Annotated in this window: 53 protein-coding genes (1 of these 53 running past the window's edge); 30 read left to right on the top strand and 23 right to left on the bottom strand. The window is 59.2% G+C overall.

Going from position 1 to position 56,930, the window contains the following annotated elements:
- A protein-coding gene (locus AC07XF_RS08200) for an MBL fold metallo-hydrolase (protein ID WP_495026100.1) crosses the window boundary here: on the bottom strand, positions 1 to 739 show its 5' portion. The gene continues 146 nt to the left of window position 1, outside the view; 739 of the gene's 885 nt are visible here — the first part of the coding sequence; the start codon lies at positions 737 to 739; its stop codon lies off the left edge, out of view.
- Between the two features lie 222 nt (positions 740 to 961).
- On the opposite strand from AC07XF_RS08200, the gene AC07XF_RS08195 reads away from it, so the two are divergent.
- A complete protein-coding gene (locus tag AC07XF_RS08195) occupies positions 962 to 1,867 on the top strand; it encodes a LysR family transcriptional regulator (protein WP_495026099.1) in 906 nt (301 codons plus the stop codon).
- 209 nt (positions 1,868 to 2,076) lie between these two features.
- Complete coding sequence (locus AC07XF_RS08190) at positions 2,077 to 2,253, top strand: hypothetical protein (protein WP_162837843.1); 177 nt, start codon at positions 2,077 to 2,079, stop codon at positions 2,251 to 2,253.
- A gap of 9 nt (positions 2,254 to 2,262) precedes the next feature.
- Here the strand turns inward: AC07XF_RS08190 and AC07XF_RS08185 are convergent, their stop codons facing one another.
- Entirely contained in the window at positions 2,263 to 3,159 is an 897-nt protein-coding gene (locus tag AC07XF_RS08185; protein WP_495026098.1) for a helix-turn-helix domain-containing protein, read from the bottom strand.
- 190 nt (positions 3,160 to 3,349) lie between these two features.
- Here AC07XF_RS08185 and pobA point away from each other — a divergent pair, with 190 nt between their 5' ends.
- The gene (gene pobA / locus AC07XF_RS08180; RefSeq protein ID WP_495026150.1) at positions 3,350 to 4,534 is read left to right on the top strand and encodes a 4-hydroxybenzoate 3-monooxygenase; all 1,185 of its coding nucleotides are present in this window, start codon (positions 3,350 to 3,352) and stop codon (positions 4,532 to 4,534) included.
- A gap of 78 nt (positions 4,535 to 4,612) precedes the next feature.
- Positions 4,613 to 6,130 carry an MDR family MFS transporter gene (locus AC07XF_RS08175; RefSeq protein WP_495026097.1) on the top strand — a complete coding sequence of 506 codons (1,518 nt, stop codon included), beginning with the start codon at positions 4,613 to 4,615 and terminating at the stop codon, positions 6,128 to 6,130.
- Positions 6,131 to 6,253: 123 nt separating this feature from the next.
- On the opposite strand, the gene AC07XF_RS08170 is transcribed toward AC07XF_RS08175, so the two are convergent.
- From AC07XF_RS08170 to AC07XF_RS08155, 4 genes are all read right to left on the bottom strand, one after another.
- Positions 6,254 to 7,102, bottom strand: coding sequence for a cache domain-containing protein (locus AC07XF_RS08170; protein WP_495026096.1), 849 nt, complete (start codon positions 7,100 to 7,102; stop codon positions 6,254 to 6,256).
- A gap of 243 nt (positions 7,103 to 7,345) precedes the next feature.
- Entirely contained in the window at positions 7,346 to 8,218 is an 873-nt protein-coding gene (locus AC07XF_RS08165; RefSeq protein ID WP_495026095.1) for an ATPase, read from the bottom strand.
- Between the two features lie 117 nt (positions 8,219 to 8,335).
- A complete protein-coding gene (locus AC07XF_RS08160; RefSeq protein ID WP_495026094.1) occupies positions 8,336 to 9,328 on the bottom strand; it encodes an NAD-dependent epimerase/dehydratase family protein in 993 nt (330 codons plus the stop codon).
- Between the two features lie 96 nt (positions 9,329 to 9,424).
- Positions 9,425 to 10,324 carry a LysR family transcriptional regulator ArgP gene (locus AC07XF_RS08155; RefSeq protein WP_495026093.1) on the bottom strand — a complete coding sequence of 300 codons (900 nt, stop codon included), beginning with the start codon at positions 10,322 to 10,324 and terminating at the stop codon, positions 9,425 to 9,427.
- A gap of 96 nt (positions 10,325 to 10,420) precedes the next feature.
- Here AC07XF_RS08155 and AC07XF_RS08150 point away from each other — a divergent pair, with 96 nt between their 5' ends.
- The 3 genes from AC07XF_RS08150 (at position 10,421) to AC07XF_RS08140 (ending at position 12,192) form a co-directional block, all read left to right on the top strand.
- Positions 10,421 to 10,822, top strand: a complete 402-nt coding sequence (locus AC07XF_RS08150; RefSeq protein ID WP_495026092.1) for an ACT domain-containing protein — start codon at positions 10,421 to 10,423, stop codon at positions 10,820 to 10,822.
- Positions 10,823 to 10,828: 6 nt separating this feature from the next.
- Complete coding sequence (locus AC07XF_RS08145; RefSeq protein ID WP_495026091.1) at positions 10,829 to 11,431, top strand: LysE/ArgO family amino acid transporter; 603 nt, start codon at positions 10,829 to 10,831, stop codon at positions 11,429 to 11,431.
- Between the two features lie 164 nt (positions 11,432 to 11,595).
- Entirely contained in the window at positions 11,596 to 12,192 is a 597-nt protein-coding gene (locus AC07XF_RS08140) for a superoxide dismutase (protein WP_495026090.1), read from the top strand.
- A 213-nt stretch (positions 12,193 to 12,405) separates the two neighbouring features.
- On the opposite strand, the gene AC07XF_RS08135 is transcribed toward AC07XF_RS08140, so the two are convergent.
- Entirely contained in the window at positions 12,406 to 12,672 is a 267-nt protein-coding gene (locus tag AC07XF_RS08135) for a DUF6124 family protein (RefSeq protein ID WP_495026089.1), read from the bottom strand.
- 1,206 nt (positions 12,673 to 13,878) lie between these two features.
- Between AC07XF_RS08135 and AC07XF_RS08130 the strand changes: the two genes are divergently transcribed.
- The 7 genes from AC07XF_RS08130 (at position 13,879) to AC07XF_RS08100 (ending at position 25,803) form a co-directional block, all read left to right on the top strand.
- Positions 13,879 to 15,930, top strand: coding sequence for a putative bifunctional diguanylate cyclase/phosphodiesterase (locus AC07XF_RS08130; RefSeq protein ID WP_495026088.1), 2,052 nt, complete (start codon positions 13,879 to 13,881; stop codon positions 15,928 to 15,930).
- Between the two features lie 226 nt (positions 15,931 to 16,156).
- Positions 16,157 to 17,503, top strand: a complete 1,347-nt coding sequence (locus AC07XF_RS08125) for an imelysin family protein (protein ID WP_495026087.1) — start codon at positions 16,157 to 16,159, stop codon at positions 17,501 to 17,503.
- A gap of 275 nt (positions 17,504 to 17,778) precedes the next feature.
- Entirely contained in the window at positions 17,779 to 19,206 is a 1,428-nt protein-coding gene (locus AC07XF_RS08120) for a di-heme oxidoreductase family protein (RefSeq protein WP_495026086.1), read from the top strand.
- Between the two features lie 27 nt (positions 19,207 to 19,233).
- Complete coding sequence (locus AC07XF_RS08115) at positions 19,234 to 20,298, top strand: imelysin family protein (protein WP_495026085.1); 1,065 nt, start codon at positions 19,234 to 19,236, stop codon at positions 20,296 to 20,298.
- Between the two features lie 14 nt (positions 20,299 to 20,312).
- Positions 20,313 to 21,413, top strand: coding sequence for a DUF1513 domain-containing protein (locus tag AC07XF_RS08110; protein WP_495026084.1), 1,101 nt, complete (start codon positions 20,313 to 20,315; stop codon positions 21,411 to 21,413).
- Between the two features lie 201 nt (positions 21,414 to 21,614).
- Positions 21,615 to 22,763 (top strand): efflux RND transporter periplasmic adaptor subunit, encoded by a 1,149-nt coding sequence (locus tag AC07XF_RS08105; protein ID WP_495026083.1) that lies wholly within the window; start codon positions 21,615 to 21,617, stop codon positions 22,761 to 22,763.
- Between the two features lie 13 nt (positions 22,764 to 22,776).
- Positions 22,777 to 25,803 carry a multidrug efflux RND transporter permease subunit gene (locus AC07XF_RS08100; protein ID WP_495026082.1) on the top strand — a complete coding sequence of 1,009 codons (3,027 nt, stop codon included), beginning with the start codon at positions 22,777 to 22,779 and terminating at the stop codon, positions 25,801 to 25,803.
- Between the two features lie 183 nt (positions 25,804 to 25,986).
- Here the strand turns inward: AC07XF_RS08100 and AC07XF_RS08095 are convergent, their stop codons facing one another.
- From AC07XF_RS08095 to colR, 5 genes are all read right to left on the bottom strand, one after another.
- The gene (locus AC07XF_RS08095) at positions 25,987 to 26,214 is read right to left on the bottom strand and encodes a hypothetical protein (RefSeq protein WP_495026081.1); all 228 of its coding nucleotides are present in this window, start codon (positions 26,212 to 26,214) and stop codon (positions 25,987 to 25,989) included.
- 2 nt (positions 26,215 to 26,216) lie between these two features.
- Entirely contained in the window at positions 26,217 to 26,930 is a 714-nt protein-coding gene (locus AC07XF_RS08090; protein ID WP_495026080.1) for a lipopolysaccharide kinase InaA family protein, read from the bottom strand.
- A 4-nt stretch (positions 26,931 to 26,934) separates the two neighbouring features.
- Positions 26,935 to 27,603, bottom strand: coding sequence for a class I SAM-dependent methyltransferase (locus AC07XF_RS08085; RefSeq protein WP_495026149.1), 669 nt, complete (start codon positions 27,601 to 27,603; stop codon positions 26,935 to 26,937).
- Positions 27,604 to 27,757: 154 nt separating this feature from the next.
- Positions 27,758 to 29,032 carry a sensor histidine kinase gene (locus AC07XF_RS08080; protein WP_495026079.1) on the bottom strand — a complete coding sequence of 425 codons (1,275 nt, stop codon included), beginning with the start codon at positions 29,030 to 29,032 and terminating at the stop codon, positions 27,758 to 27,760.
- Positions 29,022 to 29,705 carry a two-component system response regulator ColR gene (colR, locus tag AC07XF_RS08075; protein ID WP_007985839.1) on the bottom strand — a complete coding sequence of 228 codons (684 nt, stop codon included), beginning with the start codon at positions 29,703 to 29,705 and terminating at the stop codon, positions 29,022 to 29,024. The genes AC07XF_RS08080 and colR overlap by 11 nt, the downstream gene beginning before the upstream one ends.
- Before the next feature lie 202 nt (positions 29,706 to 29,907).
- On the opposite strand from colR, the gene AC07XF_RS08070 reads away from it, so the two are divergent.
- Both AC07XF_RS08070 and AC07XF_RS08065 read left to right on the top strand, forming a co-directional pair.
- A complete protein-coding gene (locus tag AC07XF_RS08070) occupies positions 29,908 to 31,857 on the top strand; it encodes an LTA synthase family protein (protein WP_495026078.1) in 1,950 nt (649 codons plus the stop codon).
- 54 nt (positions 31,858 to 31,911) lie between these two features.
- The gene (locus AC07XF_RS08065) at positions 31,912 to 32,655 is read left to right on the top strand and encodes a phosphatase PAP2 family protein (RefSeq protein ID WP_495026077.1); all 744 of its coding nucleotides are present in this window, start codon (positions 31,912 to 31,914) and stop codon (positions 32,653 to 32,655) included.
- 215 nt (positions 32,656 to 32,870) lie between these two features.
- Here the strand turns inward: AC07XF_RS08065 and groL are convergent, their stop codons facing one another.
- The 4 genes from groL to AC07XF_RS08045 all read right to left on the bottom strand — a co-directional run bounded on the left by groL (position 32,871) and on the right by AC07XF_RS08045 (position 36,383).
- The gene (groL, locus tag AC07XF_RS08060) at positions 32,871 to 34,517 is read right to left on the bottom strand and encodes a chaperonin GroEL (protein WP_007985845.1); all 1,647 of its coding nucleotides are present in this window, start codon (positions 34,515 to 34,517) and stop codon (positions 32,871 to 32,873) included.
- A gap of 49 nt (positions 34,518 to 34,566) precedes the next feature.
- Complete coding sequence (locus tag AC07XF_RS08055) at positions 34,567 to 34,860, bottom strand: co-chaperone GroES (RefSeq protein ID WP_007985847.1); 294 nt, start codon at positions 34,858 to 34,860, stop codon at positions 34,567 to 34,569.
- A 248-nt stretch (positions 34,861 to 35,108) separates the two neighbouring features.
- Entirely contained in the window at positions 35,109 to 35,585 is a 477-nt protein-coding gene (locus AC07XF_RS08050; RefSeq protein ID WP_108228577.1) for an FxsA family protein, read from the bottom strand.
- Between the two features lie 66 nt (positions 35,586 to 35,651).
- Positions 35,652 to 36,383 carry a HugZ family pyridoxamine 5'-phosphate oxidase gene (locus AC07XF_RS08045; RefSeq protein WP_007985849.1) on the bottom strand — a complete coding sequence of 244 codons (732 nt, stop codon included), beginning with the start codon at positions 36,381 to 36,383 and terminating at the stop codon, positions 35,652 to 35,654.
- A 164-nt stretch (positions 36,384 to 36,547) separates the two neighbouring features.
- Here AC07XF_RS08045 and AC07XF_RS08040 point away from each other — a divergent pair, with 164 nt between their 5' ends.
- Positions 36,548 to 37,306, top strand: a complete 759-nt coding sequence (locus tag AC07XF_RS08040; protein ID WP_495026076.1) for an SDR family oxidoreductase — start codon at positions 36,548 to 36,550, stop codon at positions 37,304 to 37,306.
- Positions 37,307 to 37,439: 133 nt separating this feature from the next.
- Here AC07XF_RS08040 and apbC read toward each other — a convergent pair whose 3' ends face one another.
- The gene (apbC, locus tag AC07XF_RS08035; RefSeq protein ID WP_007985851.1) at positions 37,440 to 38,534 is read right to left on the bottom strand and encodes an iron-sulfur cluster carrier protein ApbC; all 1,095 of its coding nucleotides are present in this window, start codon (positions 38,532 to 38,534) and stop codon (positions 37,440 to 37,442) included.
- A 328-nt stretch (positions 38,535 to 38,862) separates the two neighbouring features.
- Here apbC and metG point away from each other — a divergent pair, with 328 nt between their 5' ends.
- From metG to AC07XF_RS07995, 8 genes are all read left to right on the top strand, one after another.
- Positions 38,863 to 40,914 carry a methionine--tRNA ligase gene (metG, locus tag AC07XF_RS08030; RefSeq protein WP_495026075.1) on the top strand — a complete coding sequence of 684 codons (2,052 nt, stop codon included), beginning with the start codon at positions 38,863 to 38,865 and terminating at the stop codon, positions 40,912 to 40,914.
- Between the two features lie 217 nt (positions 40,915 to 41,131).
- The gene (locus AC07XF_RS08025) at positions 41,132 to 41,701 is read left to right on the top strand and encodes an electron transport complex protein RnfA (protein ID WP_495026074.1); all 570 of its coding nucleotides are present in this window, start codon (positions 41,132 to 41,134) and stop codon (positions 41,699 to 41,701) included.
- A complete protein-coding gene (gene rsxB, locus AC07XF_RS08020) occupies positions 41,698 to 42,711 on the top strand; it encodes an electron transport complex subunit RsxB (RefSeq protein WP_495026073.1) in 1,014 nt (337 codons plus the stop codon). The genes AC07XF_RS08025 and rsxB overlap by 4 nt, the downstream gene beginning before the upstream one ends.
- Positions 42,698 to 43,684, top strand: coding sequence for an RnfABCDGE type electron transport complex subunit D (locus tag AC07XF_RS08015; protein WP_495026072.1), 987 nt, complete (start codon positions 42,698 to 42,700; stop codon positions 43,682 to 43,684). Before rsxB ends, AC07XF_RS08015 begins: the two co-directional genes overlap by 14 nt.
- On the top strand, positions 43,681 to 44,292 hold the full coding sequence (locus AC07XF_RS08010; protein WP_495026071.1) for an RnfABCDGE type electron transport complex subunit G: 612 nt from the start codon (positions 43,681 to 43,683) through the stop codon (positions 44,290 to 44,292). Before AC07XF_RS08015 ends, AC07XF_RS08010 begins: the two co-directional genes overlap by 4 nt.
- A complete protein-coding gene (locus tag AC07XF_RS08005) occupies positions 44,285 to 44,869 on the top strand; it encodes an Rnf-Nqr domain containing protein (RefSeq protein ID WP_495026070.1) in 585 nt (194 codons plus the stop codon). The genes AC07XF_RS08010 and AC07XF_RS08005 overlap by 8 nt, the downstream gene beginning before the upstream one ends.
- 25 nt (positions 44,870 to 44,894) lie before the next feature.
- Positions 44,895 to 45,533 (top strand): endonuclease III, encoded by a 639-nt coding sequence (gene nth / locus AC07XF_RS08000; protein ID WP_007985859.1) that lies wholly within the window; start codon positions 44,895 to 44,897, stop codon positions 45,531 to 45,533.
- Between the two features lie 106 nt (positions 45,534 to 45,639).
- The gene (locus AC07XF_RS07995) at positions 45,640 to 45,819 is read left to right on the top strand and encodes a PA3496 family putative envelope integrity protein (protein WP_007972325.1); all 180 of its coding nucleotides are present in this window, start codon (positions 45,640 to 45,642) and stop codon (positions 45,817 to 45,819) included.
- A gap of 80 nt (positions 45,820 to 45,899) precedes the next feature.
- Here the strand turns inward: AC07XF_RS07995 and AC07XF_RS07990 are convergent, their stop codons facing one another.
- Entirely contained in the window at positions 45,900 to 46,526 is a 627-nt protein-coding gene (locus AC07XF_RS07990; protein WP_495026069.1) for a response regulator, read from the bottom strand.
- Between the two features lie 542 nt (positions 46,527 to 47,068).
- Between AC07XF_RS07990 and AC07XF_RS07985 the strand changes: the two genes are divergently transcribed.
- The gene (locus AC07XF_RS07985) at positions 47,069 to 47,767 is read left to right on the top strand and encodes a hypothetical protein (RefSeq protein WP_495026068.1); all 699 of its coding nucleotides are present in this window, start codon (positions 47,069 to 47,071) and stop codon (positions 47,765 to 47,767) included.
- 151 nt (positions 47,768 to 47,918) lie between these two features.
- On the opposite strand, the gene AC07XF_RS07980 is transcribed toward AC07XF_RS07985, so the two are convergent.
- Both AC07XF_RS07980 and AC07XF_RS07975 read right to left on the bottom strand, forming a co-directional pair.
- Positions 47,919 to 49,136 (bottom strand): argininosuccinate synthase, encoded by a 1,218-nt coding sequence (locus AC07XF_RS07980; RefSeq protein WP_007972320.1) that lies wholly within the window; start codon positions 49,134 to 49,136, stop codon positions 47,919 to 47,921.
- A gap of 129 nt (positions 49,137 to 49,265) precedes the next feature.
- Positions 49,266 to 50,171 (bottom strand): flagellar protein MotY, encoded by a 906-nt coding sequence (locus AC07XF_RS07975; protein WP_495026067.1) that lies wholly within the window; start codon positions 50,169 to 50,171, stop codon positions 49,266 to 49,268.
- A gap of 159 nt (positions 50,172 to 50,330) precedes the next feature.
- Between AC07XF_RS07975 and pyrC the strand changes: the two genes are divergently transcribed.
- Both pyrC and rnt read left to right on the top strand, forming a co-directional pair.
- Complete coding sequence (gene pyrC / locus AC07XF_RS07970; RefSeq protein ID WP_495026066.1) at positions 50,331 to 51,377, top strand: dihydroorotase; 1,047 nt, start codon at positions 50,331 to 50,333, stop codon at positions 51,375 to 51,377.
- Entirely contained in the window at positions 51,374 to 52,051 is a 678-nt protein-coding gene (gene rnt, locus AC07XF_RS07965; protein WP_007985867.1) for a ribonuclease T, read from the top strand. The genes pyrC and rnt overlap by 4 nt, the downstream gene beginning before the upstream one ends.
- 178 nt (positions 52,052 to 52,229) lie before the next feature.
- On the opposite strand, the gene AC07XF_RS07960 is transcribed toward rnt, so the two are convergent.
- Complete coding sequence (locus tag AC07XF_RS07960; protein WP_223447881.1) at positions 52,230 to 52,832, bottom strand: peroxiredoxin; 603 nt, start codon at positions 52,830 to 52,832, stop codon at positions 52,230 to 52,232.
- Positions 52,833 to 53,144: 312 nt separating this feature from the next.
- On the opposite strand from AC07XF_RS07960, the gene AC07XF_RS07955 reads away from it, so the two are divergent.
- Together AC07XF_RS07955 and bfr are read left to right on the top strand one after the other, a co-directional pair.
- Positions 53,145 to 53,363: a bacterioferritin-associated ferredoxin gene (locus AC07XF_RS07955; protein WP_008053520.1), complete on the top strand. Its 219-nt coding sequence runs from the start codon at positions 53,145 to 53,147 to the stop codon at positions 53,361 to 53,363.
- A 198-nt stretch (positions 53,364 to 53,561) separates the two neighbouring features.
- Entirely contained in the window at positions 53,562 to 54,038 is a 477-nt protein-coding gene (gene bfr, locus AC07XF_RS07950; protein WP_495026065.1) for a bacterioferritin, read from the top strand.
- 173 nt (positions 54,039 to 54,211) lie between these two features.
- Here the strand turns inward: bfr and grxD are convergent, their stop codons facing one another.
- Positions 54,212 to 54,553, bottom strand: coding sequence for a Grx4 family monothiol glutaredoxin (gene grxD, locus AC07XF_RS07945; RefSeq protein WP_495026064.1), 342 nt, complete (start codon positions 54,551 to 54,553; stop codon positions 54,212 to 54,214).
- A 97-nt stretch (positions 54,554 to 54,650) separates the two neighbouring features.
- Positions 54,651 to 56,759, bottom strand: a complete 2,109-nt coding sequence (locus tag AC07XF_RS07940) for a molybdopterin oxidoreductase family protein (RefSeq protein WP_495026063.1) — start codon at positions 56,757 to 56,759, stop codon at positions 54,651 to 54,653.
- Positions 56,760 to 56,930 lie beyond the last annotated feature (171 nt).

Below are 56,930 nucleotides of genomic sequence, written 5' to 3'. Positions count from 1 at the left end.
TGATGTAATCGGCTGTGAACTGCACCGCGGCGAGGGAATGGCTGCCGTCGCCGAGGTAATGACCCGGCACCACGGTCTGCGGCTTCAGGGTTTCAATGGAATGCAGCGTAGTCAGCCAATCGGCATGGGACTGCGGCGTTTGCGTGTCGGCCATCCAGACGTGGATGTTTTTTGCCACCACGACACCGCCGACCACCGCCTTGATCGACGGAATCCACACAAAGCTGCGATCCGGCTGCGGCCCCTCAAGACCGACCACCTGCAACTTCTGCCCTTCGAGGATCAGGCTGTCGCCCTTGAGCACGTCCGGCACGATGGTTTTGGCCGGTACATCGGCACCCATTTTCGGGCCCCAGAACGCCAGTTTGCCGTCGACGGTTTGCTTGATGTGGTTAACCGTCGGCTGCGAAGCGAGGACCCTGGCCTTGGGGAAGGCGGCCGTCAGGGTGTCGAGGCCGAAGTAGTAATCCGGGTCACCGTGGCTGATGTAGATGGTGGTCAGTTGCTTGCCGCTGGCGCGGATTTTTTCCACCACCTGTTCGGCCTGGGACTTGCCGAATTGCGCATCCACCAGGATCGCTTCTTTTTCGCCGCTGACCAGCACCGAGGTCACCGGGAAGATGGCTTTTTCGCCGGGATTGTAGACATCCAGCGTCAAGGTCGAGGCGGCTGCATGGGCGGCGAAACCGAGGGCGGCGCTTGCCAGTAATACGCGCTTGAGGGTGGTGAAACCGATCATCTGTTGCTCCGTTGTCCGAATGCCGTGCTTGGCCGTTGACTGCGTAGGAGCTGGCTTGCCAGCGAAGGACTCCAGAGCGCTGCGTTCATTCAGTCAGCACGCGTCATCGTTAACGACCATCGCGAGCAAGCTCGCTCCTACATGGGAACAGAGCTTAGTTGCCTGACTCGGTACAAAAAATGCGATGCTTGAACATAGTTTGTTTCTGAAAGCGGGCAAATCATGGATCGTCTTCAAGCAATGCGCGTGTTCGTCACGGTCGTCGACCTAGGCAGCCAGTCGGCCGCTGCCGATCATCTGGAGCTGTCACGGCCGGTGGTGTCGCGGTATCTGGCGGAACTGGAAGACTGGGTTGGCGCACGCCTGATGCATCGCACCACACGCAAATTGAGCCTGACCGCCGCCGGTAACGAGATCCTGCCGCGCTGCCGGCAAATGCTCGACTTGTCCAGCGACATGCAAGCTGCCGTCAGCGAACCGGACGAAGCACCGCGTGGCCTGCTGCGGATCAGCGTCAGCACCTCGTTCGGCCAGGCGCAACTGGCCGATGCCATGGCCGCTTACGTCAAACGTTACCCCGGCGTCAGCATCGACATGCAGATGCTCGACCGCACCGTGAACCTGGTGGATGAGCGCATCGACCTGGCGATCCGCACCAGCAACGACCTGGACCCGAACCTGATCGCCCGCCGCCTGACGGTTTGTCGCTCGGTGATCTGCGCTTCCCCCGCTTACTTGCGCGAGCACCCGGCGCCGCAACGGGTCGAGGACCTGAGCCTGCACAATTGCCTGACCCATTCCTACTTCGGCAAAAGCCTCTGGCATTTCGAGCAGGATGGCGAACAGGTTTCAGTACCGGTGCAGGGCAACATCAGCGCCAACGAGGCCAGCACGCTGTTGCGCGCAACGATTGCCGGTGCCGGCGTGGCGATGCTGCCCACCTACCAGGCCGGCGTGCACATTCACAGCGGCGAGTTGATTCGCCTGCTGCCGGCAGCCGAACCCCGGCAAATGAACGTGTATGCGGTGTATGCCTCGCGCAAGCACATGCCGGCCGCGTTGCGTAGCCTGCTGGATTTTCTGGTGGTGAGATTTCCGCAAGAACCGGAATGGGATATCGGCCTGTAACCCGATCAAACTGTGGGAGCGGGTTTGCTCGCGAAGAGGTCGGTACATCCGATGCAAATCTTGCGCATGAAATGCCGCTTTCGCGAGCAAGCCCGCTCCCACAAGGGGCAGTCATCAGTGGACTGAATACCGTGTGATGGCTGGCAACACACCAGCGCTGACCTATGCTCAAAGTAATACCGAAAGGTATTCGTTCAGAGGTCAACGCCATGAACATCAAAACAAGAAGATACCTCGCGATCTTCATCACCTGCGCGGTCACGCTCGGGTTGTATGGCGCTGCCGCCTGGCGCGTCGAGCAACTGCGCAACCTGCCCCGTGAATACGCGAGCTGCAACTTCGAGCGCTGCATTCCCCACAACGCAACCCTCAACGCCCTCCGGTAACGAAGGGGGTCAGGCTTCGTTGTCCTGATCGGCCTTCAAGCGGTCGCGAAACGCCTTGGGCGAAATCCCCACACGACGTCGAAACAGGCGCGTGAAGTTGGTCGGATCGGAAAACCCCAACACGTCGGACATTTCATAAATGGTCATGCTGGTGTAGGTCAGCAAACGCTTGGCCTCCAGCAATTGCCGTTCGTGCATGATCTGCAACGCCGGTTGCCCCGCCAGCTCGCGGCAGGTGCCGTTGAGGTGGGACACGGAAATCCCCAGCCGGTGCGCCAGGTCCTCGACCTTGACGTGCTGGCGATAGGTCTCTTCCACCAGTTGAATAAAGCCGTTGAGGTATTCCCGGGCTCGCTGCGGTCGCGCCATGGCGGTGCGACGCTGGATCACCTGGCGGCTGACCCACACCACGATCACACTGACCAGCGAATGCATGAGCATTTCCCGCGCCGGTTCATGGCTGTTGTATTCGTTCTGCAAGGCACTGAACAGGCTGTTGAGGTACTCGGCATCCTTGGCTGCCGGGTAACTTTCGGCCTGGGCCAGGGCATTGACCGATTGCCCCAACTGCATCTGCAAGTGGGCGATCAGTGGCGCGGCCAGGGTCACGACAAACCCTTCCACATCCTCGGAAAAACGAAAGCCGTGCACCGACAGCGGTGGCAGGATCTGGATCGCCGGTTCAACCAGTTGCGTACGTTTGCCTTCGATTTCAAGCTCTGCCTGACCTTTGTATACGAAGAGCAACTGGCACAAATCCGCGTGGCGGTGGGGTTTGATTTCCCAATGATGTTCGCGACTGCGTTTGGAAATGGTTTCACAGTGCAGCAAGTCCGGGGTCGGCCAATCCAGGCTTTCACCGTAGAGCTTGAACACCGGAATCGAAGGCAGGTCAGGCTTGTTCATCACTTCAATCCAGGCCTCGGAATAGATGACGGGCGATAATCGCACCGATTGGCAGAATGTACAGCTATCCGCTCAGTTTTCACCTTCAATTGACAGACCCGCAAGTGAAAAATGCAAGCACTCGATCCATAAAAATCATTCACCGGCCCTGGTCGCGTGAAGCTTGCGAGTCATAAAAACAATGAAAACGCTGAAAACCCAGGTCGCCATCATTGGTGCCGGCCCTTCAGGCTTGTTGCTCGGCCAATTGCTGCACAACGCCGGCATCGACACCCTCATTCTAGAACGTCAGACCCCGGACTATGTACTCGGCCGAATCCGCGCCGGTGTGCTTGAACAAGGCATGGTAGAGCTGTTGCGCCAGGCCGGCGTGAGTCAGCGCATGGACGCCGAGGGACTGGTCCATGGCGGCTTCGAACTGGCTCTCGACGGGCGCCGGGTACACATCGATCTACATGCCCTGACGGGTGGCAAAACGGTGATGATCTACGGCCAGACCGAGGTCACCCGCGACCTGATGGCCGCTCGTCGGGAGGCCGGCGCGCAGACGATTTATCAAGCCGACAACGTCGTCCCCCACGGCCTGAAAACCGATGAAGCGTTTGTCACTTTTGAGAAGGATGGCGAGACCTGGCGCCTCGATTGCGACTACATCGCCGGTTGCGACGGCTTCCATGGGGTGGCGCGGCAATCAATTCCCGCCGAAAGCCTGAAAATCTTCGAACGGATCTATCCATTCGGCTGGCTCGGGATTCTGGCCGATACCCCGCCGGTTCACGATGAACTGGTCTACGCCCGCCACGAGCGTGGTTTTGCGTTGTGCAGCATGCGCTCGCCGACGCGTACCCGTTATTACCTGCAAGTGCCCACCAGCGATCATGTCGACAACTGGTCGGATCAACGCTTCTGGGACGAACTCAAGTCGCGATTGCCGCAAGCGCTGGCGGACAAACTGGTCACCGGCCCGTCCATCGAAAAAAGCATCGCGCCGCTGCGCAGTTTCGTGGTCGAACCGATGCAATACGGCCGCCTGTTCCTGGTCGGCGACGCCGCGCACATCGTCCCGCCCACCGGCGCCAAGGGCCTGAACCTGGCGGCTAGCGATGTGAGTACGCTGTTCAACATTTTGCTCAAGGTCTACCGTGAAGATCGCCTTGATTTGCTGGAGAAATACTCGGAAATCTGCCTGCGCCGGGTGTGGAAGGCCGAGCGGTTTTCCTGGTGGATGACCTCGATGCTGCACCGTTTCGAGGAGCACGATGCGTTCAGCCAGCGCATTGCCGAGTCGGAGCTGGAGTATTTCATCGACTCCGAGGCGGGTCGAAAAACCATTGCAGAAAACTACGTCGGCCTTCCTTATGAGGCTATCGAATAGCCTGCTATCGACTTACACTGGCGAGCATTCCTGCTCGCCTTGCTGCTTGCGGGTCAATCATTGCCCACAGGTTTTCCCGTGACCAATCTCCACCAGCCTGAAACAACCAAACCGGCCATTCGCAGCGTGCTGATCGCACTGATGCTGGCGATCTTTCTCGGGGCACTGGACCAGACCATCGTCGCCGTCTCGATGCCGGCCATTTCCGCGCAGTTCAAGGACGTCAGCCTGCTGGCCTGGGTGATTTCCGGCTATATGGTGGCCATGACCGTGGCGGTGCCGATCTACGGCAAACTGGGCGACTTGTACGGACGGCGCAAACTGATGCTGTTCGGCATGGGCCTGTTCACCCTGGCGTCGGTGTTCTGCGGCATGGCCCAAAGCATGGAGCAACTGGTACTGGCGCGGATCCTCCAGGGCATTGGGGCCGGCGGGATGATCTCGGTGAGCCAGGCGATCATCGGTGACATCGTGCCGCCACGGGAACGCGGTCGTTATCAGGGCTATTTCAGCAGCATGTATGCCGTGGCCAGCGTGGCCGGCCCGGTGCTCGGCGGCTACATGACCGAGTATCTGTCGTGGCGCTGGGTATTTTTGATCAACCTGCCGCTGGGCCTCGGTGCCTGGCTGGTGGCCTATCGCACGCTGGTGGGGCTGCCAATTCCGCAACGCAAACCGATCATCGATTACCTGGGCACCGTGCTGATGATCATCGGGTTGACGGCGTTGTTGCTGGGTATCACGCAGATCGGTCAGGGCCATTCGTGGCGTAGTGCCGAAGTGCTGGCGCTGCTGGCTTGTGCGGTACTCGTGTTGGGGCTGTTCGTCGCCCACGAGCGGCGGGCACGGGAGCCATTGCTGCCCATGCATTTGTTCGCCAACCGTAATGCGATCCTGTGCTGGTGCACGATTTTCTTCACCAGTTTCCAGGCCATCTCGCTGATTGTGTTGATGCCATTGCGCTTCCAGAGCGTGACCGGTGCCGGTGCCGACAGCGCCGCCCTGCACCTGCTGCCGCTGGCCATGGGTTTGCCGATTGGCGCGTATTTCGCTGGCCGCCGCACCTCCGTGACCGGACGCTACAAACCGATGATCCTCACCGGTGCCGCGCTGATGCCCATTGCGATTCTTGGCATGGCGTTCAGCCCTCCGCAGGCCTTCATCGTGAGCAGCCTGTTCATGTTGCTCTGCGGGATTTCCTCGGGCATGCAGTTCCCGACATCGTTGGTGGGCACGCAGAACTCGGTGGAGCAGCGGGACATCGGCGTGGCCACCAGCACCACCAATCTGTTCCGTTCGCTGGGAGGTGCGGTCGGCGTCGCATTGATGTCGGCGCTGCTGCTGGCGCTGTTGCAGGATTCAAGCTTCGCGCACCTGGCCGGCTCGTCGCTGATCGCCGAGGGCAGTTCAGGGAATGTGTTGCTGGACGGCTTGAACGCCGCACCGGGTGACGCTCAGAACGCCTTGCGCGCTGAGCTGTTGCTGACGTTCCGGAACTTGTTGATGGTCAGTGCGGTGGTGTCGTTGCTGGGGCTGGCGGCGGCGATTGCCATGCCGAACATGTTGTTGCGCGGGCGTGAGGACAAGGTTCGATAGGTAGACCGCGTTGCCTGTATTCGCGAGCAAGCCCGCTCCCACAGTTGACCGCGTGCTGATGAAGAACTCGGTCTAATGTGGGAGCGGGCTTGCTCGCGAAGGCGATCTGACAGTCACTACCATTCAAGGGCTGTAATACCCCACAGCCACCAGAAAATGCCCGACCTTTTTCAGGTAGGCATGTTTGTTCTCGACCTTACCGGTCACCGGGTTTTTCCAGCGGTATTCGTATTCGCCATCATCCTGCTGGGCCATCAACGCCAGAATCGGCTCGCCCACCGGCTTGCCTTCCGGGCCTTCGATCTTGCTGAAGTCGGTATTGATCAGCCGCAAATTGGTGCCGTGGGCCACGTAACGCTGGGTGTCCAGATCGACGACAAACACATACAGGTCATCCTGCAGGTAGCCGCCCTTGAGGGAATTGATTGCCGTCAGGGTGCCCTTTTCGTCCTTGGCCAGATCGGTTGCCGCTTTATTCAGCAAGGCCATGGCCTGTTTAGCGGAGGCTCGCGGCAGGTAATAACCGACCGCCAGAATTCGCTGGCCAATACGCTGGTAATAGACATGCTTGCGCTCGACCTTGCCGTCGTTCCAGTTCTGCCAGCGATATTCCGCCTGCTGAATGCCATTGCCTTCCGGCACTTTCAGGGCGTCCTTGAAGTTTTTCTGCAAGTCCGGCCCAAGCACTTCCGAGACGTCCCGACCAATCAGCGCCGACGACGGCCCGCCGCTGGCAAGCATTACGCCCTTGGTGTCGAGCACGAAGACATAACGGTCCTTGTCGACAAACTCACCCTGGCGGCTGAACGCCGCAAAGGCCTTGTCGCCGTTCTGGTGGTAGTAGGCCAAGGCTTTTTCCAGCAGGGCGATGGCCGCCTTGCTGTCGTCCTTTTCCGTCCCGGCGGCCTGCACCTGGCCCAGGCACAACAAAAAAATGCCGCACAGCAAGGCGAACCTATGCAGAACCCCCATTGCGCATCCCTCGTTCCTGATGGTGTTTCAAGAGCGTAGACGGCAATGGGGGGATGATGGGTATTCAGGAAAACGCTGAGTGCTGTGGTGCGATGGGCTTGTGTGGCGAGGGAGCTTGCTCCCGCTGGGTGGCGCAGCCGCCCCCAATCCATTCGCCGCGGTTGCACAGGTAAACCGCGGTGCCCGATTTACGACTGCTGCGCAGCCGAGCGGGAGCAAGCTCCCTCGCCACAAGTGCTCGTTTTACTGCCGGGCGCGCAGTTGCTGCTGCAGGTTCTGGATCTGCGCCTGAAGGGTATTGATGTTGCGGGTGACCTGGCTGCGGAATGCATCGAACTCGGCGGTGTTGGTCGAGCCCTGTGCGGCGGCCGGACGGTTGTCCTGCTGGCTCTTGAGCACGATCATGTCTTGCTCGAGACGCTCGATGGCCGCGCTCGGATTGCCTTGCTTCTTCAGCGCGACGATATCGGCGCCCAGGCTTTTCAGCTGTGCATCGAGTTTTTCGGCGTCGGACGGAGCACTTTTCAGGGCGGCCAATTCACCGCTCAAGGTTTTGACCTGAGCCTGCAACTGCGTATTGGCTGCCTGATGTTCAGTGTCCTGGGCGGCCAGTTGCGACAGGCGTTTGTCCAGTTCGGTGGTTTGCGCGGTCATTTGTGCCAGGCGCTTGTCCAGGTCCGAGGTCTGGCCGGCAACACCTTGCTGCTGGGCGCTCTGATCCTGGAGTTTACTTTCCAGCTGGCGGATTTGCAGCTTCAAGGCCTCGCTGTCAGTGGTGACGTTGGTCTGACTGGCAACAACCTTTCCGGAAATATCCTGCAAGCGCCCCGCCGCTTCCTCACTGATTCGCGCGAAACTTTCCTGGGTCGCCACCAATTGCTGCTCCATCAGGGAAATCTGCTGAAAGCTCCACCAGGCAAGGACCGCGAACGCAATGATCAGCGCCCCGACCAACGCCCACAGGGGGCCGGTACTCGCCGCCTTGACCTTCACCACCGGCGCCGTGCGCGAATGCACGACCGTGCGGGCGGTGGGCGGAAAATCGTCGTCGAGAACGTCTGCACGCAAGCTCGGTACATCGTCGAAGTCGTCGTTGGCATCGTTTCGCATGGACATTGAATCAACCTTAGTGAATCACATAATGGCTTTATGCCGCGCAGTATAAACCCCACAGCCGCAACCATTGACCCCGAAGCCCCGTTTCCGGTTCAGTCAGGGGTCGTTGTTCGAGCGTCAGCGATTAGCCTGGGCCTTCCACCAGCCACAGAATTCATCGAGCGCCGTCCAGAGGCTGACCTTGGGATCGTAATCCAGATAATGCCGGGCGCGGCTGATGTCCAGGGTGAAATTTTTGTTCATGACCTGCATGCCCAGACGCGACAGCGTCGGTTCGGGTCGCCCCGGCCACAACTTGCACACACCCTCGTTGAGCGCCGCCACGCTGTAGGCCAGGCCGTAGGAACGGTAACGGGTTACCTGTGGGACTTCCATGTTGCGCATGACGTAATTGACCACGTCCCACAAGGGAACCGGCGTGCCGTTGCTGATGTTGTAAACCTTGCCCAGCGCAGAACCGCTGGCCAGCAAACTGCTGAGCAATGCCTCGTTAAGGTTTTGCACGCTGGTGAAGTCAACTTTATTCAGACCGTTGCCGATGATTGCCAGGCGCCCCTTGCGCTGCATGTTCAACAGGCGCGGGAAGATACTCATGTCGCCCGCCCCGGTGACAAAACGCGGGCGCAGGGCCAGGGTTTCGAGGCCGAACTCCTGGGCACCGAAGACCTTTTGCTCGGCCAGGTACTTGGTGGCGGCGTAAGGGTGTTTGAAGCGCTTGGGCACCTGCTCTTCGGTCAGGTCCAGGTGATCGCGACCATCGAAGTAGATCGACGGCGACGACAAATGCACCAGCCGCCGAACCCGTTGCTTCAGGCAGGCTTCGACCACGTTCTCGGTGACCTGGACGTTGCCCTGATGGAAGTCCTGATAACGTCCCCATAGACCGACGGCACCGGCGCAATGCACCACGGCCTCGACGTCCGAACACAGTTCGCGCGCCAGTTCCGGGTCGCTCAAGTCACCCTGGATGAACTCGGCTCCGCGGCGTACCAGATGCTCCACACTCTCGGCCCGGCGACCGTTGACCCGCACGTCCAGGCCCTGCTCCAGGGCAAAGCGCGCAAAGCGCCCGCCGATGAAGCCGCTTGCGCCGGTAACCAGAATCTTCATGAATTGCTCCAACAAATGCAGCCGCGAGCTTCAAGCTGCAAGCTGCAAGTTAAAAACGGTCCGCAAGCGCTTCACTTGCAGCTTGCAGCTTGACGCTTAAGGCTGCTCCCAGGGCACCAGCCATTGCTTCGATGCGCGTACCAATTGATCGGTGAGCAGACCCAGCAACTGGCCGCCATTGCGCCAATGATGCCAGTACAGCGGCACGTCGATGGGTTTATCTGGCAAAAGCTCCAGCAAAACACCGCGTTCCAGCTGTTCACGAACCTGCAATTCCGGAACCAGGCCCCAGCCCAAACCGGCTTCGGTCAATCGAATAAAGCCTTCCGACGACGGGCATAAATGGTGTTCGAAACCACCCTCGACGCCGAGGGACGCAAGATATCGATGCTGCAGGAAATCGTCCGGGCCAAACACCAGCGCCGGGGTACGGGCCAACTGATCGGCGCGTACACCTTGCGGAAAATGCCTGGCAATAAAGGCCGGGCTGGCCAGTGCACGGTAACGCATGGCCCCCAGCAACACGCTGCGCGCCCCTGCCACCGGACGCTCGCTGGCACAGACGCAAGCCGCCACCTCGCCGGCGCGCATGCGCTTGAGGCCGACGGTCTGGTCTTCGACCACCAGATCCATCAACAGATGTTGTTCCGCGCAAAACGCCCCCACGGCCTGCGCCCACCACGTGGCCAGGCTGTCGGCGTTCAGCGCGATCCGCAGGCGTTCGGGCAGGCCCTCTTCATCCAGCGCAGGCACCAGGCTTTGCAAATCCCGTTCAAGCAAGCGCACCTGTTGCACATGGTTGAGCAGCCGCCGACCGATTTCCGTCGGCGTTGGCGGCGTGGCCCGCACCAGCACCGGCTGGCCAACCCGCGCTTCCAGCAGCTTGATGCGCTGGGAAATCGCCGATTGCGACAAGCCCAGCACCTGGGCCGCCCGTTCAAAACCGGCCTGTTCGACCACGGCCGCCAGGGCAGAAAGCAATTTATAGTCGAACATCAGTTTTCCTAATGAGCGATCAGCAAGATTGGTTTTTCTTATACAGCCTTCACAAGGACAATGACCAGCAAGAACTCTTGAACAAGGATCCCCCACATGGCTGGCGAAACTTCATTGGCAACGCTGCTGCGCAGCATGAGCCCGCAACTCAACGCCGGCGAATACGTGTTCTGCACCCTGCGCGACGGCAGGTTGCCCTCGGATCTGGAGATTGTCGGCAGCTTCCGCGAACAGGAAGGCCTGACCGTGATTCTCGAACGCTCCCACGCCGAAAAGGCCGGATTCAGCTTCGACTACATCGCCGCCTGGATCACTTTGAATGTGCATTCAGCCCTCGAAGCGGTCGGCCTGACCGCCGCGTTCGCCACGGCACTTGGTCAGGCAGGCATCAGCTGCAACGTGATTGCCGGCTACTACCACGACCATTTGTTTGTCGGCCAGACCGACGCCGACCGAGCCCTGCAAGTGCTGCGGGATCTGGCAGCCAACGCGGAGTAAAAAATCATGTGGCAAAGTTATGTCAACGGCCTGTTGGTGGCCTTCGGCCTGATCATGGCGATCGGGACCCAGAATGCGTTTGTCCTGGCGCAAAGCCTGCGGCGTGAGCATCACCTGCCGGTGGCGGCGCTGTGCGTGGCATGCGATGCCCTGTTGGTGGCCGCCGGGGTGTTCGGCCTGGCGACCGTACTGGCTCAAAATCCGACGCTGTTGGCGATTGCCCGCTGGGGCGGCGCAGCGTTTCTGTTGTGGTACGGCAGCCAGGCGCTGCGTCGGGCCTTTTCGACACAGAGCCTGCAAGAGGGCGAAAACCAGACCGTGCGCTCACTGAGGGCGGTCATGCTCAGCGCATTGGCGGTGACGCTGCTCAACCCGCACGTCTATCTGGACACCGTTTTACTGATCGGCTCCCTCGGCGCACAACAAACCGAGCCCGGCGCTTATGTAGTAGGCGCGGCCAGTGCCTCGCTGCTGTGGTTCTTCACCCTGGCGCTCGGTGCGGCATGGCTGGCACCGTGGCTCGCCCGCCCCAGTACCTGGCGAATTCTCGATCTTTTGGTGGCAGTGATGATGTTTGCCGTAGCGTTCCAGTTGATCGCAGCCATCTGATTCGCGGAACCTCTATTCCACACAGTTGTTGCGTGGTTATGCCGCCCCCCCGGTGCTATGATCCGTCTCCCTGCGCCGCAAAGAGTACAAACTCCCCGGCGCTTGTCTGGCCGCCCGTGATCGGCCTTGCGCTCACCGCAACTGACCTGATTAGGAGAATCATCATGGCTTTCGAATTGCCGCCGCTGCCGTACGCACACGATGCCCTGCAGCCGCACATTTCCAAGGAAACCCTGGAATACCACCACGACAAGCACCACAACACCTACGTCGTGAACCTGAACAACCTGGTGCCAGGCACCGAGTTCGCAGGCAAGACCCTGGAAGAAATCGTCAAGACTTCCTCGGGCGGTATCTTCAACAACGCCGCTCAGGTCTGGAACCACACTTTCTACTGGAACTGCCTGGCGCCAAACGCTGGCGGTCAACCAACCGGCGCACTGGCTGAAGCCATCAACGCAGCGTTCGGTTCGTTCGACAAGTTCAAGGAAGAGTTCAGCAAGACTTCCATCGGCACCTTCGGTTCCGGTTGGGGCTGGCTGGTGAAGAAGGCTGACGGTTCCCTGGCCCTGGCCAGCACCATCGGCGCCGGCAACCCGCTGACCAACGGCGACACCCCGCTGCTGACCTGCGATGTCTGGGAACACGCTTACTACATCGACTATCGCAACCTGCGTCCGAAGTACGTCGAAGCGTTCTGGAACCTGGTCAACTGGAAATTCGTGGCTGAGCAGTTCGAAGGCAAAACCTTCACCGCTTAAGCTCGACGCCAGTCAAAAAAACCCGGCTTATGCCGGGTTTTTTTTTGAGTTCGGGAAAGTCCGAAAAGTGGCCACATCAATGAAAAACGTGTCGATTATCCGGCCGTCTTCGCGAGCAAGCCCGCTCCCACACTGGATCGTGTCGTATACAGATCAAATGTGGGAGCGGGCTTGCTCGCGAAGAACGATGACGCGGTCAACCTGACTGAATACCTATCCCTGCGGATCGACGTTATCCAACGCACGATTCACCGCCAGTTCCGCCAGCATGATGATCTGCGCAATGGCCAACGCCGTGTTGCGCTGAGGGCCGGTCAGGAAGGTGGCGAAATCACTCGCCATGACGTTGGCTGAAGCCAGTGATTCACAGGCGTGGGCAAGAAGGCTTTCAGTGTCCATGTCGGGAACGATCATGAACATGGTGCAGGGGCTGTAGGGTTTGGTGGTGCTGCTGGGGGGATCGGGGATTAACTTATCCACTGAAATATTCCTATGCGGTGGGTGCCACCCATTGCCGTTCTCACACGGCAAAGAGGTGGCAGCTATGTGCGAGGTGAGAAAACCGGTCATAGGCACCCGGCCAGACAAAAGTCTGCCCGCACACAGCCGCCATAACGCATTTACAGACAGCGGATTAGCTGGCGGCAATTATGCGGATACTGGCACTGGATGACTATGACTTGCCGGGTTCTCACACCCGATCGCTGAGTTTTCAGCGACAGTCAAAGGCTATTGAGTCCGCTTCTGACGGGCAACCTGAAAACTGCGTGGGAAACTTCTGGTGTTTCCGCATGTGTTTAAACATGTAAAAGCGGAACGCGGAGCGTCCTTGGCGGCATTCCCACGCGGGAGCGTGGGAACGATCAGCTTAGAGGCGTGGGAGATTGGTCGGTTGTCAGGCCGCCTTCGCAGGCAAGCCAGCTCCCACAGGGATCGGGGCCATCTGCAAGAAATTGGTCGGCTGGCAGGTCGCCTTCGCTGGCAAGCCAGCTCCTACGAAGAGCAGGAGCAGATCGGCGTACACCTCCGCTCTTCACCATTCATCAGGCCGAGCGTTAGCTCGCCTGCAGCTCTTGATCTTGATCCACCCGCCCCCTCGGGAGGCTGAGTGGAGGCGTTCATCCGGGGGGGGGGGGCGCGCAGCGCCGTTCGGCGAAGCCGAACACATCGAGAGGAGGTCGAAGCGAAGCCGACCGGAGGCGATGCCCCCGGATGAATGCCGGAGCGAAGGAACCCCGAGCCTCAGCGAGGGGCCGGACGCAAGGGGCGAGACCTTTGGTTCCTTTGGGGCGTTTGCCAAAGGGACTCGCCGTAAGGGCGAAACCATAAGCCGCCGTTACCGCAGCAACGGATATGTACTCAGTCAACAAAAGTCAGGTCGGCTATCAGGCCGCCTGAGCGAGCACCCCAGAACAATTTCTCACGATGAAACAAGTCTTGCCCCCCTTGCCCCAACGCCCCGGACGACTAACATCAAACAAAAGGAAAATATCTCCACCCCCGCCCCTCAAGTTGAAGGACTCGACAACCGACACAGTGCTAATAGGCTAACTCGTCAAGACAACTGCAAATCGGCCAAGCTAAAGGCAAAATCCCTCAAGGATGATTGTCCCTTTGACTGCCATCACGGGATTGCCAATACTCATGGCAACTTGATGCTACCCGCACGGAACAAGGAATAACCCTTTGAAGCTGGAACTCAAGAACAGCTTGTCGGTGAAGTTGCTCCGGGTCGTACTCCTGTCGGCATTGATCGTCGGCGTGGTCTTGAGCTGCGCGCAGATTGTTTTCGATGCCTATAAAACACGCCAGGCCGTCGCCAGCGATGCCGAGCGCATCCTCGACATGTTTCGCGACCCCTCGACCCAGGCTGTCTATAGCCTGGACCGGGAAATGGGCATGCAAGTGATCGAAGGCCTGTTTCAGGACGACGCCGTGCGCCAGGCTTCCATCGGCCATCCCAACGAAGCCATGCTCGCGCAAAAATCCCGCGAGTTACAGCACTCCCACAGTCGCTGGCTGACCGACCTGATTCTTGGCAAGGAACGCACCTTCACCACCCAACTGGTCGGTCGCGGGCCGTACAGCGAGTATTACGGCGACCTGAGCATCACCCTCGATACCGCCACTTACGGCCAGGGGTTCATTGTCAGCTCGGTGATCATCTTCATTTCCGGCGTACTGCGCGCGCTCGCCATGGGGCTGGTGTTGTATCTGGTCTATCACTGGCTGCTGACCAAGCCGCTGTCGCGGATCATCGAGCACCTCACGGAGATCAATCCGGATCGTCCCAGCGAGCACAAGATTCCGCTGCTCAAGGGGCACGAAAAAAACGAACTGGGCATCTGGATCAACACCGCCAACCAGTTGCTCGAATCCATCGAACGCAATACCCATCTGCGCCACGAAGCGGAAAACAGCCTGTTGCGCATGTCCCAGTACGATTTCCTGACGGGGCTGCCGAACCGCCAGCAATTGCAGCACCAACTGGACAAGATCCTCATCGACGCCGGCAAGTTGCAGCGCCGGGTCGCGGTGTTGTGTGTCGGCCTCGATGACTTCAAGGGCATCAACGAGCAGTTCAGCTACCAGACCGGCGACCAGTTGCTGCTGGCGCTGGCCGATCGCCTGCGCGGCCATAGCGGTCGCCTCGGCGCCCTCGCCCGTCTCGGTGGCGACCAGTTCGCCCTGGTCCAGGCCGATATCGAGCAGCCCTACGAAGCCGCCGAGCTGGCGCAAAGCATTCTCGATGATCTGGAAGCGGCGTTTGCCCTCGACCATCAGGAGATCCGCCTGCGCGCCACCATCGGCATCACCCTGTTTCCCGAGGACGGTGACAGCACGGAGAAATTGCTGCAAAAGGCCGAACAGACCATGACGCTGGCCAAGACCCGCTCGCGCAACCGCTATCAGTTCTATATCGCCAGCGTCGACACCGAAATGCGCCGCCGCCGCGAACTGGAAAAAGACCTGCGCGATGCGCTGGTCCGCAATCAGTTCTACCTCGTCTACCAGCCGCAGATCAGCTATCGCGACAACCGCGTGGTGGGCGTCGAAGCCCTGATTCGCTGGCAACACCCCGAGCACGGCATGGTGCCACCGGACCTGTTCATCCCGCTGGCCGAACAGAACGGCACCATCATCGCCATCGGCGAGTGGGTGCTGGACCAGGCCTGCAAACAATTACGCGAGTGGCATGACCAGGGCTTCAGTGACCTGCGCATGGCGGTGAACCTGTCCACGGTTCAATTGCACCACGCCGAACTGCCACGGGTGGTCAACAACCTGCTGCAAATGTACCGCCTGCCGCCGCGCAGCCTGGAGCTGGAAGTCACCGAAACCGGCCTGATGGAAGACATCAGCACCGCGGCCCAGCACTTGCTCAGCCTGCGCCGCTCCGGCGCGCTGATCGCCATCGACGACTTCGGAACCGGCTATTCGTCCTTGAGCTATCTGAAGAGCCTGCCGCTGGACAAGATCAAGATCGACAAGAGTTTCGTCCAGGACCTGCTCGATGACGACGACGATGCGACCATCGTTCGCGCCATCATCCAGCTGGGCAAGAGCCTGGGCATGCAGGTGATTGCCGAAGGTGTGGAAACCGCCGAGCAGGAGGCCTACATCATTTCCGAAGGCTGCCACGAAGGTCAGGGTTATCACTACAGCAAGCCATTGCCGGCGCGGGAACTGGGCCTATACCTGAAGCAGGCCCAACGCAGTAACGCGGCTATTTTGTAACCCCCCCTGTAGGAGCGAGCTCGCTCGCGATGATCCTGAGAGCAACACGCTCATTCAGAATAAACGCGTCATCGTTCACGTCCATCGCGAGCAAGCTCGCTCCTACAGTGAATAAGAAATATTTCCAGGTACAACCCTTTACACATAATGCGAAAGATTTGCATTATGTCGCAGTTTTGCGTGTGCATTGCACGACTCCACCCCTTATCGAAGCAGGATGTTCGCCATGATTCGTATGCCTCTGGCTACCGCCAGTCTGTTGGCCATCGCTATTTCCCTCGCCGGTTGCGGCGAAGGTAAAGACCAAGAAAAAGCTGCCGCGCCTGCGCCAGCTGCCAGCACTGCGGCGGCTCCAGCCGCTGCGCCTGCCGCTGCCGGTAAAGTCGACGAAGCCGCCGCCAAAGCCGTTGTCGCCCATTACGCCGACATGGTTTTCGCCGTTTACAGCGATGCCGAATCCACCGCGAAGACCCTGCAAACCGCCGTAGACGCCTTCCTCGCCAAGCCGAACGCCGACACCCTGAAAGCCGCCAAGGCTGCCTGGGTCGCCGCTCGCGTGCCTTACCTGCAGAGCGAAGTGTTCCGCTTCGGCAACACCATCATTGACGACTGGGAAGGTCAGCTGAACTCCTGGCCGCTGGACGAAGGCCTGATCGACTACGTCGACAAATCCTACGAGCACGCCCTGGGCAACCCGGGTGCCACTGCCAACATCATCGCCAACACTGAAGTGCAGATCGGCGAAGACAAGGTCGATGTCAAAGACATCACCCCGGAAAAACTCGCCAGCCTGAACGAGCTGGGCGGTTCCGAGGCCAACGTCGCCACCGGCTACCACGCCATCGAATTCCTGCTCTGGGGCCAGGACCTGAACGGTACCGGCCCTGGCGCCGGCAACCGTCCGGCTTCGGACTACCTGGAAGGCAAAGGCGCTACCGGCGGTCACAACGATCGTCGTCGTACTTACCTGAAGTCCGTGACTCAGCTGCTGGTCAGCGATCTGGAAGAAATGGTCGGCAACTGGAAGCCGAACGTGGCCGACAACTACCGCGCCACCCTGGAAGCGGAACCGGCTGAGTCCGGCCTGCGCAAAATGCTGTTCGGCATGGGCAGCCTGTCCCTGGGCGAACTGGCGGGCGAGCGCATGAAGGTTTCCCTGGAAGCCAACTCCCCGGAAGACGAACAGGATTGCTTCAGCGACAACACCCACAACTCGCACTTCTACGATGCCAAGGGCATTCGTAACGTTTACCTGGGCGAATACACCCGCGTTGATGGCAGCAAAATGACCGGCGCCAGCCTGTCGTCCCTGGTGGCCAAGGCCGACCCGGCTGCCGACACCGCGCTGAAAAACGACCTGGCCGCTACCGAAGCCAAGCTTCAAGTCATGGTCGACCACGCCAACAAGGGTGAGCACTACGACCAGTTGATCGCCGCCGGCAACACCGCAGGCAACCAGATCGTCCGTGACGCCATCGCTTCCCTGGTCAAGCAGACCGGTTCGATCGAAGCCGCCGCTGGCAAACTGGGTATCAACGACCTGAACCCGGACAACGCTGATCACGAATTCTGATCAACGCTGGCTGAGTGAAAAAGGCGACCTTCGGGTCGCCTTTTTTGTCGAGCCGAGCACCATCAATGTGGGAGCGGGCTTGCTCGCGAAAGCGCCGTGTCAGGCAACATCCATGGGGACTGATCCACCGCCTTCGCGAGCAAGCCCGCTCCCACAGGGTTCAGTGTGATCCGAATAACCTGCCCGACATCAAGCAAACGATAATTCCTCTTATTCAAATTCCCATCCCCTGTTAGACTTTGCGCCCTTGTTTTGCTCGTCTTGCAGGATGTCTGATGCCCCCGCTGCCTCTTCGCTTGTCCGCACTGTTTCTGGCCCTGGGCCTGAGTGCCTGCGATGACGCCCCGAAATTCACCCGGGCCGAACCCGGTGAAGCCCGCTCCGGCGGCAGTGCGACGGTGCGCAAGACTGATCAGAACGCGTTTTCCATGCCCTCGGCGAATCTGCCGCCGTCACGACGCGTGGATTTCAGCGTCGGCAACAGTTTCTTCCGCAGCCCTTGGGTGATTGCCCCATCGACGACGACCGCTCGCGATGGCCTCGGCCCGCTGTTCAACACCAATGCCTGCCAGGGCTGCCACATCAAGGACGGTCGCGGCCACCCGCCAGCGCCCAACGACGTAAATGCCGTGTCGATGTTGGTGCGCCTGTCGATTCCCGACGCCCCGGCGTATGCCAAGGTCATCGAGCAGCTCGGCGTGGTGCCGGAGCCCGTCTACGGCGGTCAGTTCCAGGACATGGCCGTACCCGGTGTGGCCCCCGAAGGCAAAGTGCGGGTCGATTACACCCCCGTGCCGATTCGCTTCAAGGACGGTACTGAAATCGAGCTGCGCAAACCGAGCCTGAACATCACCCAACTGGGCTACGGCCCGATGCACCCCGACACCCGTTTCTCGGCGCGTGTAGCGCCGCCAATGATTGGCCTGGGCCTGCTCGAAGCGATCCCCGACGAGGCGATCCTGGCCAACGCCGAGGCACAGGCCAAGGCGAACAACGGCATCGCCGGACGCCCGAACCAGGTGTGGGACGACGCCCAACAAAAGACAGTGCTGGGAAGATTTGGCTGGAAAGCCGGACAACCGAACCTCAATCAGCAAAATGTTCACGCGTTTTCGGGTGATATGGGCCTCACGACCAGCCTGAAACCCTTTGATGACTGCACGGACGCGCAAACGGCCTGCAAACAGGCACCGAGTGGCAACGGCCCGAATGGCGAGCCGGAAGTCAGCGACAACATTCTGCGCCTGGTGCTGTTCTACAGCCGCAACCTTGCCGTACCGGCCCGTCGTGACGTTAACGCCCCTGAAGTGCTCGCAGGCAAAAACCTGTTTTATCAGGCCGGCTGCCAGTCCTGTCACACACCGAAATACACCACCGCCGCCAACGCTGCCGAACCTGAACTGGCCAATCAAGTGATTCGCCCGTACAGCGATCTGCTGTTGCATGACATGGGCGACGGCCTGGCCGACAACCGTACCGAGTTCCAGGCCAGTGGTCGCGAATGGCGAACCCCGCCGTTGTGGGGCATCGGCCTGACACAGGCGGTCAGCGGCCACACCCAGTTCCTGCACGACGGCCGCGCCCGCAACCTGCTCGAAGCCGTGCTCTGGCATGGCGGCGAGGCGACAGCGGCGCAGCAACAGGTTTTGTCTTTCAATGCCGAGCAACGCGCTGCGTTGCTGGCGTTCCTGAATTCTCTTTAATACGCATTCCACTCGCGGGAGCCCGACATGTTCCGTCCCAAATTGTTGTTCACCAGCCTTGCCGCCCTCGCCCTGGGCGCCTGCTCGCCCCAGGACCCGCAAGCGGTCACGTCGGCGGCCATTGCCAAGTCGGTGATCCTGCCGACCTACACCCGCTGGGTTGAAGCCGACCGTCAATTGGCGGTCAGCGCCCTCGCCTACTGCGAAGGCAAGGAAACCCTGGAAACCGCCCGTGCCGATTTCCTCCACGCGCAAAAAGCCTGGGCCGAACTGCAACCCTTGCTGATCGGGCCGTTGGCTGAAGGCAACCGTTCGTGGCAAGTGCAGTTCTGGCCGGACAAGAAAAACCTGGTGGGCCGTCAGGTCGAGCAACTGGTCACCGCCCAGCCGCAAATCGATGCCGCCGCACTGGCCAAGTCCAGCGTCGTGGTGCAGGGCCTCTCGGCCTACGAATACATTCTGTTCGACAGCAAGCCTGACGTGGCCAACGCTGAACAGAAGGCCAAGTACTGCCCACTGTTGGTCGCCATCGGTGAACGCCAGAAGCAATTGGCCGAAGACATTCTGCAAACCTGGAACAACACCGACGGCATGCTCGCGCAAATGAGCAAATTCCCGAACCAGCGCTACGCCGACTCCCACGAAGCGATCGCCGATCTGCTGCGCGTGCAAGTCACGGCCATCGACACCCTGAAGAAAAAACTCGGCACGCCGATGGGCCGCCAGAGCAAGGGCGTGCCGCAACCGTTCCAGGCCGATGCATGGCGTAGCCAGTCGTCCCTGACCAGCCTCGAAGCCAGCCTCGCGGCCGCCAAAACGGTCTGGGAAGGTGTAGATAACAAAGGCCTGCGCAGCCTGTTGCCGAGCGATCAGAAACCGTTGGCCGACAAGATCGATACCGCCTACGCCGCCTCGCTGAAACTGTTCGCCGGCAACCAGCGCTCGCTGACCGAAATGCTCGGTGACGACGCCGGCCGCCAGCAGCTCAACGACCTGTACGAAAGCCTCAACGTTGTACATCGTCTGCACGAGGCTGACCTGGCCAAGGCGCTGGGCATCCAACTGGGCTTCAACGCCAACGACGGTGACTGATGAGGGCGAGCTCCATGCTGCGACGCCAGGCTCTGACATTAGGTGGTTTGTTGCTGGGTGCAGTGACGCTGGGCGGCTGGAAGCTGTTCAAGCAAAAGGACAGGAGTCCATTGTTGCTTTCGGCACGGGACGATACCGATGGCCAGCATTACGCCGTCGGATATCGGCTGGATGGCACCCAGGTGTTCGCCACCCGGGTCGGCCAGCGCTGCCACGACATCATCAACCACCCGACACTGCCGATTGCGCTGTTTGTCGCCCGCCGCCCCGGGACCGAGAGCTACCTGATCGACCTACGCGACGGCGCGCTCCTGCAAACCGTGGTGTCACAGCCGAACCGACACTTCTACGGTCACGCGGTCATTCACCACAGCGGCGACTGGCTGTATGCCACCGAAAACGACACTACCGATCCGGGTCGCGGCCTGCTCGGCGTGTATAAATTCGAAGGCGGACGGCTGGTGCACAGCGGTGAGATTTCCACCCACGGCCTCGGTCCGCACCAGGTGTCGTGGATGCCCGATGGCGAAACCCTGGTGGTGGCCAACGGCGGGATTCGCACCGAGGCCGAAAGCCGGGTCGAAATGAACCTCAACGCCATGGAGCCGAGCCTGGTCCTGATGCAACGTGACGGCACCCTGCTGAGCAAGGAAACCCTCGCCCAGCAGATGAACAGCGTGCGCCACCTCGCCATCGCCAGCGACGGCACCATTGTCGCCAGCCAGCAATTCATGGGCGCGGCCCACGAGTCGTCGGAGCTTTTGGCGATCAAGCGTCCCGGTCAGCCTTTCGTCGCGTTCCCGGTGCCCGAGCACCAGTTGCAGGCGATGGGGCATTACACCGCCAGCGTCGCGGTACACAGCGATTTGCGTCTGGTGGCGTTGACTGCACCGCGGGGCAACCGCTTTTTCATCTGGGACCTGGACAGCGGTGAAGTACGCCTGGATGCCCCCTTGCCCGATTGCGCCGGGGTCGGCGCCGTGGCCGATGGTTTTGTCGTGACCTCGGGTCAGGGGCGCTGTCGCTACTACGACTGCCGCCAGACAAACCTCGTTGCAAAACCGCTGGAGCTACCCGCTGGGCTCTGGGACAACCATCTGCATCTGATGGCGTAAATCATTGAAAAGATCGCCGCCTTGGGCCGCGCCTGCATCGGGATGACATACACCCCGCAGGCACGGCCCAAGGCGGCGAATCTTTTCCGGCTTTCACCTCTCTAATACCTCACAACCTGTAAAAACGGCAGTTGGATTACCCTCTACACTCCCGGTAATGTGCCCCACTGTCTCACCTGATTTTCTCCAAGGAACTGGAATATGCTGCGTCGCCGCATGCTGATCATGTTGGGTGTTGTTCTACTGATTGTGCTGGTCCTGGCCGCGTACAAAGCCTTCTCTATCTATACGATGGTTCAAGGTTACTCGGCACCCAGACCGGCCATCAGCGTTGCCGTGGCCACTGCCACCGAGCGCCCATGGCAAGCCCGCCTGCCTACCGTTGGCACGCTCAAGGCATTGCAAGGCGTGGACCTGAGCCTGGAGACAGATGGCACCGTCATCGATTTGCAGTTCGAGTCAGGGCAAAAGGTCAAGGCCGGTCAACCACTCCTGCGCCTCGACAGCGCCGTAGAAAGTGCCCTGCTGGAAACTGCTCTGGCCGACCTCGGCCTGGCACAGCTCGATTACGGTCGCGGTAGCCAACTGGTCGGCAGCCAGGCCATTTCCAAAGGCGAGTTCGACCGACTTTCGGCGGTGCTGAAAAAGAGCAAGGCCACGGTCAATCAACTCAAGGCTGCGCTCGGCAAAAAAAGCATCGTCGCGCCCTTCAGCGGGACCATCGGCATTCGTCAGGTCGACGTTGGCGACTATCTTGCCAGCGGCACCATGATCGCCACCCTGCAAGACCTCAGCAGCCTGTATGTCGACTTTTTTGTGCCCGAGCAGTCGGTGCCGAAGATTGCTCTCGGCCAGCCAGTGCAGGTCATTGTCGCGGCGTATCCGGCCCAGGAGTACCCCGGCACCATCAGTGCAATCAACCCTAAAGTCGAGAACAGCACCCGTAACGTGCAGGTCCGCGCCACCCTGGCCAACCCCGATGGCAAGTTGATGCCCGGCATGTTCGCCAGCCTCCAGGTGCTCCTGCCCGACCCGCAGCCGCGCATCGTGGTGCCGGAAAGCGCGATTACCTACACGCTCTACGGCAACTCGGTGTATGTGGCCGTACCAAAGAAGGCCGAAGACGGCAGCCCGGAAAAGGATGACAAGGGCCTGCCGGTGCTGATCGCCGAACGGCGTTTTGTCGAAACCGGCGAACGCCGCGACGGGCAAGTGATGATCACCAAAGGCGTGCAGAGCGGCGAGAAAGTGGTGACCGCCGGCCAGCTCAAACTGGATAACGGCGCACACATTGCCATCAGTAACGACAAGACCCTGGCCGAGCAGAACAGCCTGCCAAGCGCGGACTGATCAAGGAATCCCCATGGCTTTTACCGACCCGTTCATCCGCCGCCCGGTTCTCGCAAGCGTGGTCAGCCTGCTGATTGTGCTGCTGGGCTTCCAGGCCTGGGGCAAGCTCCCGCTGCGCCAGTACCCGCAAATGGAAAACGCCCTGATCACGGTGACCACCGCCTACCCCGGGGCCAACGCCGAGACCATCCAGGGCTATATCACCCAACCGATGCAGCAAAGCCTGGCCAGCGCCGAGGGCATCGATTACATGACGTCGGTCAGTCGCCAGAATTTCTCGGTGATCTCGATCTACGCGCGCGTCGGCTCCAATAGCGACCGTCTGTTTACCGAACTGCTGGCCAAGGCCAACGAAGTCAAGAACCAACTGCCCCAGGACGCTGAAGATCCGGTATTGAGCAAAGAGTCTGCCAATGCGTCAGTGCTGATGTACATCAGTTACTTCAGCAAGGAAATGAACAACCCGCAGATTACCGATTACCTGTCACGGGTGATCCAGCCGAAACTGGCGACCTTGCCCGGCATGGCCGAAGCCGAGATCCTCGGTAACCAGGTCTTTGCCATGCGCCTGTGGCTGGACCCGGTGAAGCTCGCGGGTTTCGGCCTGAGTGCCAGCGATGTGACCAACGCGGTGCGCCAGTACAACTTCCTCTCTGCCGCCGGCGAGGTGAAAGGCGAATACGTGGTCACCAGCATCAACGCCAATACCGAACTCAAGTCCGCAGAAGCCTTCGGGGAGATTCCGCTCAAGGTCGATGGCGACAGCCGTGTATTGCTGCGCGATGTGGCGCGTGTGGAAATGGGTGCGGAGAACTACGACACCATCAGTTCGTTCGGTGGCACCCCTTCGGTGTACATCGGCATCAAGGCGACGCCCGGTGCCAACCCGCTGGAAGTGATCAAGGAAGTACGCAAGATCATGCCGGAGCTGGAGGCCCAGCTGCCGCCGAACCTAAAAGGTGAAATCGCCTATGACGCCACCCTGTTCATCCAGGCTTCGATCGACGAAGTGGTGAAAACCCTGTTCGAAGCGGTGCTGATCGTGATCGTGGTGGTGTTCCTGTTCCTCGGCGCCCTGCGTTCGGTGGTGATCCCGGTGGTGACCATCCCGCTGTCGATGATCGGCGTCATGTTCTTCATGCAGATGATGGGGTACTCGATCAACCTGCTCACCCTGCTGGCGATGGTATTGGCCATCGGCCTGGTGGTGGACGACGCCATCGTGGTGGTGGAAAACATTCATCGCCACATCGAGGAAGGCAAGACGCCGCTCGACGCTGCCATTGAAGGCGCCCGGGAAATCGCCATGCCGGTGGTTTCGATGACCATCACCCTGGCGGCGGTGTACGCACCGATCGGTTTCCTGACCGGCCTGACCGGGGCGCTGTTCAAGGAGTTCGCCCTGACCCTGGCCGGCGCGGTGGTGATTTCCGGCATCGTCGCCCTGACCCTGTCGCCGATGATGTGTGCGTTTCTGCTGCGCCACGACGAGAACCCCAGTGGCCTGGCCCATCGCCTGGACGTGATTTTCGAAAGCCTCAAACGCCGCTACCAGAGCATGCTTCACGGCACCCTCAACACCCGGCCGGTGGTGCTGGTGTTCGCCGTGATCGTTCTGTGCCTGATTCCGGTCCTTCTCAAATTCACCAAATCGGAACTGGCGCCGGATGAGGACCAGGGCATCATTTTCATGATAGCCAACGCCCCGCAACCGACCAACCTCGACTACCTGAACACCTACACCGACGAGTTCGTCTCGATCTTCAAGGCGTTTCCCGAGTACTACTCGTCGTTCCAGATCAACGGTTTCAACGGCGTGCAATCGGGTATCGGCGGTTTCCTGCTCAAGCCATGGAACGAACGCAGCCGTACGCAAATGGCGATCCTGCCCGAGGTGCAGGCCAAACTGGGAAGCATCCCGGGGTTGCAGATTTTCGGCTTCAACCTGCCGTCCCTGCCGGGCACCGGCGAAGGCGTGCCGTTCCAGTTCGTCATCAACTCCGCCAACGATTACGAATTGCTGCTGCAGGTGGTCGAACGGGTAAAAAAACGTGCGCATGAATCCGGCAAGTTTGCGTTTGTCCACGTTGACCTGGCCTTCGACAAGCCGGAAGTGGTGGTGGATATCGACCGCGCCAAGGCTGCGCAGATGGGGGTTTCCATGCAGGATCTGGGGGGAACCCTGGCGACCCTGCTGGGTGAAGCCGAGATCAACCGTTTCACCATTGAAGGTCGCAGCTATAAGGTCATTGCCCAGGTCGAGCGGCCGTTCCGCGACAATCCGGACTGGCTGAACAATTACTACGTGAAAAACACCAAGGGCGAACTGTTGGCGTTGTCGACCCTGATCACCGTCACCGACCGTGCTCGACCGCGACAGCTGAACCAGTTCCAGCAACTGAACTCGGCCATCCTGTCCGGAGTACCGATGGTGAGCATGGGGGAAGCCATCGACCTCGTGCGCCAGATCGCCCGGGAAGAAGCGCCCGCCGGTTTTGCCTTCGACTACGCCGGCGCATCGAGGCAGTACGTTCAGGAAGGCAGTGCCCTGTGGGTCACCTTTGCCCTGGCACTGGCGGTCATTTTCCTCGTGCTGGCGGCCCAGTTCGAAAGCTTCCGCGACCCGCTGGTGATTCTGGTCACCGTGCCGCTGTCTATCTGCGGCGCATTGATTCCGCTGTTCCTGGGTTGGTCGAGCATGAACATCTACACCCAGGTCGGCCTGGTGACGTTAATCGGGCTGATCAGCAAGCACGGCATTCTGATCGTCGAGTTCGCCAACCAGCTACGCAAGGACAAGGGCCTGACGGCACGCGAAGCCGTAGAGGAAGCTGCGGCCATCCGGCTGCGCCCGGTCTTGATGACCACCGCGGCGATGGTCTTCGGCATGGTGCCATTGATCATCGCCTCCGGTGCTGGCGCGGTCAGCCGGTTCGACATCGGCACGGTCATCGCGACGGGCATGTCGATCGGCACGTTGTTCACCCTGTTTGTGTTGCCGTGCGTCTACACGGTGCTGGCCAAACCCGATAAACCCTGACGCAGAAAAACCTGTGGGAGCGGGCTTGCTCGCGAAAGCGGCGCATCATTCAACAAGGATGTTGCCTGACCCACCGCTTTCGCGAGCAAGCCCGCTCCCACATTGAATCGTGCATGTTTGAAAGTCAGGAGCAAAAAAAAAGGCCTCGCATCAGCGAGGCCTTTCATTTGGGCTTCAATCGGTTCAATTTTGCGGCCTCAATCCCTGAGAAAGTCCGAACATGAACAACAACAAATCATGATCGGGTTGAGTGGCCACGGATGCCTTCACAACCCGTGGCAACGGACAATGTTCTTCTGCGCTTATCGAGCTGAGAACCTGGGGACGTGGTTGCTCCCAGGCTGCCATCGCGATTGATGCAACTGCCAAGGCTCCTACCAGAAATAAACCTCGTGCAATTTCGAGTTTCATCGCTATAAACCCTTGATAGCGCTGCCAAACGCCGTCTCATAAAAGTAGACGAGTTTTTTCCAGTCTGCCTCGCTGAACGACGAGTGGCGACGCAATTGCTTCATGTCATGGGCAGCTGCGCGATTGGCGCTCAAGCGCTGTCGGCATTTCTCCAGATCGATCAGGGCAACTTCGACCTTGGCCGACTCGCCCTCACCGGTCACGCGAACAAATACGTGTTTGATGTACATGCAGCTGTGCTGCCAACGGCCCTTGTGCATGCGAGCCAGGTTTTCAGCCAGGTCCTTGAGCACTCGGTCGTATACGGCTTCACCATGACGCTCGCGACCGCCACCGGCGTACCAGTGCTCGATTTCCTCAAAGCCATCCAGCGACTTGGTGGCCAGCAAGGCACGCCATTTATGCACAGGATCACGCTGTGCGCCGCAGAAAACGATTTGCGGGACCCGTACGCCAAGCTCGCTCACACCGATGAGCGCATCACGCTCGCGCAGTACCGTAGGTCGACCGAACGGATGCTGCCAGCTACGATGGATATGCCCGGTCTGGCGCTTGACGTAGAGCAGTTGACCATCACTGCCCATCACTCGTTGAACGCCGCTTTCCCCTCCGCGACGGACGTTGGGTTCTTCTACCCATTCACCGCGCTGATTCCAAAAGTAATCGAAGCGGTCCTGGGAAGCGACTTCCGTTTCTGCTGCACACTGCACTGCCATCCTGTTACCTCTTGCGTAATACGTAAACTCGCCACATGGCATAGAACGGCAAAAAGTCCAGTTGTTCCTGGATTCGGAAACCCGCCTGCTCAAATTCTTTTTCTACGGTAGCGGCCGGTAACACAAACCGGTTTTGGTAACCTTCCTGCCCACGGGTTTTCTCCGAACGCTTGCGTTTCCAGGCCTTGAAATTGCCATCGACCCATAGCGACAGGATCACACTGTCACGGGAAACACGCTCGAACTCGCGCAAAATAGCCATGCGATGCTCGGCTTCACCGATGTGGTGGAGCAAGCGCATGCAAAAAATGCTGTCGACGGAGTTGTCCGGCAAGGCAATGTCGAATGCAGACGTGTGCAAGGGTTGTACCCGTTTCACCACGTCGGCAGGCTGCGCCTGGGTTGCGATTTTCAGCATGGACTCCGAGTTATCGGCGCCGATGATCACACGATTGGATTTTTCCGCCAGCAAGGGCCAGAAACGCCCTGCGCCGCACGGCAAGTCGAGGACCAAGCCAGGTTCGCCAACCAGGGACAAAGCCTTGCGCGCCAGTTGTTCGTCACGCCGATGGGACAATCGACGGCCGAGACCATCCTGATGCTTGCGCAAATAGCGTTGCGCGTGTTGATCATCGTACTTTTCGGAAAAATCGAGTTTGATCGGGCCGTCCATCATCAGGTCTCCTGAACTTCGGATAGCAACTACCTTAGGTTTCGTGGTGTAGGTGACAGGTGATCCACTTGTGAAAATTTCGTTGTAGGAAACCATGAAGTATTACAGGCTTTTACAGAGTTGACAGGGTCTACTGGACACCTGACTCAACTGATCAAGTTTGAGACAACTCCACCTGAAAACGGCATCCATTAGGCTCCATGGTTGTCAGGCTGACGCTCCAGCCCTGGTTTTCACAGATCCGCTGCACCAGTGAAAGCCCCAGGCCCAACCCATCCCCGCGTTTTTCGCTGCCCCGAACGAACGGTTCGAACATCGCCTCGCGTTTTTCCTCGGGAATGCCCACACCACTGTCTTCGACCAGAAAGCCCGTGCCCGTCAGGGTCAGGCGGATGAAGCCCTGTTCGGTGTAGTGCAAGGCATTGCGCAGCAAGTTACCCATCACCGCGTGCAGCAGCGTTGCATTGTAGCCCTTGGCCTCAGGCTTGCCCGGCTCGAAGATCAGCTCCAGCCCTTTGCTTTCAATGGGCTCGCGCCACAGACCGAGCAGGCCCTCGGCCACCTGGCCCAGGGACTGCTGCGGCGACATGCTGGCGTCTTCGCGCTGGGCACGGGCCAGCATCAGGAAGGTTTGCACCAGCTCACGCATTTCTTCACATGCCCGGGCGATGCGCTCGACCTGGGCGCGACCGCGCTGATCGATACCGGGATTTTCCAGCAACAACTCGCAGGAACTGGCCAATATCATCAGCGGGGTACGCAATTCGTGGCTGACGTCGCTGGTGAACAACCGCTCGCGGGTCAAGGCCTGACGCAAGCGCCCGAGGGTGGCGTCGAAGGCCACGGCCAATTCGCCCACTTCGTCGGCGGCATAGTCCGGGGCCAAAGGGGGGGCCAGGCCGAGCAGTTGATCGCGATGGCGCACCTGGCGGGCCAGCCGCACCACCGGCGCCATGACCTTGCGTGCCAGGACCCGGCCGAGAAACACCGCCAGCGCCAGGCTCAGTACGAAACCCGACAGTACCACGGCAAACAGCACCCGCTCACGCTCTTCGAAATCGCTCTGGTCCTGCAACAACACGTAACGCCGGCCGTCGACGATTTCGACCATGGCGTGGTACGACAGGTTTTCACGGAACACTTCGTGGAAACCCGGCTCCAGGTGGCGCAAATCCTTGGGCAACCTGAAATCACCTGGCCCGCTGCTGAAGTAGAACAATTGGTCCGGTTCGGGGCGATGGCTCCAGTTCGCGACATTGTCCATCAGCAACAGGCGCTGTAAATCGCCGCCCAGGCCCGCCGAAATCAGTTTTTCTTCCACCAGGTGCACGGTCGCCACGATGCCCATGGCAAAGGTACCCGCCACCAGTGCGCTCATCAGCGCAAAGGCAATGATGATTCGTTGAGCAAGGCTCTGCTTAAACTCCATCACGGCCCTCGGCCAAGCGATACCCCACACCGTGTACGGTTTGCAGCAATGGCTTGGCGAACGGCTTGTCGATCACCTGGCGCAGTTGGTGGACATGGCTGCGCAGGCTGTCGCTGTCCGGACAGTCATCGCCCCACAGGGCCTCTTCGAGAATTTCACGGCGCAGCACATGAGGGCTTTTCTGCATCAATACGGCCAGCAACTTCAGGCCGACCGGGTTGAGTTTCAGCAACCGGCCTTCGCGAGTGACTTCCAGGGTGTCGAGGTCATAGCTCAGGTCACCGACCTGCAAGGTCCGCCGCCCACCGCCCTGGGTTCGGCGCATGACCGCTTCGATACGCGCCGCCAGTTCAGACAGGGCGAACGGTTTGATCAGGTAGTCGTCGGCACCGGACTTGAAGCCTTGCAGACGGTCATCCAGTTGATCGCGGGCCGTGAGCATGATCACCGGCGTTTCGCGGCGGGCATCCTCGCGCAGGCGTTTGCACAGGGTGTAGCCATCGATGCCGGGCAGCATGATGTCGAGTACGATCAAATCGTAGTGCTCGGTGGCCGCCAGATGCAGGCCAGACAGACCATCCTGCGCGCAATCCACGGTATAGCCTTTGAGCCCCAGGTAATCGGCCAGGTTGGCCAGGATATCGCGGTTGTCTTCAACCAATAGAATTCGCATGGGTATCTCTCCGTCCACAGTAACGGCCATCATGGCCCGCGCAGCTTAAGGCCAAGTGTGGCTCACGGCTAGGGGAAGGCAGTACATGGATCAATTCGCTCAACCAAAAGGTATGATTGACAAGTTTTTCACTATCGATTCACACGCTACCTACAGTGGGCAGTGAAGACTGTCGCGCGATTGATAATAAGGAATATAGAAAATGGACCATTTGAAGACGGGCCCCATGCGCTATTTGCTGCTGGTCACCGGCACCTGGCTGGCGATATTTTTTCTGACTCGAACAGTCCTGCTCCTCACGCATCTGGATGAGGCAGGAAGCGGCTTCCTGTCGGTTTTCGGTATCGGCCTGCTTTACGACCTGGGTTTTATCGCTTACGCAGCGCTGCCCATGGGTCTCTACCTGTTGTTGTGCCCGCCGGCCTTGTGGCGCAGTCGTGGGCACCGCTGGTTTCTTCAAGGTCTGCTGACCGTCAGTCTGTTCGCGATGCTGTTCACCTCGGTGGCCGAATGGCTGTTCTGGGATGAATTCGGCGTTCGCTTCAACTTCATCGCCGTCGACTACCTGGTGTATTCCGACGAAGTACTGAACAACCTGCTGGAGTCATACCCGATCGGCACGCTGCTGAGCATCCTCGCCGTGCTGGCCGTAATCCTGAGTCTGGTATTGCGCAAACCCTTCAACGCTGCACTTGATGCGCCGTTGCCGCCGCTGCGTGGCCGCCTGCTCAATGCACTCGGTTTGTTGATCGTCGCCGGCCTGAGCATGCAGTTGCTCAGCCAGGATGCCCCGCGCGCCCAGGGCGGCAACGCCTATCAGAACGAACTGGCGAGCAATGGTCCCTACCAGTTCTTCGCCGCGTTCCGTAACAACGAACTGGACTACCCGCAGTTCTACAAAACGCTGCCGGCGAAAGTCGTTGCCCAGCAGATTCGCACCGAACTGGCCGAACCCAATGCCCGCTTCGTTGGCCAGGACCCGCAGGACATCCGTCGGCAAATCGATAACCCGGGCACGCTGCGCAAGCCCAACATCGTGCTGGTCACCATTGAAAGTTTCAGCGCCAAGTACATGGGCAGCAACGGCGACACCCGCAACTTGACGCCCAACCTTGATGCCTTGCGCAAGCAGAGCCTGTATTTCAATAACTTCTACGCCACCGGCACCCGCACCGATCGCGGCCTGGAAGCCATCGCCCTGGCGATTCCGCCGACGCCCGGTCGCTCGATCGTCAAGCGTGTGGGTCGCGAAAGCGGCTTTGCCAGCCTTGGCCAGCAACTTAACGCCGTGGGCTACGACAGCGTATTTGTTTACGGCGGTCGCGGTTACTTCGACAACATGAACGCGTTCTTCAGCGGCAACGGTTACCGCGTCGTGGACCAGAGCAGCGTTGATGAGTCGGAGATTCACTTCAAGAATGCCTGGGGCATGGCTGACGAGGATCTCTACAATCAGACACTGAAACTGGCGGATACCGACTATGCCAAGCAGCAACCATTCCTGCTGCAGCTGATGACGACGTCCAACCACCGCCCCTACACCTATCCGGACAACCGGATCGACATCAAGTCCGGCAACGGCCGTGACGGCGCGGTGAAATACACCGACTACGCCATCGGTCATTTTCTCGATCTGGCGCGCCAAAAACCCTGGTTTGACAATACAATCTTCATTTTTGTCGCCGACCACACCGCAGGCAGCGCCGGTAAGGAAGACTTGCCCATCGCCAACTATCAGATTCCGCTGTTCATCTATGCACCGAAGCTGATCGAAGCACGGGAAACGGCGCAGCTGGCCAGTCAGATCGACCTCGCGCCCACTTTGCTCGGGTTGCTCAATCTCGATTATGAATCGACGTTCTTTGGCCGTAACCTGTTGCAGGACAACCCGCTGCCGCCACGCGTAGTGGTCGGCAACTACCAGCACCTGGGGTTGTTCGACGGCAAGGACCTGGCGATTTTGAGCCCACGCCAGGGATTGCGTCGTCACGATGAAGCGCTGACCGAAAGTCGCGAGTCCCGGTCGACCGCCGACGACCCGCTGATCACCCGCGCCATCACCTATTACCAAACCGCCAGTTATGGCTTCAAGCAACAGCTGCTTGGCTGGAAGGCGCCCAAGGAGGGTGCCGGTCAAGTCGGCGAACGTTAACCGAATCGCCCCGGGCTGATGCCCCGGGGCTTTTTCCTTTGTTCAGGATCCACCATGTCATCAACTGCTGTCCGCCCTGCCCCTCGCCCGCTCAACTTCTGGGTGTGCCTGGGGGTTCCCGCCGTTGCGGCGATCATTCTGGTGTTGCTCGAACTGACCTCACTGGACATGGACCTTGCCAAGCTGTTCTACGACCCGGTCGCGGGTGATTTCATCGGACGGCACAGTTACTTCCTGGAAAACATCCTGCATACCCGCGCCAAGCAGGTCGTCATTGCATTTTCGGTGTTCGCCATCTTCGGCTACATCGCTTCGTTCTTCATGGCCAGGCTCAAACCGCTCAAGCGCGAACTGGGCTGCCTGGTGCTGTCCCTCGGCCTGGCGACTTCCTTTGTCACGCCGATGAAAGCGGTGACTGCGGTGCAATGCCCATGGAGCCTTGAACAATTTGGCGGTCATGAGACGTACAGCGAACTGTTGAGCCCTCGCCCGCATACTGATAAACCGGGACGTTGCTGGCCCGGCGGTCATGCGGCCACAGGCTTCACCCTGTTTGCCCTGTTTTTCGTATTGCGCGACCGTCGCCCGCGTATGGCTCGTGCAGCGTTTGTCTTCGCCTTCGCCCTCGGCTCGGTGTTCTCCATCGGGCGGATGATGCAAGGCGCGCACTTCTTTTCGCACAACGTGTGGACCGCGGTGTTCTGCTGGCTGATTTGTTTGGGGTCGTATTACTACGTTCTGTATCGACCGGCGTTGAAGGCTGATCGCAAGGTAAATGCAGAACCAGTCAGCGCCTGACCTGACGCCATCGCGAGCAGGATTTACGCAACTCCCTGTGGGAGCGGGCTTGCTCGCGAAGGCGGTGGTTCAGACAACTTAATGGGTGACTGACACCCCGTTTTCACGAGCAAGCCCGCTCCCACAATGGATCGATGTAAACATTGAATTCCGGGCAATAAAAAACCCCGCCTGCTTTCGCAGGCGGGGTTTTTTCGTACAGGGGTAAGGCTGGCTTACATCATGCCGCCCATGCCGCCCATACCGCCCATGTCTGGCATACCGCCGCCAGCACCGCCGTCTTTCTTCGGTGCATCAGCAACAGCGGCTTCGGTGGTCAGGATCAGACCGCCGATCGACGATGCAGCTTGCAGCGCGGAACGGGTGACCTTGGTCGGATCCAGGATACCCATTTCGATCATGTCGCCGTATTCGCCAGTCGCAGCGTTGTAACCGAAGTTACCTTTACCGTTCTTGACTTCGTTGACCACAACGCTTGGCTCGTCACCGCTGTTGGCAGCGATCTGACGCAGCGGTGCTTCAACAGCACGGCGCAGAACAGCGATACCTACGTCCTGATCAGCGTTGTCGCCTTTCAGATCGTTCAGGGTTTGCAGAGCGCGGATCAGCGCAACGCCACCGCCAGGTACCACGCCTTCTTCAACGGCAGCACGGGTAGCGTGCAGGGCGTCTTCAACGCGGGCTTTCTTCTCTTTCATTTCTACTTCGGAACCAGCGCCAACCTTGATCACTGCAACGCCGCCGGACAGCTTGGCCAGACGCTCTTGCAGTTTTTCACGGTCGTAGTCCGAGGAAGTTTCGGCAACCTGAGCACGGATCTGAGTGATGCGTGCTTCGATGTCGCCGTGTACGCCAGCACCGTCAACGATGATGGTGTTTTCCTTGGACAGGGTCACGCGCTTGGCGCTGCCCAGGTTTTCCAGGGTTGCGCTTTCCAGGCTCAGGCCGATCTCTTCGGAGATAACGGTACCGCCGGTCAGAACGGCGATGTCCTGCAGCATGGCCTTGCGACGATCGCCGAAGCCTGGAGCCTTGACGGCTGCGACTTTAACGATGCCACGCATGTTGTTCACAACCAGAGTCGCCAGGGCTTCGCCTTCAACGTCTTCGGCCACGATCAGCAGCGGACGGCCGGCTTTGGCAACGGCTTCCAGCACTGGCAGCATTTCGCGGATGTTCGAGATTTTTTTGTCGACCAGCAGGATCAGCGGGCCGTCCAGCTCAGCGACCATGGTCTCTGGCTTGTTGACGAAGTACGGGGACAGGTAGCCACGGTCGAACTGCATGCCTTCAACAACCGACAGTTCGTTTTCCAGGCCCGAGCCTTCTTCAACGGTGATCACGCCTTCTTTACCGACTTTTTCCATGGCTTCGGCAATGATGTCGCCGATGGAGTTGTCGGAGTTGGCCGAGATGGTGCCAACCTGAGCGATAGCCTTGGTGTCAGCGCATGGCTTGGACAGGTTTTTCAGCTCTTTGACGATGGCGATGGTCGCCTTGTCGATGCCGCGCTTGAGGTCCATCGGGTTCATGCCGGCAGCGACGGCTTTCAGGCCTTCGTTGACGATCGACTGAGCCAGAACGGTAGCGGTGGTAGTACCGTCACCAGCGTCATCGTTGGCACGGGAGGCAACGTCTTTGACCAGCTGCGCGCCCATGTTTTCGAAACGGTCTTCCAGTTCGATTTCTTTGGCTACGGAAACGCCGTCCTTGGTGATGGTCGGAGCGCCGAAGCTCTTCTCGATGATCACGTTACGGCCTTTCGGGCCCAGGGTCGCTTTTACCGCGTCAGCCAGGACGTTGACGCCTTTGAGCATTTTCTTGCGGGCGGAATCGCCAAACAGAACTTCTTTAGCAGCCATGATCGATATTCCTTAAATACTTTGTAGTAGCGGAAAATGAACGGGGGTATCAGCCTTCGATAACAGCGAGGATTTCGTTCTCGCTCATTACCAGCAGGTCTTCGCCGTCGACTTTCACAGTGTTGCTGCCGGAGTAAGGACCGAACACAACCTTGTCGCCCACTTTCACGGACAGTGCACGCACTTCACCGTTTTCCAGTACGCGGCCGGTGCCTACAGCGAGGATTTCGCCGCTGTTGGCTTTTTCAGCAGCCGAACCTGGCAGGACGATACCGCCAGCGGTTTTCTTTTCTTCTTCGCTGCGACGGATGACGACGCGGTCATGCAGAGGACGAAGCTTCATTGTCGATCTCTCCTAATTGTGGTTTTCATCGGCCGGTGTAGTCCCGGCGGGTTTAACAAAGTCCGGCGGCGCCGGTTGCGGCTCGTCAAGCGAACCGCGGAAGTCTGTCTGGCGTGTTCGCCAGAAACCTTGCGGTGACCGTTACATAAGGGCGCATAAGCTTATTACAAGGGCGGCGATGAAAAATTTTTCAGGTCGATGCCCCACAAACGAACACGGCACCCGAAGGTGCCGTGTGGATGTACGTTTTACTTGGTATCGCGATGTTCGAACTCGCCTTCGATCACGGTCGGTTCACGACCCAGCGGCTCGCGGGGGGCAGGACCGCCACGTGCTTGCAGGTCGTCGGCGAACGCTCGCTGACGCATGGCCTGCTCTTCGGCGCGCTGGCGCATTTTACCCGCCAGCAGGCGGCGACTGAACGGCAGCAGCATGAACAGGCCGATCACATCGCTGATGAAACCCGGAAGAATCAGCAGGCCACCGGCCAATGCCAGCATCAGGCCTTCGAGCATGGTCTGGGCCGGCAGTTCACCGCGGCTCAGGCTTTCACGGGCACGCAGGGCCGTGGCCAGGCCGGCGATGCGCAGCACGAACACGCCGAACATCGAGCCGAGAATGATCAGCAGCAGGGCCGGGAAAAACCCGATAGACCCTGCCACCTTGACGAATACGAACAGCTCCAACACCGGGAACAGCAGAAAGAGCAACAAAAAAGGGCGCATCAAATGGTTCCTCAACGCAAGAATGCCTTGCCAGTTCACCTTAGATGACGTCGCCGTTTCGTGAATTCAAGCATCGGCCACTTCATTTTTCGGCCAATGATCGGCGTGGGCCAGAGAAACCAAGGCTTCCCGGACTTGTGTCGGCGTATTACAAGGCGCTTGAAACGGCAACCAGTACAGGCTCTGACCGATCCGCAGGTGCATGCCTTCGGCATCGATACCGGCCATTTGCGCCGGCACGTTTTTCGGCAGCCCGGCCAGATCGACGTAATGGGCGATGGCCTTGGCGTGATCGGCGTTCATGTGCTCGACCATGCTCACTTCAGCCTTGCCGGCGAACGGGTTGGCCAGGGTCAGGTCGTTGACCCAGTGAATCGCACCAAAACCGCCGATGTAACGGTGGCGTACTGGCTTGAGCACCCAGAAATCGAAATCGTGGGCCTTGTGATAACCCTGTGACTCCGGGAAGTAGCGGTAGTAACGCTCGGAGGCGGCTTCGATGGCCGCCTCGTCTTCGAGCTGCTGCGCTTGCGCCAGGTAAGTCAGCCGACCAACGGCTTGAACGTCTTCGGCGCCACGCTCGCCGACAAAGAGCGAGCACTTCGGATCTTTTTGCAGATTATGCGTGTGCTGGGCGATGCGGCTGATCAGGATCAGCGGCCGGCCCAGCTCGTCCAGGCAGTAAGGAACCACGGAGCCGAACGGAAAACCGGGCATCGATTTGGAGTGCGTCGAGAGCACCCCACGGTATTCCTTGAGAAGCAATTCTCGTGCATGCTTAGCCGCTTCAACGCTCAATTTATGACTCCTTAAATAGAATCCGTCATAAAAACGGACGAGCTGCTGGTAAAAGTTCCAGCACGCCATCGGGGCAGTTCTCATGTGCAGCCGGACCACGTCAGGCGCAGATCGAGAGGCCCTCTACAAGGAAACCACTCTGACCTGCTGCCGGGGGCATGCGAATGCAACTCACTGACAAAGTAATCATTATCACTGGCGGTTGCCAGGGTTTAGGCCGTTCCATGGCCGAGTATCTCGCCAGCAAGGGCGCGAATCTCGCGCTGGTCGACCTGAACCAGGAGAAACTCGACGACGCCGTAGCAGCATGCAAGGCCAACGGCGTAGAGGCCCGCGCCTACCTGTGCAACGTGGCCAACGAAGAGCAAGTGACCCACATGGTTGCCCAGGTCGCTGAAGACTTCGGCGCGATCCATGGCCTTATCAACAATGCCGGGATCCTGCGTGACGGCCTGCTGCTCAAGGTCAAGGATGGCGAAATGACCAAGATGAGCCTGGCCCAGTGGCAGGCGGTCATCGACGTCAACCTGACCGGCGTGTTCCTGTGCACCCGTGAAGTCGCGGCGAAAATGGTCGAGCTGAAAAACACCGGCGCGATCATCAATATCTCGTCGATTTCCCGCGCCGGCAACGTCGGTCAGACCAACTACTCCGCCGCCAAGGCCGGTGTCGCGGCGGCAACCGTGACCTGGGCCAAGGAACTGGCGCGCTACGGCATTCGTGTCGCCGGCATTGCACCGGGTTTCATCGAAACCGAAATGACCCTGGGCATGAAGCCTGAAGCGCTGGAGAAGATGACCTCCGGGATCCCGCTCAAGCGCATGGGCAAGCCGGAAGAGATCGCCCATTCGGCGGCTTACATCTTCGAGAACGACTACTACACCGGTCGGATTCTGGAAATGGATGGCGGATTGCGCCTCTAAGGTCACCACCAAGTGAATGTGGGAGCGGGCTTGCTCGCGAAAACGGTGTGTCATTCAACCAATTAGTTGACTGATCCATCGCTTTCGCGAGCAAGCCCGCTCCCACATTTGGCCTGCGTTTATCTGACGAGTATCAATCGTCGCTGATGCTGATGTTCGGCATCGCCGGCGTCAAAGCTTCCTGCAACACAATCCGCGCACCGACATGGCGGGCCAGTTCCTGGTAGACCATGGCGATCTGGCTGTCAGGCTCGGCGATCACCGTTGGCTTGCCGCCATCGGCCTGTTCGCGGATGACCATCGACAGTGGCAATGAGGCCAGCAGTTCGACGCCATACTGGTTGGCCAGTTTCACGCCACCGCCCTCACCGAACAGATGCTCGGCATGTCCGCAGTTGGAGCAGATGTGCACGGCCATGTTTTCCACCACGCCCAGCACCGGAATGTTGACCTTGCGGAACATTTCCACGCCCTTGCGCGCGTCCAGCAATGCCAGGTCCTGCGGGGTGGTCACGATGACCGCACCGGCCACCGGCACTTTCTGCGCCAGGGTCAGCTGGATGTCACCGGTGCCTGGCGGCATGTCGATGACCAGGTAGTCCAGGTCGCCCCACGCGGTTTGGGTCACCAGTTGCAGCAAGGCGCCGGAGACCATCGGACCACGCCAGACCATCGGCGTGTTGTCATCGGTGAGGAACGCCATGGACATCACTTCGACACCATGGGACTTGAGCGGAACGAACCATTTCTGATCCTTGACCTCGGGACGGGTGCGCTCCGGGATGCCGAACATGATGCCCTGGCTCGGGCCATAGATATCCGCATCAAGAATCCCGACCTTGGCGCCTTCGCGGGCCAGGGCCAGGGCCAGGTTGGCCGCCGTGGTGGATTTGCCCACGCCGCCCTTGCCGGACGCCACGGCCACCACGTTCTTGACATTGGCCAGCCCCGGAATCTGTGCCTGGGCCTTGTGTGCGGCGATCACACTGGTGATCTCGACACGGGCACTTGCCACACCATCCAACCCCTGAATGGCCATTTCCAGCATCTGCGCCCAGCCACTCTTGAACAGACCGGCGGCATAACCCAGTTCAAGCTGAACGCTGACGCGGTCACCCTGGATGTCGATGTTGCGCACGCACCCGGCGCTGACCGGGTCCTGGTTCAGGTAAGGGTCGGTGTATTGGCGAAGGACGGCTTCCACCGCTGCGCGATTGACGGCGCTCATGGGCAACTCCGAAAACAGGACTGGAAAAGATAGCGGGTATCGTACCTGTTCTAAAGCCTGGGCGGCATGCTTTCAGAATGTCACAAATGTCCTGTGGCGAGACGCCCCGTAGCAGCTGGCGAAGCCTGCGTTCGGCTGCGCAGCAGTCGCCAACCCGGACAACCCGGATTACCTGAAACACCGTGGCGCCTGGTTTTACGACTGCTGCGCAGCCGAACGCAGGCTTCGCCAGCTGCTACGGGGACCGTGGGTACGGGTCGCGGGGGTGAAAAATATGCGCCGGCGCTTTATAGTGGCCGACCTCCGTTTCATCAAGTAGCCGAGCCCCATGTCCGAGCCACGCAAGATCCTCGTCACCAGCGCCCTGCCCTATGCCAATGGTTCGATTCACCTCGGCCATATGCTGGAATATATCCAGACCGATATGTGGGTGCGCTTCCAGAAGCACCGCGGCAATCAATGCATCTATGTCTGCGCCGACGACGCCCACGGTTCGGCGATCATGCTGCGCGCGGAAAAAGAAGGCATCACCCCGGAACAACTGATCGCCAACGTCCAGGCTGAACACAGCGCCGACTTTGCCGAGTTCCTGGTGGACTTCGACAACTTCCACTCCACTCACGCCGAAGAAAACCGTGAGCTGTCGAGCCAGATCTACCTGAAGCTGCGTGACGCCGGGCACATTGCCACGCGCTCGATCACCCAATATTTCGACCCGGAAAAGAAAATGTTCCTGGCCGACCGCTTCATCAAGGGCACCTGCCCGAAATGCGGCACCGAAGACCAGTACGGCGATAACTGCGAAAAATGCGGCGCGACCTACGCGCCAACTGACCTGAAAGATCCGAAGTCGGCGATCTCCGGTGCCACCCCGGTGCTCAAGGATTCCCAGCACTTCTTCTTCAAACTGCCGGACTTCCAGGCAATGCTGCAAACCTGGACCCGCAGCGGCACCCTGCAGGATGCCGTCGCCAACAAGATCGCCGAATGGCTGGACGCCGGCCTGCAACAGTGGGACATCTCCCGCGATGCGCCGTATTTCGGCTTCGAGATTCCCGACGAGCCGGGCAAGTACTTCTACGTGTGGCTGGATGCGCCGATCGGCTACATGGCGAGCTTCAAGAACCTGTGCAACCGCACGCCGGAGCTGGACTTCGACGCGTTCTGGGGCAAGGATTCCACGGCCGAGCTGTACCACTTCATCGGCAAGGACATCGTCAATTTCCACGCCCTGTTCTGGCCAGCCATGCTCGAAGGCGCTGGCTACCGCAAGCCGACCGGAATCAACGTGCACGGCTACCTGACCGTCAACGGCCAGAAAATGTCCAAGTCCCGCGGCACGTTCATCAAGGCCCGCACTTACCTGGATCACCTGTCTCCGGAATACCTGCGCTACTACTACGCCTCCAAGTTGGGCCGTGGCGTCGATGACCTCGACCTGAACCTCGAAGACTTCGTGCAGAAGGTCAACTCCGACCTGGTGGGCAAGGTCGTCAACATCGCCAGCCGTTGCGCCGGGTTCATTCACAAGGGCAATGCCGGCGTGATGGTCGACACCAACGCCGCGCCTGAGCTGACCGAAGCCTTCCTGGCCGCCGCGCCAGGCATTGCCGACGCCTATGAAGCCCGCGACTTCGCCCGCGCCATGCGCGAGATCATGGGCCTGGCCGACCGCGCCAACGCCTGGATCGCCGACAAGGCCCCGTGGTCGTTGAACAAACAGGAAGGCAAACAGGATGAAGTCCAGGCCATCTGCGCCACCGGCGTCAACCTGTTCCGCCAGTTGGTGATCTTCCTCAAGCCTGTGCTGCCGCTGCTGGCCGCCGACGCCGAGGCGTTCCTCAACGTCGCACCGCTGACCTGGAACGACCACGCGACCTTGCTCGCCAACCATCAGTTGAACGAGTTCAAGCCGCTGATGACCCGAATCGACCCGGTCAAGGTACAAGCCATGACCGACGCCTCGAAAGAAGACCTGACCGCCAGCCAGACCGACACCGGCGAAGCCGTACCTGCCGGCAATGGCGAACTGGCCAAGGATCCGCTGTCGCCGGAAATCGAGTTCGACACCTTCGCCGCGGTCGATTTGCGCGTCGCGCTGATCGTCAAGGCCGAACACGTGGAAGGCGCCGACAAGCTGTTGCGCCTGACCCTCGATATCGGTGACGAGCAACGCAACGTGTTCTCCGGGATCAAGAGCGCTTACCCGGACCCGTCCAAGCTCGATGGCCGCCTGACCATGATGATCGCCAACCTCAAGCCACGGAAAATGAAGTTCGGCATCTCCGAAGGCATGGTGATGGCAGCCGGTCCTGGCGGGGAAGAAATCTACCTGCTCAGCCCTGACAGCGGCGCCAAGCCGGGTCAGCGCATCAAGTAAGGCCTGCGGCAAATCGATCCCACAGTCGTGCCTGGCGCGGCTGTGGGATTTTCATGTCTGGCCCCCCCTCCCGCCTTGCCGGATAATGCCTACTCTTCCTGTAGGAGCGAGCTCGCTCGCAATGGTCGTTAACGATTATGCGTGTCCATAGATTGAACGCAGCGCTCTTGAGTCCATCGCGAGCAAGCTCGCTCCTACAAAACTGCCGGCACGATCAATGACCGAAATCCTGCTTACGCTTATCAGCGCCGCCCTGATCAACAACCTCGTGTTGCACTGGCCGTTGGCCGTCGATCCGCTGTTGGCTGGCCAGCGCCGACAGGTCCATGCCTTGGGTATTGCGACGACATGCCTGATGCTGCTCGTGGGCATGTTCGGCTACGCGCTCTACCACTGGCTGCTGGTGCCGCTGCAATTGACGGCGCTGCGCCTGTTTGTGTTTCTGCCATTGAGCGTGCTGCTGATCGACCCGTTGCTGAAGCTACTGGCGCGGGTGTTTTCGACACTGTCGTTCGAAGGCCTCTGGCCATTGTTGCTGGGGAATGCCGGCGTGCTCGGCGTGGCCTTGCTCAACGCTCAGGATGACAAGGGCTTCTTTCACGCCACAGCCTTGAGCCTCGGCGCAGGACTGGGCTTCTGGCTGGTGTTGAGCCTGTTCACTGATTTGCGTGAACGCACGGCCGACAGCGATGTTCCCCTGCCCTTCCGCGGCTTGCCGATCGACCTGATTGGTGCCGGCCTGATCGCAGTGGCCTTTCTCGGATTCAGCGGACTGATCAAAACATGAGTCTGATTCAACTCATCGACGCACTCTTGCCGCAAACCCAATGCGGCAAGTGCGGCCACCCCGGGTGCAAGCCGTACGCCGAAGGCATTGCCAGCGGCGAGCCGATCAACAAATGCCCGCCCGGCGGCAACGAAACCATCGCGGCCCTGGCTGAGTTGCTGAAGGTGCCGGTGCTGGAGCTGGACATCACTCGCGGCTCGGCACCTGCACAGATCGCCTATATCCGCGAAGCCGAGTGTATCGGTTGCACCAAGTGCATTCAGGCCTGTCCGGTCGATGCCATCGTCGGCGCAGCCAAACTGATGCACACGGTGATCATTGATGAGTGCACCGGTTGCGACCTCTGCGTGGCACCGTGCCCGGTGGACTGCATCGAAATGCGCCCTCTGCCACTGGACACGGTTCTGCCCGTTGTCGGTGGCCTGGCCCTCACACCGCAGGCGCGGCAGGCCCGCACCCTCAAGCGCGATCACGCACGGCGCCGCTTCGAACAGCGCAATGCCCGCTTGCAGCGTGAGGAGCAACAGAAAATCGCCGAGCGCCAGGCCCGACAGCGTGCCGCACAGCCTGACGAGGTGGCCGCCGACCCGGTGCAGGCCGCCCTCGAGCGTGTCCGCGCCCAGAAAGCCGCCAATGCCGATGCCGCGCTGAAAAAAGCCAAAATCGATGTAGCGATGAGTCGCGCGCAACTGCACAAATCGCTGAAAGCCTTCGGGCATCCGCCGACCTTCGAACAGCAATCGCAGTTGATCGTCCTGCAACAACAGTTCGAAGCCGCCGAACAAAACCTGGCGCAACTGGAAAGCGCCGCCCCACCCGCTCCCGCACCGACGGTCACAGCGGTGTCGTCAAATGATGCCGATCTGAAACGGGCCAAGATCCAGTTGGCCATGCGCCGCGCCGAACTCAAGAAGGCTCAGGCCAACGAAGCACCGGCGGAACACATCGAAGCCCTGGAGCGCGCACTCGGCGAAGCCGAACGCCAGGTGGACGCCCATGCCGGCCCTTGAAACAGTTGATGATCGCCTGCAACAGGCGATGAAACTGGTGCTGCTGGCCACGCTGCCGGGAATGCTGGCGGCGTTCTGGCTGTACGGCTGGGGTGTGTTGATCAATCTGGTTCTGGCGGCCGCTGCTGCGTTGGCCGTCGAGGCAGCCATCGTGCATTTGCGCAAGCGACCGCTGCGGCCGACCTTGAGTGACGGTAGCGCGTTGGTCAGTGCCACATTGCTGGCTCTGGCGCTGCCGCCTTACTGCCCATGGTGGCTGACCCTCAGTGCAGCCGCTTTTGCGATGATTTTCGGTAAACACCTGTATGGCGGCGTCGGTTCGAACCCCTTCAACCCGGCGATGCTCGGCTTTGCCCTGGTGCTGGTGACCTTTCCCCAACCCATGACCCATTGGCCATCGCTCCATGGCATGGACCTGCTGAGTGGCTTGCAGCAAGCGTTCGGTGTCGGCAATGCGCCGGATGCGTGGGTGCAGGCCACGGCGCTGGACAGTCTGCGGATCAACAAAAGCCTGACCATGGATGAACTGTTTGCCGGCAACCCGGCATTCGGCCACTTCGGCGGCCGGGGGGTGGAATGGGTGAACCTGGCGTTTCTGGCGGGCGGTATGTTTCTCCTGCAACGAAGGGTGATCAGCTGGCATGCACCGGTCGGCATGCTGGTCAGCCTGTTCATCATCAGCCTGCTGTGCTGGAACGGGTCGGGCTCAGACTCCCATGGCTCGCCGTTGTTTCACCTGCTTACCGGCGCGACCATGCTGGGAGCGTTCTTCATCATCACCGAACCAGTGTCCGGCGCCAGAAGCCCAGGCGCGCGACTGCTGTTCGGCGTCGGTGTCGGGCTCCTGACTTATCTGATTCGTACCTGGGGCGGGTATCCAGACGGCATCGCCTTTGCGGTGCTGTTGATGAACCTGTGCGTGCCGGCGCTGGAGCGGTTCGTGGTGGCCAGACAACAGCCGGAGGCGCCATGAGCCGGACATCAAGCATCGCGCTTCTGGTGCTTTTGGCCGCACTTGGCCTTGGCGTGACGTACTTCGTGCAGCTCGGCAGCGCGCCGCGTATTGCAGCCGAACAGCGCCTGATCGACAGCCGCAACCTGCTAGATCTGATCGCGTCAGACAGCTACGACAATCAACCACTCGAACACCCCATCACGATCGAAACAACCGCCCTGACCAACAGCACCTTGCTCGGTGGTTATCTGGCTACCCGGGCCGATCAACCCGTCGCAGTGTTGCTGCGCAGTCAAACCCTTGGCTACGCCGCTGCCATCGACCTGTTGATCGCTATCGACGCCAATGGCCGGTTGCTGGGCGTCAAAACCCTCAAACAGTCGGAAACACCAGGTCTGGGTGCACGGATCGCCGACTGGCCCAATGCCTGGCTTCAGGTTTTTTCCGGCAAGTCTCGAACAGAACCGGGCGACAGTGGCTGGGCGCTGAAAAAGGATCAGGGGCAGTTCGATCAGATTGCTGGCGCGACCATCACCTCAAGAGCGGTGATCAATGCCATCCACGATGCCTTGCGCTACTTCGATGAACACCGGCAACAACTGCTCGGAAACCCTGCCCATGGATAATTCATCGACTCTGCGCAACGCCTTGATGCTGACGCCGTTGATCGGCGCCACCCACTCGCTGGTGAGTGCCCTTGGCCTGTGCCTGATGTTCGTGGTGGTGACCCAGTTGTTCAGTCTGGCCATGGGCGCCCTGCGATCGCGACTTGTCCCGGCGACGCGCTTGCCGGCCAGCCTGCTGTTGGCGGCCTCGCTCACCAGTTGCGCGGAACTCATGGCACAGGCCTGGTCGCTGCAATGGCAGCAGCATCTGGGGTTTTATGGCGCCTTGATTGCCCTGCAATGCGTCGTACTGGAACACACCGGGTTCTTTCAGGACGGCTGGCACCAACGCCTGCGACTCAATGGCCTGTTTGCCACGCTGATGATCACGCTGGGCCTGCTGCGCGAACTCATCGGCAACGGGACACTCGCAAATCACCTATCGTGGCTGATCGACGCAACGCAAACTGACTGGCAAGGCTGGGTGCTGGTGGCTGATGGCGGCCTGCGCCTGGCCACATTGGTCCCTGGCGGATTCATTCTGCTCGGACTGCTGATCGCCGCCTGGCAAGCCTGGCACCCCACGCCCACACAATGATTGCCTTCGAGGAAACGCACTGCCCATGAATGCCGCAAAACGTCTGGAAATTTTCCGCAGACTGCACGAGGACAACCCGGAACCCAAGACCGAACTGGCCTACTCCTCACCGTTCGAATTGCTGATTGCCGTGATTCTCTCGGCGCAGTCGACCGATGTCGGCGTTAACAAGGCCACAGCCAGGCTGTTCCCGGTCGCCAATACCCCGGCGGCGATCCATGCCCTGGGCGTGGAGGGACTGTCGGAGTACATCAAGACCATCGGCCTGTACAACAGCAAAGCGAAAAACGTGATCGAAACGTGCCGCTTGCTGGTCGAGCGTCACGCCGGTGAAGTGCCACAAACCCGCGAGGAGCTGGAAGCACTGCCCGGTGTCGGCCGCAAAACCGCCAATGTGGTACTCAATACGGCATTCCGCCAGCTGACCATGGCCGTCGACACGCATATTTTCAGGGTCAGCAACCGGACCGGCATTGCTCCCGGCAAGAATGTGGTGGAAGTCGAGAAAAAGCTGATGAAATTCGTGCCCAAGGAGTACCTGCTCGACTCCCATCACTGGCTGATCCTTCACGGTCGTTATGTTTGCCTGGCCCGCAAGCCCCGATGCGGGAGCTGCCGGATCGAGGACTTGTGCGAGTACAAGCACAAAACCTCCGACGATTGAGGCGCTATTAGGTTTTTTGAATTACCGATTGAAAAAATCTTTTTTACCCGCAGGGAGATTGTCGATATAAGGAGCGCCAAAGGCCTTCTTAGCCTGGAGCAACTAAATGAGTACTGGCAAAGAGCAATTGGACGTAGAAGACGACTTCACCACCGCCGAAACCGATGACGCCGAGCCGGTGGTTGAAGTAGCGAAAACTAATCTGAGCAAGCGCCGCACCATCGACAACCTGCTGGAGGAGCGCCGACTGCAAAAGCAATTGGCCGATTACGATTTTGACTTATGACACCTGAAAGCCTCCCGAAACGGAGGCTTTTTACTAAGTGCCATACCCCGGTAGACGCCCCTTGTCGCGCAGTGACTTCATCACACCAGACCATTGCGTTGTGCCAGCTCGATCAGGTCGACCAGAGACCGCGCATTCAGTTTGAGCAACAGACGGGTCTTGTAAGTACTGACTGTTTTATTGCTGAGAAACATTCCATCGGCAATCTCTTTGTTGGTCTTGCCTCTGGCCAACTGTTGCAGGACCATCATTTCCCGTCCCGACAAACGATCAACCATATCGGCCTCGCTGGCGTTCCCCAAACTGGAACGCACGGTATGCAAGGCTTGATTCGGAAAGTAACTGTAACCTGACAACACGGCCTTTATTGCACTGAGCAGTTCCGTCAGGTCTTGTTGCTTGCAAACATAACCGGCCGCACCAGACTGCATGCAACGCATGGAAAAATGCCCTGGCGCCTGGGAGGTCAATATCAGCACTTTCATCGGCATTGAGGTCGAAGACAAACGCGCGATGACCTCCAACCCGTCCAGCTTCGGAATCCCGATATCCAGAATAACAATATCCGGCATAAGTTCACGGGCTAGTTGCAGTGCATCCACACCATTATCGGTTTCTGCAATAACTTCGTAGCCATGACGTTCCATTAGCATACGTACCGCAAGACGAATGACGGGGTGATCATCCACGATCAGCACTTTATTCATGGGCAAGTCCAATTTTCGCTGTTCGAATTTTTAGAGCCCGCACAATAGCCTAGTCGTTTCACCCATGGCATGTCGCCCCTTCCAGCCACCCGCACCGAGAGACATTCCTTACAAACAACACGGATTCCTCCTACAAAAAACCCTCGAACGGAATGAGTTGAAAACTGTATCAGCGTCATGGTGTCGCACTTTCCAGAAGTCGCCTCTATCGATTTACGACCAAAATTTTCCGAGGACCCGCCTGAACGGTCGTAACCCGATAAACATCAGCCTCTACTCCTCTAAAACGTAACTGATATTTACGCTTCCAACATTCACACCAGAAATATCACACACCAGGCATCCGACTACTCTTACAGCAAATAATATTTTTTGAGCAATTATTAATACATCATCAACACTCAAAGAATCGAAGCCCCCCCCAACAAACAAATAAAAATATCTACAAAAACCAACGGGCAATAAAATCACTACAATAATCACTACATCAAACCAGCCACATAAACCATTCGAGAAAAGACAATCCAGCATGAGTACAAAACATGATAAGAAAACGAATTACCAACCCAATGACAATTATCGCGACATTCGCCGCACTCTCTGAAACTTCGGCAGCTGTTTCTCTACCCTTCCTCGACCAGGAAGAAAGAGAACTCTACGTCTGGTTTCTGATCAGTTTTCCGTTCTATTTACTTTTACTTTTTTTCGCGACACTCAATTTCAACTACAAATCACTTTATGCGCCTTCCGATTTTGAAAAGGGAAAGCACTTCATGAAAGTCATGGATGATGCAGGGCGGTCGGAAAAAAAAGCGTCCGGGAAGTCGTCTGAAAATCCCGCACTGGAAACGTCAACGAATGACTGGCAGCCAACCCGGACGCCCTGTGGTGCACAGGACCCACCAACCGGGATTGGTCTGCAAACCACCGTCTCCGTTCAGCACCGACTTCAGTTACCCGAACTGGTAAACGACCTGTACATCATTGATGCACGCTGGATGAACAAGGAGATCGAATTTGGAGCGCTGCTGGAAAAAATCCAGAGGCCACGGGAAAAGACGGCGTACGTGATTCTGTTTATCACTTGTGCCGTTTCGGAGACTTTACTGAAAGCCAGTGCGCTTAAACATTCAAGGCAGACCAGAAAGCGCAGTGCCGCCTTTCATGTTGCCTACAATCTGGACTCGCACAGGTTGTCGGTCATTGACCAGGCCGGACAACCGGCAAACAACAATGCGTAGTACAGGACAGACCATTGGAAGGAGAAAAACAGGAAATCATCAGCGCAATCGAAATCACGCGACAACGCAGTAACTGGCGTCACCCCCCCCGTTTTCAGGTGCCTGACCTCGTCGAGGACGAGGCCAGGCACCCATCACGATGTCAAAGGTCTCAGAACAGCTTCCGGCCTTTGTTCGCCGCAATGCGCATGCGCAGGGCGTTGAGCTTGATGAAGCCCGCTGCATCCGCCTGGTTGTACGCGCCGCCATCTTCTTCGAAGGTAGCGATGTTGGCGTCGAACAGCGAGTCGTCGGACTTGCGGCCAGTGACGATCACATTGCCCTTGTACAGCTTCAGGCGCACAACGCCGTTCACGTTGACCTGGGACGCATCGATCATCTGTTGCAGCATCAGACGCTCAGGGCTCCACCAGTAGCCGGTGTAGATCAGGCTGGCGTACTTGGGCATCAGCTCGTCTTTGAGGTGAGCCACTTCGCGGTCCAGGGTGATCGATTCGATCGCACGGTGGGCACGCAGCATGATGGTGCCGCCTGGGGTTTCGTAGCAGCCACGGGACTTCATGCCCACGTAGCGGTTCTCGACGATGTCGAGACGACCGATACCGTGTTCGCCACCGATACGGTTCAGGGTCGCCAGTACGGTGGCCGGAGTCATTTCGACGCCGTCCAGCGCGACGATGTCGCCGTTGCGGTAGGTCAGCTCCAGGTACTGCGGCTTGTCTGGAGCGTTTTCCGGGGAAACGGTCCAGCGCCACATGTCTTCTTCGTGCTCGGTCCAGGTGTCTTCCAGCACGCCGCCTTCATAGGAGATGTGCAGCAGGTTGGCATCCATGGAGTATGGGGATTTTTTCTTGCCGTGGCGCTCGATCGGGATCGCGTGCTTCGCGGCGTAGTCCATCAGCTTTTCACGGGACAGCAGGTCCCATTCGCGCCACGGAGCGATCACTTTCACACCTGGCTTCAAGGCGTACGCACCGAGTTCAAAACGAACCTGGTCGTTACCTTTGCCGGTGGCGCCGTGGGAAATGGCGTCAGCGCCGGTTTCGTTGGCGATTTCGATCAGACGCTTGGCGATCAACGGACGAGCGATGGAAGTACCCAGCAGGTACTCGCCTTCGTAAACGGTGTTGGCGCGGAACATCGGGAAAACGAAATCGCGCACGAACTCTTCGCGCAAGTCGTCGATGTAGATCTCTTTGACGCCCATGGCCTGAGCCTTGGCGCGTGCAGGTTCGACCTCTTCGCCCTGACCCAGGTCAGCGGTGAAGGTCACCACTTCACAGTTATAAGTATCCTGCAGCCACTTGAGGATCACCGAAGTGTCCAGGCCGCCGGAATACGCCAGAACGACCTTGTTTACGTCCGCCATGCCATCACTCCACGGGGTTCTACGGAAAGCCGTGAAGTCTACCGCTCATGCAGGATAATTTACAGAGGCGCGACAGCTTATGACGACAAAGCGACAGAATCTGTCGAGAGGGCGACGATGATCGAAGAGTCAGGAAGTTGCCGAAGTGGCCGCTTTCGTCGCCTGCGGGGCGACTTGTTCCGTTGGTGCTCCCCGCTCCAGGCGTACCGCTACACGACGGTTCTTGGCGCGGTTGGCGTTGTTGGTATTAGGCGCCAGCGGATAACGCTCGCCGTGGAAACGCAGGGTGATTTGCGACTCCTGGATGCCGTTGGCCTTGAAGAACTCCATCACTGCCAGCGCCCGGCGCCGCGACAGGTCGCGGTTGGTCAGGCGGTTGCCGCTGTTGTCGGAGTGACCGTCGAGCTCGATGTGATTGACCGTCGGATCGGCCTTCATGTACTCCAGCATCACCTGCAGCTTGGCCTTCGCCGCACTGTCGAGTTCGATTCCGCCGCCGGGGAAGCCGATTTCGGATTGCTTCACCTGCTCGAAGTTCTGCGGCAACAATTTGGCCACGCAACCCTGGTAATCGGCAAAGGCTTTATTGAACCTGACCGGCAACAAACGCACTTCCGAGACCCGGCCATCCCCCGAAGAGTGGCGAACCAACGGGCTGCGACCGTCCATCAGACCGCTGATCAGGCGTCCGGCCTGAACCTGTGAACTGTTGAACAATACGTTGCCGCTGCCAATTCTCACCGTGCCCAGATTGATATCGTCACGCCCCGGTTGCCACGGTGCCGCAGCGGCCAGCAAGGTCGCCGATCCGCCGCCGATCATCGGGTTGTAGGTTTTCAGACGAAAAGTCGCCTGCTCGCCGGCACGACGCACGAACTCGCCCGAACCGAAGTCGGTAATCGGCTGCGTCAGACGGCATTCGAACTTGTCACCTTCGACCGTCCACTCAATGTTCTCCAGACGGGTCTGGAAAGTGAGCGCCATTACCGGAAGGCTGGCAAACACACTGAGCAAGGCTAAATAACGCTGGCGCACGGGAGGCTCCACTGGCTTCTACAACAAAAAGACCGACACACACATGTTTACGGCATACCTGTTGGATATCGGAAGCTTCCTGCAAAACTTGATAGCGAGTGCCTGCAAGAGTCTTTTCCGGTAGCATTCCCTTGAGTTTGACCCGCCTGGAATCCCCTCATGTCCGACCGCCTGACCCTGCTGCGTCCCGACGACTGGCATATTCATCTTCGCGATGGTGCCGTGTTGACCAATACCGTCGCGGATGTCGCGCGCACCTTTGGCCGCGCCATCATCATGCCCAACCTGGTTCCACCGGTGCGCACCGCGGCCGAAGCCGACGGCTATCGCCAGCGGATACTCGCTGCCCGCCCGGCCGGCAGCACGTTCGAGCCGCTGATGGTCCTGTACCTGACCGACCGCACCCAGCCTGAAGAAATTCGCGAGGCCAAGGCCAGCGGATTCGTTCACGCCGCCAAGCTGTACCCGGCCGGCGCGACCACCAACTCGGACTCTGGCGTCACCAGCATCGACAAGATCTTCCCTGCACTCGAGGCCATGGCCGAAGTCGGGATGCCGTTGTTGGTTCACGGTGAAGTCACCCGTGGCGATGTCGACGTGTTCGACCGCGAAAAAATCTTCATCGATGAGCACATGCGCCGTGTAGTCGAACGTTTCCCGACTCTCAAAGTGGTTTTCGAACACATCACCACTGCGGACGCCGTGCAGTTCGTCAACTCGGCTTCGGCCAACGTAGGCGCGACCATCACTGCTCACCACCTGCTGTACAACCGCAACCACATGCTGGTAGGCGGGATTCGACCGCATTTCTATTGCCTGCCGATCCTCAAGCGCAATACGCACCAGGAAGCCCTGCTCGACGCCGCCACCAGCGGCAGCGAGAAGTTCTTCCTCGGTACCGACTCGGCGCCCCACGCCCAGCACGCCAAAGAGGCGGCCTGCGGTTGCGCCGGTTGCTACACCGCTTATGCGGCCATCGAGATGTATGCCGAAGCCTTCGAACAGCGCAATGCGCTGGACAAGCTCGAAGCCTTCGCCAGCCTCTACGGCCCCCGGTTCTATGGTCTGCCGGCCAACACCGATCGCATCACCCTGGTCCGCGAAGAATGGACCGCCCCCACCAGCCTGCCATTTGGCGAGCTGACCGTTATCCCGCTGCGCGCCGGTGAAAAACTGCGCTGGCGCCTGCTGGAGGAACACGCGTGAGTGAAGACCATTTCGACGACGAACTGGAAGGCAATGGCGGCGGAGGCGGCCCTCGTCATCCAATGGCTGCCAGGTTCCGTGGTTACCTGCCGGTTGTCGTCGACGTAGAAACCGGTGGCTTCAACTCCGCGACCGACGCCCTGCTGGAAATCGCCGCGACCACCATCGCGATGGATGAAAAGGGTTTTGTTTACCCCGATCACACCTACTTCTTCCGTGTCGAGCCGTTCGAAGGCGCGAACATCGAAGCGGCCGCCCTGGAATTCACCGGGATCAAGCTCGATCACCCGCTGCGCATGGCCGTGAGTGAAGAGTCTGCCCTGAATGATATCTTCCGTGGCGTGCGCAAGGCTCTCAAGGCCAATGGTTGCAAACGGGCGATCCTGGTCGGGCATAACAGCAGCTTCGACCTGGGCTTCCTGAATGCGGCGGTTGCGCGCCTGGACATGAAGCGCAATCCGTTCCATCCGTTCTCCAGTTTCGATACCGCAACGCTCGCCGGCCTCGCGTACGGCCAGACCGTGCTGGCCAAGGCTTGCCAGGCAGCGGATATCGACTTCGACGGTCGTGAGGCTCACTCGGCGCGCTATGACACCGAGAAAACGGCAGACCTGTTCTGCGGCATCGTCAATCGCTGGAAACAAATGGGCGGCTGGGAAGATTTCAACGACTGATGTGGGCGTAGGAGCGAGCTTGCTCGCGATGGTCGTTAACGATAACGCTGCAAGCCTGACACCCCGCGGTGTTCTGAAGTCCATCGCGAGCAAGCTCGCTCCTACAGAGACCAGAACAATTCCCGCCCATAAAAAAACCGGCCTCGAAGGCCGGTTTTTTTGTACCTGCGCGTGCGCCTTACAGAGCGGCAGCGTGCTCGGTCAGGTAAGCAGCAACGCCTTCTGGCGAAGCGTTCATGCCTTTGTCGCCTTTTTTCCAGTTGGCAGGGCAGACTTCGCCGTGCGCTTCGTGGAATTGCAGAGCGTCGACCAGACGGATCAGCTCTTCCATGTTACGACCCAGCGGCAGGTCGTTGATGATCTGCGAACGGACAACGCCTTTGTCGTCGATCAGGAACGCGCCACGGAAAGCCACGCCTTCAGCGGACTGAACGTCGTAGGCCTTCATGATGTCCTGCTTGATGTCGGCAGCCATGGTGTAGCGAACCTGGCCGATACCGCCATTGTTCACTGGAGTGTTGCGCCATGCGTTGTGGGTGAAGTGCGAGTCGATCGAAACAGCGATCACTTCAACGTTGCGTGCCTTGAATTCAGACATGCGGTTGTCCAGAGCGATCAGCTCGGACGGGCAAACGAAGGTGAAGTCCAGTGGGTAGAAAAACACCAGGCCGTATTTGCCTTTGATCGCCGAGGACAGAGTGAAGCTGTCAACGATCTCGCCATTGCCGAGTACGGCCGGTACGGTGAAGTCAGGGGCTTGTTTGCCTACGAGTACGCTCATTGGATATCTCCTGGTGTAATAGCGTGAGAAACAGGGTTCGCATCAGCCTGCCACCCTGAGGCGACAGCCCTGTGACACGATCCCCGGTCGCAAAAGACCGGCCATCATACACCGCGTGTTTGAGCTGTCTTAGCTGTTTTTTCCCGGGACGGTAAAATCGACACCCGGCTTTCTTCACTGACTTTGTGCGCCAGACCGTTCGTCAGCCACACACCCTTATGACGAAAAGTGCTCCGAAAGCACTTTGACAATCATTCTCGTTAACATTAAGATCCATCGCAATTGAGTCACAATCAGCGACGGTCTTCTCTTATGTACGTTTGCCTTTGCACTGGCGTCACCGACGGTCAAATCCGCGATGCGATCTATGAAGGATGCTGCAGCTACAAGGAAGTCCGTGTGGCCACCGGCGTTGCCAGTCAATGCGGCAAATGTGCCTGCCTCGCCAAGGAAGTAGTCCGCGAGACCCTGACAAAACTGCAAACGGCCCAGGCTGCAATTCCTTTTCCAGCAGAATTTACAGCGGCTTAAATATCGAATTTCAAAGAACCGGACATATGTCCGGTTTTTTTATGCCTCAAAATCAACTAGTTATGCTCTAGACGCGGAACACAAACATTCTTATTCCGATTAATTTTCATTTAAGTTTCAATAACTTAGGTTTGACACCCTTAAATACGCAGCTCAAACTCTGCTCTATTGACAGCTAATAAAGGGCAGGACCCCATCATGAAAGGCGACGTTACAGTCATCCAGCATCTCAACAAGATCCTCGCCAATGAGCTGGTCGCGATCAATCAATACTTCCTGCATGCACGCATGTATGAAGATTGGGGCCTGAACAAGCTCGGCAAGCACGAGTACCACGAATCCATCGACGAGATGAAGCATGCGGACAAGCTGATCAAGCGCATCCTGTTCCTTGAAGGCCTGCCGAACGTCCAGGACCTGGGCAAGCTGCACATCGGCGAACACACCAAGGAAATGCTTGAGTGCGACCTGCGTATCGAACGCATTGGTCACGCAGATCTCAAAGTGGCTATCGCTCATTGCGAAACCGTTGGCGACTTCGGTAGTCGTGAACTGCTTGAAGACATCCTCGAGTCCGAAGAAGAACATATCGACTGGCTGGAAACCCAGTTGGGTCTGATCGAAAAAATCGGTATCGAGAACTACCTGCAATCGCAGATGGGCGAAGACGAGTAAGTTCTACGCCATTAATCTCGATGCATAAAAAAGCCCCGCTCTCTGCACAATAGAGGCGGGGCTTTTTAATGCCTCCTGTAGGAGCTGGCTTGCCAGCGAAGAACGAAGACGCGGTTCAGCGATATACCGCGTCATCGTTCTTCGCGAGCAAGCTTGCTCCTACGGGGACCGAGTCAGGCTTCGGACTTGTTGGCAGCAGCGGCTTCGACAGCAGCCTTGATGGTGGCTTGCAGCGAACCGTCAGCAGCCATTTCAGTCATGATGTCGCTACCGCCGACCAGCTCACCGGCAACCCACAGCTGTGGGAAGGTTGGCCAGTTGGCATATTTTGGCAGGTTGGCGCGGATTTCCGGGTTCTGCAGGATGTCCACGTACGCAAACTTTTCGCCACACGCCATCACGGCCTGCGCGGCTTTCGCGGAGAAGCCGCACTGCGGGGCATTCGGCGAGCCTTTCATGTAAAGCAGAATGGTGTTGTTGGCAATCTGCTCTTTAATCGTTTCGATGATATCCATGGAGCACCTCGGCTGAACTTTCCGACTCATGGGTCGGCACGGTGGCGCATTGTAACGGAAAGCCGAGCGCCCTGCTCGGTCTCTCCGTCAGTCTGATTCAAGCCGCCGCCACGGTCACCGGCACACCATTGAGTGCAGCATTTCCTGACAACTCGTCAATCTGGCATTCGTCGGTCAGGTCATTGGCGCTGGACCCCGGCTGGCTGCTGGCAATCGTCATTTGCACGCCCGGCCGCGCATGGCCCCAGCCGTGCGGCAGGCTGACCACACCTTTCATCATATCCAGACTGCCAAGTACCTCAACCTCAATCACACCCACCCGTGAACTGACCCGCACACGTTGCCCGTCGCTGAGTCCGCGACTGGCCAGATCGTCCGGATGCATCAGCAACTGGTGACGTGGCTTGCCCTTCACCAACCGATGATAGTTATGCATCCATGAGTTGTTGCTGCGCACATGTCGGCGGCCAATCATCAACAACTCGTCGGCGGCCGGCGCCTGCAAGGCTGCGAAGCGCGTCAGGTCAGCGAGAATCGCAGCCGGCGCGGCCTGGATGCGTTGATTGGCAGTCTTCAGGCGTGGTGCCAGGTTAGGCTTGAGCGCACCCAGATCGACACCATGGGGATGATCGAACAAGGTCGCCAATGACAGCTTGTGCTCTGAAGTGTCGCCGTACATCCCCATACGCAGGCCGCGATCGATCATTTGCGCCGGGGCGATGGTCGGCTTCAACTCTTTACCGGTCCTGGCGGAAAATGCCTTGGCCAGCCCGACGAAGATCTCCCAGTCGTGCAATGCACCTTCGGGTTTGGCGAGGATTGCGCGGTTGAAACGGCTGACATTGCGCACCGCGAACAGGTTGAACGTCGTGTCGTAATGGTCGTTTTCCAGCGCCGATGTGGATGGCAGGATCAGGTCGGCGTAACGCGTGGTTTCATTGATGTACAGGTCGATACTGACCATGAACTCCAGCCCGTCCAGCGCCTGCTCGAGTTTTCGGCCATTGGGTGTGGACAGCACGGGATTGCCCGCCACGGTGATCAACGCCCGTACCTGCCCTTCCCCTTCGGTGAGCATCTCTTCGGCCAGCGCCGACACCGGCAGCTCTCCGGCATATTCCGGGCGCCCGGAGACCCGGCTCTGCCACAAGTTGAAATGCCCGCCCGAAGTCGACGCTACCAGGTCCACCGCCGGTTCAGTGCACAAGGCCCCGCCAACGCGATCGAGGTTGCCGGTGACCAGGTTGATCAGCTGCACCACCCAGTGGCACAGCGTACCGAAGGCCTGAGTCGAGACGCCCATGCGGCCATAGCAGACCGCACTCGGTGCCGCGGCGAAGTCCCGCGCCAATTGGCGAATCTGTTCGGCTGGTACGGCACACAACGGGCTCATGGCCTCGGCGGTGAACGGCGCGACGGCCTCCCGCACATCCTCCAGACCGTCTACCGGCAGATGGCTGTCGCGGGTCAGACCTTCCGCGAACAAGGTGTTGAGCAGGCCGAACAACAATGCCGCATCGCCGCCAGGGCGCACGAACAGATGCTGATCGGCGATCGCCGCGGTTTCACTACGGCGTGGATCGACCACCACCACTTTGCCGCCCCGGGCCTGTATCGCCTTCAAGCGTTTTTCCACATCCGGCACGGTCATGATGCTGCCGTTTGAAGCCAACGGGTTGCCGCCCAGGATCAGCATGAAATCGGTGTGATCGATGTCCGGGATCGGCAGCAGCAAACCGTGGCCGTACATCAAATGACTGGTCAGGTGATGGGGCAATTGATCGACCGAGGTGGCAGAAAACCGGTTGCGGGTTTTCAGCAAACCGAGGAAGTAATTGCTGTGGGTCATCAGCCCGTAATTGTGCACGCTGGGGTTGCCTTGATAGACCGCCACGGCATTTTGTCCGTGATGCTCCTGAATGGCGGCGAGGCGTTCGGCGACCAGATTGAATGCCGCCTCCCACTCGATGGGCTGCCACTCATGACCCACCCGCTGCATGGGCTGGTGCAGGCGATCCGGATCGCTCTGAATGTCTTGCAACGCAACGGCCTTGGGGCAGATATGTCCACGGCTGAACGTATCCTGGGGGTCGCCCTTGATCGATGTGATCTGGACGTTACCGCCTTCGACTTCAGTGGTTTCGATGGTCAGGCCACAGATGGCTTCGCACAAATGGCACGCACGATGATGGAGAGTCTTGGTCATGGCCAGTCTCTGTCTTGTTATGGGCGGGCAACGTTGGCCGCGGAAACAAAACTATGGCGCCGTACCCGCCACCGCGCCAGCGATGTTCGTCTTGTGAATCGAGGGTTATCAGGCCAGCCGATGGCCGCCGGAGCTCAGTTCGAAGGCAGCCTGGGGGACGCCTGCAACCGG

The organism is Pseudomonas sp. GW821-FHT01C01, assembly GCF_059422645.1.
This window is presented reverse-complemented; position numbering and strand designations above follow the sequence as displayed.

Bases quoted from the DNA above. Each gene is read 5' to 3' on its own strand.
- AC07XF_RS08010 (WP_495026071.1), top strand. From the start codon at position 43,681: ATGAGCCGGACATCAAGCATCGCGCTTCTGGTGCTTTTGGCCGCACTT.
- AC07XF_RS08185 (WP_495026098.1), bottom strand. From the start codon at position 3,159: ATGAACAAGCCTGACCTGCCTTCGATTCCGGTGTTCAAGCTCTACGGT.
- apbC (WP_007985851.1), bottom strand. From the start codon at position 38,534: ATGAGCGCCGTCAATCGCGCAGCGGTGGAAGCCGTCCTTCGCCAATAC.
- AC07XF_RS07960 (WP_223447881.1), bottom strand. From the start codon at position 52,832: ATGAGCGTACTCGTAGGCAAACAAGCCCCTGACTTCACCGTACCGGCC.
- AC07XF_RS07955 (WP_008053520.1), top strand. From the start codon at position 53,145: ATGTACGTTTGCCTTTGCACTGGCGTCACCGACGGTCAAATCCGCGAT.
- AC07XF_RS08155 (WP_495026093.1), bottom strand. From the start codon at position 10,324: ATGTTCGACTATAAATTGCTTTCTGCCCTGGCGGCCGTGGTCGAACAG.
- AC07XF_RS08055 (WP_007985847.1), bottom strand. From the start codon at position 34,860: ATGAAGCTTCGTCCTCTGCATGACCGCGTCGTCATCCGTCGCAGCGAA.
- AC07XF_RS08040 (WP_495026076.1), top strand. From the start codon at position 36,548: ATGCAACTCACTGACAAAGTAATCATTATCACTGGCGGTTGCCAGGGT.
- metG (WP_495026075.1), top strand. From the start codon at position 38,863: ATGTCCGAGCCACGCAAGATCCTCGTCACCAGCGCCCTGCCCTATGCC.
- AC07XF_RS08150 (WP_495026092.1), top strand. From the start codon at position 10,421: ATGGCTGGCGAAACTTCATTGGCAACGCTGCTGCGCAGCATGAGCCCG.
- AC07XF_RS07990 (WP_495026069.1), bottom strand. From the start codon at position 46,526: ATGAATAAAGTGCTGATCGTGGATGATCACCCCGTCATTCGTCTTGCG.
- AC07XF_RS08095 (WP_495026081.1), bottom strand. From the start codon at position 26,214: ATGAAACTCGAAATTGCACGAGGTTTATTTCTGGTAGGAGCCTTGGCA.
- AC07XF_RS08140 (WP_495026090.1), top strand. From the start codon at position 11,596: ATGGCTTTCGAATTGCCGCCGCTGCCGTACGCACACGATGCCCTGCAG.
- AC07XF_RS08110 (WP_495026084.1), top strand. From the start codon at position 20,313: ATGCTGCGACGCCAGGCTCTGACATTAGGTGGTTTGTTGCTGGGTGCA.
- pyrC (WP_495026066.1), top strand. From the start codon at position 50,331: ATGTCCGACCGCCTGACCCTGCTGCGTCCCGACGACTGGCATATTCAT.
- colR (WP_007985839.1), bottom strand. From the start codon at position 29,705: ATGCGAATTCTATTGGTTGAAGACAACCGCGATATCCTGGCCAACCTG.
- AC07XF_RS08125 (WP_495026087.1), top strand. From the start codon at position 16,157: ATGATTCGTATGCCTCTGGCTACCGCCAGTCTGTTGGCCATCGCTATT.
- AC07XF_RS08090 (WP_495026080.1), bottom strand. From the start codon at position 26,930: ATGGCAGTGCAGTGTGCAGCAGAAACGGAAGTCGCTTCCCAGGACCGC.
- AC07XF_RS08080 (WP_495026079.1), bottom strand. From the start codon at position 29,032: ATGGAGTTTAAGCAGAGCCTTGCTCAACGAATCATCATTGCCTTTGCG.
- AC07XF_RS08005 (WP_495026070.1), top strand. From the start codon at position 44,285: ATGGATAATTCATCGACTCTGCGCAACGCCTTGATGCTGACGCCGTTG.
- AC07XF_RS08085 (WP_495026149.1), bottom strand. From the start codon at position 27,603: ATGGACGGCCCGATCAAACTCGATTTTTCCGAAAAGTACGATGATCAA.
- AC07XF_RS08190 (WP_162837843.1), top strand. From the start codon at position 2,077: ATGAACATCAAAACAAGAAGATACCTCGCGATCTTCATCACCTGCGCG.
- AC07XF_RS07940 (WP_495026063.1), bottom strand. From the start codon at position 56,759: ATGACCAAGACTCTCCATCATCGTGCGTGCCATTTGTGCGAAGCCATC.
- rsxB (WP_495026073.1), top strand. From the start codon at position 41,698: ATGAGTCTGATTCAACTCATCGACGCACTCTTGCCGCAAACCCAATGC.
- AC07XF_RS08145 (WP_495026091.1), top strand. From the start codon at position 10,829: ATGTGGCAAAGTTATGTCAACGGCCTGTTGGTGGCCTTCGGCCTGATC.
- AC07XF_RS07985 (WP_495026068.1), top strand. From the start codon at position 47,069: ATGATAAGAAAACGAATTACCAACCCAATGACAATTATCGCGACATTC.
- AC07XF_RS08165 (WP_495026095.1), bottom strand. From the start codon at position 8,218: ATGTCCATGCGAAACGATGCCAACGACGACTTCGACGATGTACCGAGC.
- AC07XF_RS08195 (WP_495026099.1), top strand. From the start codon at position 962: ATGGATCGTCTTCAAGCAATGCGCGTGTTCGTCACGGTCGTCGACCTA.
- AC07XF_RS08115 (WP_495026085.1), top strand. From the start codon at position 19,234: ATGTTCCGTCCCAAATTGTTGTTCACCAGCCTTGCCGCCCTCGCCCTG.
- AC07XF_RS08050 (WP_108228577.1), bottom strand. From the start codon at position 35,585: ATGCGCCCTTTTTTGTTGCTCTTTCTGCTGTTCCCGGTGTTGGAGCTG.
- AC07XF_RS08025 (WP_495026074.1), top strand. From the start codon at position 41,132: ATGACCGAAATCCTGCTTACGCTTATCAGCGCCGCCCTGATCAACAAC.
- AC07XF_RS07995 (WP_007972325.1), top strand. From the start codon at position 45,640: ATGAGTACTGGCAAAGAGCAATTGGACGTAGAAGACGACTTCACCACC.
- AC07XF_RS08120 (WP_495026086.1), top strand. From the start codon at position 17,779: ATGCCCCCGCTGCCTCTTCGCTTGTCCGCACTGTTTCTGGCCCTGGGC.
- AC07XF_RS07980 (WP_007972320.1), bottom strand. From the start codon at position 49,136: ATGGCGGACGTAAACAAGGTCGTTCTGGCGTATTCCGGCGGCCTGGAC.
- AC07XF_RS08015 (WP_495026072.1), top strand. From the start codon at position 42,698: ATGCCGGCCCTTGAAACAGTTGATGATCGCCTGCAACAGGCGATGAAA.
- AC07XF_RS08105 (WP_495026083.1), top strand. From the start codon at position 21,615: ATGCTGCGTCGCCGCATGCTGATCATGTTGGGTGTTGTTCTACTGATT.
- groL (WP_007985845.1), bottom strand. From the start codon at position 34,517: ATGGCTGCTAAAGAAGTTCTGTTTGGCGATTCCGCCCGCAAGAAAATG.
- AC07XF_RS08160 (WP_495026094.1), bottom strand. From the start codon at position 9,328: ATGAAGATTCTGGTTACCGGCGCAAGCGGCTTCATCGGCGGGCGCTTT.
- grxD (WP_495026064.1), bottom strand. From the start codon at position 54,553: ATGGATATCATCGAAACGATTAAAGAGCAGATTGCCAACAACACCATT.
- AC07XF_RS08070 (WP_495026078.1), top strand. From the start codon at position 29,908: ATGGACCATTTGAAGACGGGCCCCATGCGCTATTTGCTGCTGGTCACC.
- AC07XF_RS08065 (WP_495026077.1), top strand. From the start codon at position 31,912: ATGTCATCAACTGCTGTCCGCCCTGCCCCTCGCCCGCTCAACTTCTGG.
- nth (WP_007985859.1), top strand. From the start codon at position 44,895: ATGAATGCCGCAAAACGTCTGGAAATTTTCCGCAGACTGCACGAGGAC.
- AC07XF_RS08100 (WP_495026082.1), top strand. From the start codon at position 22,777: ATGGCTTTTACCGACCCGTTCATCCGCCGCCCGGTTCTCGCAAGCGTG.
- bfr (WP_495026065.1), top strand. From the start codon at position 53,562: ATGAAAGGCGACGTTACAGTCATCCAGCATCTCAACAAGATCCTCGCC.
- AC07XF_RS08170 (WP_495026096.1), bottom strand. From the start codon at position 7,102: ATGGGGGTTCTGCATAGGTTCGCCTTGCTGTGCGGCATTTTTTTGTTG.